Annotated in this window: 57 protein-coding genes and 1 pseudogene (2 of these 58 running past the window's edge); 20 read left to right on the forward strand and 38 right to left on the reverse strand. The window is 33.9% G+C overall.

The annotated features are described in order from the left end of the window. From Dongsha4_RS12825 to Dongsha4_RS12870, 10 genes are all read right to left on the reverse strand, one after another. A protein-coding gene (locus tag Dongsha4_RS12825) for a class I SAM-dependent methyltransferase (RefSeq protein ID WP_330202760.1) crosses the window boundary here: on the reverse strand, positions 1–178 show its start. The gene continues 812 nt to the left of window position 1, outside the view; only the first 178 of its 990 coding nucleotides appear in the window; its start codon is at positions 176–178; the stop codon falls past the left edge of the window. Positions 179–366: 188 nt separating this feature from the next. After that, positions 367–855, reverse strand: coding sequence for a methyltransferase domain-containing protein (locus Dongsha4_RS12830; protein ID WP_330202761.1), 489 nt, complete (start codon positions 853–855; stop codon positions 367–369). 66 nt (positions 856–921) lie between these two features. After that, positions 922–1,581 (reverse strand): hypothetical protein, encoded by a 660-nt coding sequence (locus Dongsha4_RS12835; RefSeq protein ID WP_330202762.1) that lies wholly within the window; start codon positions 1,579–1,581, stop codon positions 922–924. 138 nt (positions 1,582–1,719) lie between these two features. Beyond that, on the reverse strand, positions 1,720–1,944 hold the full coding sequence (locus Dongsha4_RS12840; RefSeq protein ID WP_330202763.1) for a hypothetical protein: 225 nt from the start codon (positions 1,942–1,944) through the stop codon (positions 1,720–1,722). A gap of 44 nt (positions 1,945–1,988) precedes the next feature. After that, on the reverse strand, positions 1,989–3,122 hold the full coding sequence (locus Dongsha4_RS12845; protein WP_330202764.1) for a glycosyltransferase family 4 protein: 1,134 nt from the start codon (positions 3,120–3,122) through the stop codon (positions 1,989–1,991). Between the two features lie 276 nt (positions 3,123–3,398). After that, positions 3,399–4,094: a class I SAM-dependent methyltransferase gene (locus tag Dongsha4_RS12850; RefSeq protein WP_330202765.1), complete on the reverse strand. Its 696-nt coding sequence runs from the start codon at positions 4,092–4,094 to the stop codon at positions 3,399–3,401. Between the two features lie 139 nt (positions 4,095–4,233). Then, the gene (locus tag Dongsha4_RS12855) at positions 4,234–5,550 is read right to left on the reverse strand and encodes a lipopolysaccharide biosynthesis protein (RefSeq protein ID WP_330202766.1); all 1,317 of its coding nucleotides are present in this window, start codon (positions 5,548–5,550) and stop codon (positions 4,234–4,236) included. A 31-nt stretch (positions 5,551–5,581) separates the two neighbouring features. Then, positions 5,582–6,496: a hypothetical protein gene (locus Dongsha4_RS12860; RefSeq protein ID WP_330202767.1), complete on the reverse strand. Its 915-nt coding sequence runs from the start codon at positions 6,494–6,496 to the stop codon at positions 5,582–5,584. A 138-nt stretch (positions 6,497–6,634) separates the two neighbouring features. Next, positions 6,635–7,096, reverse strand: coding sequence for a M67 family metallopeptidase (locus tag Dongsha4_RS12865; RefSeq protein ID WP_330202768.1), 462 nt, complete (start codon positions 7,094–7,096; stop codon positions 6,635–6,637). A 12-nt stretch (positions 7,097–7,108) separates the two neighbouring features. Then, positions 7,109–7,327, reverse strand: coding sequence for a Uma2 family endonuclease (locus tag Dongsha4_RS12870; protein ID WP_330205436.1), 219 nt, complete (start codon positions 7,325–7,327; stop codon positions 7,109–7,111). 109 nt (positions 7,328–7,436) lie between these two features. Here Dongsha4_RS12870 and Dongsha4_RS12875 point away from each other — a divergent pair, with 109 nt between their 5' ends. After that, the gene (locus Dongsha4_RS12875) at positions 7,437–8,270 is read left to right on the forward strand and encodes a hypothetical protein (RefSeq protein ID WP_330202769.1); all 834 of its coding nucleotides are present in this window, start codon (positions 7,437–7,439) and stop codon (positions 8,268–8,270) included. Between the two features lie 179 nt (positions 8,271–8,449). Here Dongsha4_RS12875 and Dongsha4_RS12880 read toward each other — a convergent pair whose 3' ends face one another. The 8 genes from Dongsha4_RS12880 to Dongsha4_RS12915 all read right to left on the reverse strand — a co-directional run bounded on the left by Dongsha4_RS12880 (position 8,450) and on the right by Dongsha4_RS12915 (position 13,624). Then, the gene (locus Dongsha4_RS12880; protein WP_330202770.1) at positions 8,450–9,001 is read right to left on the reverse strand and encodes a hypothetical protein; all 552 of its coding nucleotides are present in this window, start codon (positions 8,999–9,001) and stop codon (positions 8,450–8,452) included. 127 nt (positions 9,002–9,128) lie between these two features. Beyond that, positions 9,129–9,800, reverse strand: a complete 672-nt coding sequence (locus Dongsha4_RS12885; protein WP_330202771.1) for a glycosyltransferase — start codon at positions 9,798–9,800, stop codon at positions 9,129–9,131. Between the two features lie 151 nt (positions 9,801–9,951). Continuing rightward, positions 9,952–10,533 carry a Uma2 family endonuclease gene (locus tag Dongsha4_RS12890; protein WP_330202772.1) on the reverse strand — a complete coding sequence of 194 codons (582 nt, stop codon included), beginning with the start codon at positions 10,531–10,533 and terminating at the stop codon, positions 9,952–9,954. A gap of 113 nt (positions 10,534–10,646) precedes the next feature. Further along, positions 10,647–10,847 carry a DUF4351 domain-containing protein gene (locus Dongsha4_RS12895; protein ID WP_330202773.1) on the reverse strand — a complete coding sequence of 67 codons (201 nt, stop codon included), beginning with the start codon at positions 10,845–10,847 and terminating at the stop codon, positions 10,647–10,649. After that, a complete protein-coding gene (locus Dongsha4_RS12900; RefSeq protein ID WP_330202774.1) occupies positions 10,813–11,094 on the reverse strand; it encodes a DUF2887 domain-containing protein in 282 nt (93 codons plus the stop codon). Before Dongsha4_RS12900 ends, Dongsha4_RS12895 begins: the two co-directional genes overlap by 35 nt. Before the next feature lie 75 nt (positions 11,095–11,169). Further along, positions 11,170–12,132, reverse strand: a complete 963-nt coding sequence (locus Dongsha4_RS12905; protein WP_330202775.1) for a glycosyltransferase family 2 protein — start codon at positions 12,130–12,132, stop codon at positions 11,170–11,172. Positions 12,133–12,235: 103 nt separating this feature from the next. Further along, the gene (locus tag Dongsha4_RS12910; protein ID WP_330202776.1) at positions 12,236–12,865 is read right to left on the reverse strand and encodes a DUF3782 domain-containing protein; all 630 of its coding nucleotides are present in this window, start codon (positions 12,863–12,865) and stop codon (positions 12,236–12,238) included. Between the two features lie 108 nt (positions 12,866–12,973). Continuing rightward, a complete protein-coding gene (locus tag Dongsha4_RS12915) occupies positions 12,974–13,624 on the reverse strand; it encodes an FkbM family methyltransferase (protein WP_330205437.1) in 651 nt (216 codons plus the stop codon). A gap of 97 nt (positions 13,625–13,721) precedes the next feature. Between Dongsha4_RS12915 and Dongsha4_RS12920 the strand changes: the two genes are divergently transcribed. Beyond that, complete coding sequence (locus Dongsha4_RS12920) at positions 13,722–14,897, forward strand: hypothetical protein (protein ID WP_330202777.1); 1,176 nt, start codon at positions 13,722–13,724, stop codon at positions 14,895–14,897. A 22-nt stretch (positions 14,898–14,919) separates the two neighbouring features. Here Dongsha4_RS12920 and Dongsha4_RS12925 read toward each other — a convergent pair whose 3' ends face one another. Then, positions 14,920–15,549 carry an ABC transporter ATP-binding protein gene (locus Dongsha4_RS12925; RefSeq protein ID WP_330202778.1) on the reverse strand — a complete coding sequence of 210 codons (630 nt, stop codon included), beginning with the start codon at positions 15,547–15,549 and terminating at the stop codon, positions 14,920–14,922. Continuing rightward, on the reverse strand, positions 15,452–15,787 hold the full coding sequence (locus Dongsha4_RS12930; protein ID WP_330202779.1) for an ATP-binding cassette domain-containing protein: 336 nt from the start codon (positions 15,785–15,787) through the stop codon (positions 15,452–15,454). The genes Dongsha4_RS12925 and Dongsha4_RS12930 overlap by 98 nt, the downstream gene beginning before the upstream one ends. 842 nt (positions 15,788–16,629) lie before the next feature. Here Dongsha4_RS12930 and tpiA point away from each other — a divergent pair. The 3 genes from tpiA (at position 16,630) to Dongsha4_RS12945 (ending at position 19,791) form a co-directional block, all read left to right on the forward strand. Then, positions 16,630–17,355: a triose-phosphate isomerase gene (tpiA, locus tag Dongsha4_RS12935; protein WP_330202780.1), complete on the forward strand. Its 726-nt coding sequence runs from the start codon at positions 16,630–16,632 to the stop codon at positions 17,353–17,355. 81 nt (positions 17,356–17,436) lie between these two features. Then, positions 17,437–18,285, forward strand: coding sequence for a dihydropteroate synthase (folP, locus tag Dongsha4_RS12940; protein WP_330202781.1), 849 nt, complete (start codon positions 17,437–17,439; stop codon positions 18,283–18,285). A gap of 117 nt (positions 18,286–18,402) precedes the next feature. Beyond that, complete coding sequence (locus Dongsha4_RS12945; protein ID WP_330202782.1) at positions 18,403–19,791, forward strand: MFS transporter; 1,389 nt, start codon at positions 18,403–18,405, stop codon at positions 19,789–19,791. 156 nt (positions 19,792–19,947) lie between these two features. Here Dongsha4_RS12945 and Dongsha4_RS12950 read toward each other — a convergent pair whose 3' ends face one another. Next, entirely contained in the window at positions 19,948–20,607 is a 660-nt protein-coding gene (locus Dongsha4_RS12950; protein WP_330202783.1) for a ComF family protein, read from the reverse strand. 47 nt (positions 20,608–20,654) lie between these two features. On the opposite strand from Dongsha4_RS12950, the gene Dongsha4_RS12955 reads away from it, so the two are divergent. Next, positions 20,655–21,092, forward strand: coding sequence for a DUF3531 family protein (locus Dongsha4_RS12955; protein ID WP_330202784.1), 438 nt, complete (start codon positions 20,655–20,657; stop codon positions 21,090–21,092). Positions 21,093–21,117: 25 nt separating this feature from the next. Here Dongsha4_RS12955 and Dongsha4_RS12960 read toward each other — a convergent pair whose 3' ends face one another. Next, positions 21,118–21,360, reverse strand: coding sequence for a hypothetical protein (locus Dongsha4_RS12960; protein ID WP_330202785.1), 243 nt, complete (start codon positions 21,358–21,360; stop codon positions 21,118–21,120). Positions 21,361–21,468: 108 nt separating this feature from the next. Between Dongsha4_RS12960 and Dongsha4_RS12965 the strand changes: the two genes are divergently transcribed. Then, entirely contained in the window at positions 21,469–21,987 is a 519-nt protein-coding gene (locus Dongsha4_RS12965; RefSeq protein WP_330202786.1) for an adenine phosphoribosyltransferase, read from the forward strand. An 87-nt stretch (positions 21,988–22,074) separates the two neighbouring features. Here Dongsha4_RS12965 and Dongsha4_RS12970 read toward each other — a convergent pair whose 3' ends face one another. Next, positions 22,075–23,682, reverse strand: a complete 1,608-nt coding sequence (locus tag Dongsha4_RS12970) for a type IV pilus twitching motility protein PilT (protein ID WP_330202787.1) — start codon at positions 23,680–23,682, stop codon at positions 22,075–22,077. A 392-nt stretch (positions 23,683–24,074) separates the two neighbouring features. Here Dongsha4_RS12970 and Dongsha4_RS12975 point away from each other — a divergent pair, with 392 nt between their 5' ends. Further along, the gene (locus Dongsha4_RS12975) at positions 24,075–24,770 is read left to right on the forward strand and encodes a DUF928 domain-containing protein (protein ID WP_330202788.1); all 696 of its coding nucleotides are present in this window, start codon (positions 24,075–24,077) and stop codon (positions 24,768–24,770) included. Here Dongsha4_RS12975 and Dongsha4_RS12980 read toward each other — a convergent pair. Continuing rightward, positions 24,718–25,914 carry an FAD-dependent oxidoreductase gene (locus Dongsha4_RS12980; RefSeq protein WP_330202789.1) on the reverse strand — a complete coding sequence of 399 codons (1,197 nt, stop codon included), beginning with the start codon at positions 25,912–25,914 and terminating at the stop codon, positions 24,718–24,720. The genes Dongsha4_RS12975 and Dongsha4_RS12980 overlap by 53 nt on opposite strands. A 191-nt stretch (positions 25,915–26,105) precedes the next feature. Here Dongsha4_RS12980 and Dongsha4_RS12985 point away from each other — a divergent pair, with 191 nt between their 5' ends. Both Dongsha4_RS12985 and Dongsha4_RS12990 read left to right on the forward strand, forming a co-directional pair. Then, positions 26,106–29,534 carry a PAS domain S-box protein gene (locus Dongsha4_RS12985; protein WP_330202790.1) on the forward strand — a complete coding sequence of 1,143 codons (3,429 nt, stop codon included), beginning with the start codon at positions 26,106–26,108 and terminating at the stop codon, positions 29,532–29,534. Next, positions 29,524–30,549: a PleD family two-component system response regulator gene (locus Dongsha4_RS12990; RefSeq protein WP_330202791.1), complete on the forward strand. Its 1,026-nt coding sequence runs from the start codon at positions 29,524–29,526 to the stop codon at positions 30,547–30,549. The genes Dongsha4_RS12985 and Dongsha4_RS12990 overlap by 11 nt, the downstream gene beginning before the upstream one ends. A 113-nt stretch (positions 30,550–30,662) precedes the next feature. On the opposite strand, the gene Dongsha4_RS12995 is transcribed toward Dongsha4_RS12990, so the two are convergent. Further along, positions 30,663–32,111 carry a DUF3084 domain-containing protein gene (locus Dongsha4_RS12995; RefSeq protein WP_330202792.1) on the reverse strand — a complete coding sequence of 483 codons (1,449 nt, stop codon included), beginning with the start codon at positions 32,109–32,111 and terminating at the stop codon, positions 30,663–30,665. A gap of 80 nt (positions 32,112–32,191) precedes the next feature. Beyond that, on the reverse strand, positions 32,192–32,869 hold the full coding sequence (gene ntcA, locus Dongsha4_RS13000) for a global nitrogen regulator NtcA (RefSeq protein ID WP_015217989.1): 678 nt from the start codon (positions 32,867–32,869) through the stop codon (positions 32,192–32,194). 153 nt (positions 32,870–33,022) lie between these two features. On the opposite strand from ntcA, the gene fabI reads away from it, so the two are divergent. After that, on the forward strand, positions 33,023–33,805 hold the full coding sequence (fabI, locus tag Dongsha4_RS13005) for an enoyl-ACP reductase FabI (RefSeq protein ID WP_330202793.1): 783 nt from the start codon (positions 33,023–33,025) through the stop codon (positions 33,803–33,805). A gap of 111 nt (positions 33,806–33,916) precedes the next feature. Here the strand turns inward: fabI and Dongsha4_RS13010 are convergent, their stop codons facing one another. After that, positions 33,917–35,074, reverse strand: coding sequence for a pyridoxal phosphate-dependent aminotransferase (locus tag Dongsha4_RS13010; protein WP_330202794.1), 1,158 nt, complete (start codon positions 35,072–35,074; stop codon positions 33,917–33,919). 303 nt (positions 35,075–35,377) lie between these two features. Continuing rightward, complete coding sequence (locus Dongsha4_RS13015) at positions 35,378–36,208, reverse strand: inositol monophosphatase family protein (protein ID WP_330202795.1); 831 nt, start codon at positions 36,206–36,208, stop codon at positions 35,378–35,380. Between the two features lie 185 nt (positions 36,209–36,393). Between Dongsha4_RS13015 and murG the strand changes: the two genes are divergently transcribed. Continuing rightward, entirely contained in the window at positions 36,394–37,482 is a 1,089-nt protein-coding gene (gene murG, locus Dongsha4_RS13020; protein WP_330202796.1) for an undecaprenyldiphospho-muramoylpentapeptide beta-N-acetylglucosaminyltransferase, read from the forward strand. A 127-nt stretch (positions 37,483–37,609) separates the two neighbouring features. On the opposite strand, the gene Dongsha4_RS13025 is transcribed toward murG, so the two are convergent. Genes Dongsha4_RS13025 through Dongsha4_RS13035 form a run of 3 tightly spaced genes read right to left on the reverse strand, consistent with a single transcriptional unit; the run spans position 37,610 to position 39,769 of the window. Beyond that, the gene (locus tag Dongsha4_RS13025) at positions 37,610–38,266 is read right to left on the reverse strand and encodes a class I SAM-dependent methyltransferase (protein WP_330205438.1); all 657 of its coding nucleotides are present in this window, start codon (positions 38,264–38,266) and stop codon (positions 37,610–37,612) included. Between the two features lie 15 nt (positions 38,267–38,281). Further along, entirely contained in the window at positions 38,282–39,544 is a 1,263-nt protein-coding gene (locus Dongsha4_RS13030; RefSeq protein WP_330202797.1) for a lipid-A-disaccharide synthase, read from the reverse strand. A gap of 6 nt (positions 39,545–39,550) precedes the next feature. Further along, entirely contained in the window at positions 39,551–39,769 is a 219-nt protein-coding gene (locus Dongsha4_RS13035) for a DUF4327 family protein (protein ID WP_015218041.1), read from the reverse strand. Positions 39,770–40,378: 609 nt separating this feature from the next. On the opposite strand from Dongsha4_RS13035, the gene Dongsha4_RS13040 reads away from it, so the two are divergent. After that, on the forward strand, positions 40,379–41,248 hold the full coding sequence (locus Dongsha4_RS13040) for a lipid kinase (RefSeq protein WP_015218042.1): 870 nt from the start codon (positions 40,379–40,381) through the stop codon (positions 41,246–41,248). Positions 41,249–41,284: 36 nt separating this feature from the next. Here Dongsha4_RS13040 and Dongsha4_RS13045 read toward each other — a convergent pair. Continuing rightward, a pseudogene (locus tag Dongsha4_RS13045) lies at positions 41,285–41,404 on the reverse strand (ISAs1-like element ISVer2 family transposase); the annotation flags it as partial. 272 nt (positions 41,405–41,676) lie between these two features. Here Dongsha4_RS13045 and Dongsha4_RS13050 point away from each other — a divergent pair. After that, on the forward strand, positions 41,677–42,819 hold the full coding sequence (locus Dongsha4_RS13050) for a cysteine desulfurase family protein (protein ID WP_330202798.1): 1,143 nt from the start codon (positions 41,677–41,679) through the stop codon (positions 42,817–42,819). Positions 42,820–43,167: 348 nt separating this feature from the next. Here the strand turns inward: Dongsha4_RS13050 and trpD are convergent, their stop codons facing one another. Beyond that, the gene (trpD, locus tag Dongsha4_RS13055) at positions 43,168–44,199 is read right to left on the reverse strand and encodes an anthranilate phosphoribosyltransferase (RefSeq protein ID WP_330202799.1); all 1,032 of its coding nucleotides are present in this window, start codon (positions 44,197–44,199) and stop codon (positions 43,168–43,170) included. Positions 44,200–44,683: 484 nt separating this feature from the next. Here trpD and Dongsha4_RS13060 point away from each other — a divergent pair, with 484 nt between their 5' ends. Next, positions 44,684–45,553: a hypothetical protein gene (locus tag Dongsha4_RS13060; protein ID WP_330202800.1), complete on the forward strand. Its 870-nt coding sequence runs from the start codon at positions 44,684–44,686 to the stop codon at positions 45,551–45,553. Positions 45,554–45,936: 383 nt separating this feature from the next. Further along, the gene (locus Dongsha4_RS13065) at positions 45,937–47,940 is read left to right on the forward strand and encodes an NAD(P)H-quinone oxidoreductase subunit 5 (protein ID WP_330202801.1); all 2,004 of its coding nucleotides are present in this window, start codon (positions 45,937–45,939) and stop codon (positions 47,938–47,940) included. A 150-nt stretch (positions 47,941–48,090) separates the two neighbouring features. Here the strand turns inward: Dongsha4_RS13065 and Dongsha4_RS13070 are convergent, their stop codons facing one another. From Dongsha4_RS13070 to acs, 5 genes are all read right to left on the reverse strand, one after another. Beyond that, positions 48,091–50,418 carry a transglutaminase TgpA family protein gene (locus tag Dongsha4_RS13070; protein ID WP_330202802.1) on the reverse strand — a complete coding sequence of 776 codons (2,328 nt, stop codon included), beginning with the start codon at positions 50,416–50,418 and terminating at the stop codon, positions 48,091–48,093. Between the two features lie 78 nt (positions 50,419–50,496). Then, the gene (locus tag Dongsha4_RS13075; RefSeq protein ID WP_330202803.1) at positions 50,497–50,715 is read right to left on the reverse strand and encodes a type II toxin-antitoxin system HicB family antitoxin; all 219 of its coding nucleotides are present in this window, start codon (positions 50,713–50,715) and stop codon (positions 50,497–50,499) included. A gap of 121 nt (positions 50,716–50,836) precedes the next feature. Further along, a complete protein-coding gene (locus tag Dongsha4_RS13080; RefSeq protein WP_330202804.1) occupies positions 50,837–51,481 on the reverse strand; it encodes an MAE_28990/MAE_18760 family HEPN-like nuclease in 645 nt (214 codons plus the stop codon). Then, on the reverse strand, positions 51,478–52,611 hold the full coding sequence (locus tag Dongsha4_RS13085; RefSeq protein WP_330202805.1) for a DUF262 domain-containing protein: 1,134 nt from the start codon (positions 52,609–52,611) through the stop codon (positions 51,478–51,480). The genes Dongsha4_RS13080 and Dongsha4_RS13085 overlap by 4 nt, the downstream gene beginning before the upstream one ends. A gap of 100 nt (positions 52,612–52,711) precedes the next feature. After that, on the reverse strand, positions 52,712–54,685 hold the full coding sequence (gene acs / locus Dongsha4_RS13090; protein ID WP_330202806.1) for an acetate--CoA ligase: 1,974 nt from the start codon (positions 54,683–54,685) through the stop codon (positions 52,712–52,714). Positions 54,686–54,969: 284 nt separating this feature from the next. On the opposite strand from acs, the gene Dongsha4_RS13095 reads away from it, so the two are divergent. From Dongsha4_RS13095 to Dongsha4_RS13110, 4 genes are all read left to right on the forward strand, one after another. Next, on the forward strand, positions 54,970–56,034 hold the full coding sequence (locus tag Dongsha4_RS13095) for an AAA family ATPase (protein WP_330202807.1): 1,065 nt from the start codon (positions 54,970–54,972) through the stop codon (positions 56,032–56,034). Then, positions 56,034–56,654, forward strand: a complete 621-nt coding sequence (locus Dongsha4_RS13100) for a DUF3226 domain-containing protein (protein WP_330202808.1) — start codon at positions 56,034–56,036, stop codon at positions 56,652–56,654. Before Dongsha4_RS13095 ends, Dongsha4_RS13100 begins: the two co-directional genes overlap by 1 nt. 201 nt (positions 56,655–56,855) lie before the next feature. Then, complete coding sequence (locus Dongsha4_RS13105) at positions 56,856–57,158, forward strand: hypothetical protein (RefSeq protein ID WP_099436074.1); 303 nt, start codon at positions 56,856–56,858, stop codon at positions 57,156–57,158. A gap of 171 nt (positions 57,159–57,329) precedes the next feature. Continuing rightward, positions 57,330–57,671 carry the 5' portion of a CatB-related O-acetyltransferase gene (locus tag Dongsha4_RS13110; protein ID WP_330202809.1) on the forward strand. Its footprint extends 291 nt past the window's final position, so only the first 342 of its 633 coding nucleotides appear in the window; the start codon lies at positions 57,330–57,332; the stop codon falls past the right edge of the window.

Consider the following 57,671-nt stretch of genomic DNA (forward strand, 5'->3'; position numbering starts at 1 on the left):
TTTCAGCAGGAGGGCGTGGATTTGTAAATCGAAAATCACATTTAATACATTGTTCTACACCAAATTCTCCTCCTTGTCCCATTAATAAATCATGAGCTTTAAACAAAAGACGTTTTTCAGATGAACCACATAAGGGACAATTTTTCAGTTCTATATATTCAGATTTAGTTATAGTCATAGTGCTAAGTTTCAATTAAATTTTTTGATAACAAACACAGATTATTCCTTTACTGGAGTACATTTCCATTAATTCTATTTTGTCGCCTCTTAACTTTTCCAAAAATTGAGGGAAGTCGAAAAAATAGTCATGATGAAATCTTAAATAATCACGAGGATAAGCATGATAATGAAATGACGGTGTAGCCGTTAATATATATATATATATCCATTGGGTTTCAAGAGGTCAAAAAAATTAATTAAAGCTGAGGAAGGAGCAATAATATGCTCTATTTGAGCATGAGATATAATTGAATCAAAAGTTCTATTTTTCAGATCCTCTGGTGGGGGAAGACAAACGTCCCAAAGAATGTCGGGTAAATTATTTTTTGTTAATTCGCTAAACAAGTCGGAAGTTAAAAACTTGACTTGAGGACAATATTTGGCTAATTCTGTTTTAACTTTATTTCCTTCGGATAATAGTAAACATTCATTTCCTAAACCATAGTAATCTATATATTGCCTAAATATTGAATTAAACTTTCCACTAAGATTTGATAATGGAATTTCTAATTCTTTTTTAACCTTGAATAAATTATCGTTTTTCGAGTAAAAGTACTGCCCAAAGGGTTGGAGGCCACTTCTAGCCATAATATAACTTCTTAAAGTAAGATATGCTTTTCTTAATGGATTTTTCATAAATTTTTGATTTGATGAAATAATTTTGATAGCGATTTTAATATAATGATTAATTTTTGGTTATGATTATAATTTAACTAGCATTCCTTGATTAACAGCTAAATAAGTAGGCACGAGATCAACAAAATAGAGAGCTTCTCCCCCCTTCTCTTTTACTGCATTTAATAGGGTTTGCTCAGCAATTCTCGTATCTCCTCCCTCAGAGGTGGAATGTTTATCTGAATTATCAAGATATATATAACCACCCCGTTTTATTTTTGTAATGGCAGTTTTGGCACAATTACCCCTTTCTGAACCGTCAATAAGGATAAAATCGAAAGTTCTATCCGGATAATTATCCAAGGTAAAATAATCGTTTCCCGTTTTAAATTGATAATCTACATTCTGAACTTTGTCGAGGGTTAATTTAACCTTGTCATACCAAGGCTGATAGTCTTCAATACTGGTAAGATTTTGTACTCTCTGAGCAAACCACAAAGTTGACATCCCTGATCCCCATTCAATCATATTCCAATTAGGTTGTAACAATTTTTCTAAATGTTTAATTGCCCGATACCCCAACCAAGGCAAAACTGGACGATAACCGATACTTACTCGTGCCAAAGTAGTCACTAAACAGTGAGGAAGATAAATAAATCCTTTTAAATCAAGAAGATTGCCTTTTTCATCATGAAAACGACTTTTATGGGCTTTGCCACCCGTGATGATTTTATTAATTATTTGCATTGCTAGAATTATGTTATGTTACTTTTTTTGTTTTTATTTGATTCAATTTATCATAAATCCTAAGTGGGAGAGAACGATGAATCGACAGAAAATGTATGGAAAAATAAGTGATAGGTGCAATTACACCTCTGAATCCAGTCAACAATAAGTAGATTCGAGTAATGCTTGATCTAATTCTGTTGAAAGTTTTAAAATCTCAGCCCATTGTTTAAGATAGCCTAAATCAAGATCAGACTGTTGAAGTTTGAAGATTCCCAAAATATCGCGCCATTGTTGAGAAGACTGTTTTTTTGTTTTTCGATACCAAATAAGTTTTTGTAAAATAGTATCTTCAGGAGTAGAAAAGTTTAGAGTTTCACCCATTTCATTGGACTTCTAAGGATATGAAAGTGGGAGTGCGATCGCACTTAGGTTACTTCCAAACAAGATAGAACAAAATTTGCTCTCGCTTTCCATGTGTACTTTGATAAAAATTCTTTTCTTGCGTTACTCCCTAAATGCTCCCTCAAAGAAGAATCGTCTCTAAGTCTTAATAACGCCTTCGCCCAATCATTAATGTCATCAGGATTACATAATAAAGCTGTCTTATTATCTTCTAAAACTTCTTTTAAAACTGGTAGATCAGATGTAATAATTGGTTTACTCACAGACATATATTCAAATATTTTCAGAGGAGACATCCACTTACCAACATCCCCATTCTGATGCCCAGCTATACCTACTTTTTTCAAATAAGGAGCAATCAAAACATCAAAACTGGAACGATATTGATGAGTTTGAGAATATGGCAAAAAACCATAAAAAATCAGATTAGATAATTCATTTGTTTTTTCCTTCCAAATTTTAAGATCTTCTTCTGTTCCTCCAATAATATGAAATTGTGCCCATGGACATAGAGGGGCTAATTGAGAGATAATCTCCATCCCTTTTCCCTTATATAATTGACCGATATAACCAACACGAAATACATCTGAGTCAAAACAAAAACTGGATAGACTTTTCTGATTCTTCTCTAAATCGTCTGCTCCATCATGGGCAACACAGACTAATTTGTCAGGAATTTGATAATTGTTAACAAAAGATTCTTTGAGAGCATTAGAAATGGTAACAATTCTAGTTGGTTTTTTCTGATTGACGAGCCAAGATAGTAATTTTGCCGCTACTTTTCCCGATTTTCCTATGTCTGAGTGAGATTCAAAAATTGAAGGAATATTGAAGAATAAACCGAGAAGACATCCGGAAATTAGTCGACAATAGATAACATCTGGCTTAAATTTCCATAAAGCTGGTAAGGCTAAAATACTATAGAGATAACCAGCTCCAGCAAAAGATAAAGGTGGTAAATAGGAAATATCAAATTTCTGTTCAATTCCATATAAACTGTAAATATCTTCTGGTTCTGAATTTAAACTTGATTGTTTTTTTACAAACAATAGAACCTCATGTCCATTTTTGGTGAAAGCCTCGCACATTTTCATAACTTGGATGCTGTTAGCAGAGCGAGAAGGTATACCCGACCATGATATATAGGCTATTTTCATCTACATTTTAATTCCTATTTTATAAGAGGTTTATCCCTCTTTTGTCAGTTTCCGATTTTAACTATTATTAAATATTTTCAAACACCTTGGTAATTAAGGATTAAAGTATGTTACATAGTAAAATTTACTAATTTAAAGTTTTGATTGATTTTATAGTATTAAAGATTCTATCGATCAATTGATATACCATAGTTCCAGAATCTATAAATTACAAGTGTTTGCGGAGTTTGACAAAAGAGGGTTATTGATATTTACTCTACTTTATCTTTAATATTTTCATTCTTTATTTTTGATAACAGCTATATTTGAAAAACATAACCAAGGAAAAAATGATGATAACGAAATTTCGAGTGGTTTAAAAATAGCAAATTTATCAAACCATGGTAAAGGTACATAGTCTTGTGAATACTCTTCAACACTTACACAACAAATACGCTCAAGAAAATTAATCCAATGAGATCTATCCCAAGAATATACGTGGCCTCGATTGACGTAGTGGCGCTTAAGAATATTTCCGTAAAATATTGTAGGGCGAACTGGATTCGGCACAGCAACTATTGCCAGTCCGTTAGGAGTAAGCATTTTCATAATCCCCCTCACTATATCATAAGGTCTCCTCGTATGTTCAAGAACATGAGATAAAATAATACAGTCAAATGTCAACTTCAAATCAAATAAGTCTTCAAAATTTCCCATCGGATTAATCTCAATTGACCTATGCAATGTTACTTTTTTGTTTGTTGTAGTTAGTAAATACGGGTCAATATCAGCAGCGGAAATTCTGGTATCTGGCCTTTTATTTTTTATCAATTCCAGTGTATATCCAAAGCCACACCCGATTTCTAATAGATCGTAATCTAAAGATGGTGATGAATATTTCTCAAATAATCTTGCTATTTCTAAATGATATGGACGAACTTTTTGGTTATAGGATATGTGAACGTTGGGGACTGTTTTGCTATTATTGTTCATTTTTAGTCAGTACGATTGAATAGGTTGTAGCACGTTAAGTTGGATTGGCAATAAAAAACTAGCATTAGAAAGAAAAAACCGGTAGTTGACACAACTTTTCGCTTTTCCATTCTGATTGAGTATCGTCAAGGGACGTTTTTTAAGTCTTATAAATAAATTTACGAACTTCTTTTACTGCTTTAATTGCACATACTAAATTAATACAAAATATGTTAACCGATGTAGTCACAGACATGGCAAGATTCCCAAAATTAGGAACAAAAACCAGCATAAATATTACTTCTATAAAAAAACTGATCACGACTACTTTAACTTTATACCTATGATAATTCAAACTAAGTATTAAAGGTTGAGCCCAAAATAAAATGAAAGAAATAGCAAATCCAAGGCAGATTATAGCAAATAAAGGATAGGATGTAATAAATTCTTCTCCATAGACAAATAGTATGAAAGGATATGTTGACAGCAAAATCAAAATCATGACCACGCTAAGAAAGGGAATTAATCTCAGTGAAATTCTTTTCAACTCTTGAACAATTTTTTGTGTTTGACCGTTAGCGATTAATTCGTTAAAATCCTGATATATGATAGAAGTGAGTGACTGAGTTCCTACTTGTAAAAAACTAGATAGTGTTTTTGCTAATTGGTAAACTCCAACTTCTTTATTTGAAGTGAAAGCACCCAAAATAAGTATGTCAATATTTTTAATCAGACTAGAAAAGGTTGTTGAGATATAAGTTGAGGTCATAAAACTCCAAAATTGATTTAGTTGTCGAAAACTTTGGAAGTAATTATGCCACGGTAAAGACATAATTTTTATGTTATAGCCTTCTTTTAATTCTTGATTAAGAAAAATTATTACAACAATAAAATTAACTATAGAGATAAAACTAATCATTACACTCATTGTATATAAGTTGAGTAGTTTTACAAAATAAAGTAAGGAAATCAGAGCTACCTGAACAAAAGTAATAAAAATTTGACGAAAAGATTGTTTTCCTAAACGCTTGAGATCACGGGCAACACAATACCATGTGTTATCAAAGGAACGAGCTAAAAATGATGTGGCATAAAGGATAAATAAAATAGGTTGAGCTTGTCCCTGTGCTAAATTAGCCGCTATTAGAGGAGAGAATATAACTATAAATAAAAATGGAATTATATTACTTGTTACATCCGTAATAATGGCAGTAGCCAGTAGTAATCTTATTTTTTCTAACTCATTTTTTATCCTAAACTCTACCAAATAACGAGTTAGTGCTTCTTGAGTACGAAAAGCAAAAAAAGATGAAACAATAACAGAAAAAGAAACTATTGTACTCCAAACCCCTAATGATTCTGCTCCTAAAGCCCTCGCCACAAAAATGTTTTGCACAAATCGTAGCACCATAGAACCAATGCCTCCTGCAAATAGATAGGAGGAATGTTTCATTAAGTTTCTAATTGATATGCTCATAAAATAAAGATATTGCAGCTCCGATGTGCTTTTAAGTGGGAAAAGAAAAGAAAATTCGTTTGACTTTTCTGAGTGTTCTGACAGATTTCTGTTTAAGGGTTATAGAATATGTTTTTGGGATAGGAAGCAAATTAACTTGGTATTGATAATCAAAATATTTTGCCATTGACTGTACTTCTCGTTCAAATTCCAGTTTTTCTTGATCTGTCCAATCTTTAATGGTGGGTACTTCAATAAAGCCATTCGGTTTTTTATTGGTCAAATTGTCAAACTGTTTAACTGTTACTTTGGGCTGAAAACCAAAAAAGTTAGCTATTTCAATGTAGGATTGATAGTCAAACTCTTCTAATTTTTGAATTTTCCAATATTCTTTTGGTATTTGTTCAAATAAATTAATGACCCTGAAGTTTAATTCATTCCAATACCAGGCAAGTTTTCCCACTCTTGTCATGGTTTGCCATTTGGTAAACTTATCCCCAATGGGAGCAGGTCGTCCCAAAAAATGATGAAAAGATTTATTTTTTTGATAACCCAAACCTAAATCATGATTTTTCTGAATAAATTTATCTTTATACCATCCCTTTACCAGATAAGAGTTAATAACTTTTTCTGGACTTCTGACTAAAAGTAGAAATTTAGCCCCAAATCTTTCGTATAAGTCCTTAACAGAGACTGATAAAAACGCACTAGCTTCAAAAGAATAATCGTGTTTCTTTAAGTCTTCAAGTATTTCTGTTTCCTTTGTTTGTAAAAAACCCTCATTATCAACCGGTAGATCATACCATTTACAATAACGATGAAAGGTTTCATTAAGTGCATTTCTCTCGTGGGTCGATTTCACATAGGGTTCTAATTCTATTAATTTGGCTAGAAAATTCGTCCCACATCTACCCGTGCCTATTGCAAAACCAACATTACTATCTATTTGTGAATTTTGTTTATACATAATTGGTATTTTTTTTAACCATAATGATAATGTAAATCCTCTGTTTTTGTCAGTAGCATTTTCATTTTAATATATACTTTGATCTTCAGTATTTTGAACTCTTTAAGTTTTTTCAGAATTATCAATTAAATTAATCAATTAAATAACAACTAACTTCTCTCGAACAAATTGGCCATTATCATCAAGAAGCCAAATAAATATATCCGTGACCTTTGTTTTATGAACTGATAAAATTAAATAAGAATATACAGAATAAGCTATATCTCGATCGAATTCTGAAGGGGTAGCCGAATGATCAGGGTGAGAATGGTAAATGCCAACAATATTTAGATTTTCGTTTCTTGCTTCTTTTTGTATCTTCAATAAAGTAAAAGGATTAATAGCAAAACTATCTCTTAAATTTCTTTTTAGACCATCATATTTTTTAGTAAATAAATGTTTTTGATTTTTCCAATCATTCTCCACGGGAACAACTTTAATCACATTTTTTACACAATTGTTAATAACTCCTAATAACAATCCACAACACTCATAAGGATAATTTTTAATTCCTTGTTGCCGAATAATATCTAAATTTTGTTCACTAATTATTACCGTCATTATCCAATAAGTTTAAAAATTTATTTCCAATTCAAAATTAGGTAAAACATCTTTTCCTAATAATAAACAAGGCATGGAATAAATCTCAACTGTTTTTTCAGGTTGATAAACTTCTACTTCTCTATCTTGAGGATTAATTAACCACCCTAAACGCAAACCACTATCCAAATATTCTTGCATTTTCTCTTGTAAAGGTTTGATGCGATCGCTCTGTTGACGTAACTCAATGATGCGATCGCTCTTTCTTTTCTTGTCTGGATGGGGCTTTTTTCATTTCGGCAATTAAAGGATTACAATAGTGAGAAATATCTGCTAAAGCTCGATCGCACCTCTTTTATTAATGATCATAACTACTACCTATAAAACCCAATCAGAAGATACGGATATTATCTCGGAAATGGTTTTATTTGCCCTATGGAGATCGTGGGATAAGACCAAAAAAGCTATTCACCTGAATCATAATACCCATAATGCTCGTTCTACTGCTTGGCATATTGCTAAAACCTATTTACCAAACAAAAGCCAACAAATTAATTACTTTTTAAGGAAAGTATTAAATTTAAAATATATCAATAAACTATCTGTCGGAGAAAAAATAACCATGACAGGAGTAATAGAAGAAACATTAATCGTGGCGAAAATTCTGGAATCTCTGGGTATTTCTTATCATGTAGGGGGATCGGTTGCTAGTGGCATTTGGGGGGAAATGCGTTACACACAGGATATTGATTTAGTCGTAGATATTCAAGAAAGTCAAATTCAACTATTAGTTAATGCTTTTTCTCCTAGATTTTATATTAGTGAAATAGCAGTGAGAGAGGCGATCGCATTAAGAAGATCTTTTAATTTAATTGATAATGAGACAGGATGGAAAATCGACATTTTTATTTTAGATGATGATCCTTTTCAACTATCAAGATTTCACAGAAAAAAAGAAATTTCTGTCAATGACATGGGAGAAAGTCTTAACTTTTCCAGTGCAGAAGACACAATTTTACAAAAACTAATTTGGTATCGGCAAACTCAAAAACAATCAACTCAACAATGGCGAGACATATTAGGTATCTTCAAACTTCAACAATCAGAACTTGATTTTACCTACCTTCAAGTATGGGCTAAGAAATTAAAGTTATCAACGGAATTAGAATTGGCATTACAAGAATCGAGTTATTGAGTGTTTCTATCATATTATTTCTGATCATCAAAAATGACACTACTTGATCGCCCCCTTATTCTTTAACAAAAACTCGATCGCGCTTCTTCTTTCTTGTTCAGCAAAGATGCGATCGCACCTCCCCTATTCTGTCATTGTGAGGTAAAGAAGCAATCTCGAACCTTATCCCATAACGACAATTACCAAACCTTTGGCTCAAATTTTTGATCGTTAACAATCACTAAATCTTCTCCCGACTGAGTAATCACAAATAATCCTTGACGATAGGCATAACGAGCCACTTCCGATGGTGCTACCATTGCCGCTACTGCTCCCAATAATTGAATATTTTGATAACGGGGTAATAGTCTTTTAAATTTACCCAATCTTTCCAAATGCTCATCCACATCAGTTTTTGTTAGTTTACTTTTGACTTCGATCTCCACTGCTTCTGTGGTATCAACTACCAGTAAATCAATTTCCATTCCTTCATCCCCCTCATTAACGGAAAGATCAGCGGATAATTCCCTTACCGCAATACCACGCTCTCGAAATAATCTGACAGCAGCAGGGCGCACTTGCCATTCCACAAATTCCCCTAAACGATTACCTAAATTCCCTAATTCTTTGTTTACCGCTCTAATTTGTTGATCTGTTTTTTTACTTTGTTCTTTAAGAAGTCGCTCTGTTTCTTTTTGAGCTTCCACTAATTCTGCTAATAATCTCCAAACATCATCGGCAGTAGTTGTCATGATTTTTCACCTCGTTGATTCTTAATATATACAATCATATACAATCTATTATAATTATTTCCGATCATCAAAAATGGCACAACTCGATCGCCCCCTCATTCTTTTCCAAAAACTCGATCGCACCTTTTTAACTCGTCAATATCGTTTCTTCCCATGATCGACATAAAAAATCAAATGTTTTGATAGAATTTAGTTCTTTAATCCTATTTTTGCTATTCTCAACATTGTCGCCCCTTAATTGTTCATTATCTAGCATATTCATAATTAAATCTGCCATTTGTTGTATATTTAAAGGCTCAAAAACAAATCTTGAATCGCCGATCGTTTCAGGTAAGGAAGTCACAGAAGAACAAATTACAGGAACATCCAAAGACATTGCTTCTAATAAAGGAAAACTACCCGCTTCATATAGAGTAGGAACAACCACTAAAGCACAGTTTTTATATAACCAATATAATTCTGTTTCTGGCACAATATCCATAAAATGTATTTGTTTTGATACAGGTGAATTTGTTAAGTATTTTTCTATGGTTTCATCGAAAAAAGAATTCTTTTTGCCCGTACAAACTAAATTAATAGAGCGTTGATGTTGAGCTTTGATTAATTCTATTGCTTTAATTAGAGATAGATGATTTTTATGTTGCCAAGTTTGGGCAGGGTAAAGAATAAAGTCTTTTAAACTATCATATTTTTCAAAATATTTATTGGCTTCTATGGCAACTTTCCATGCTCGATCGAATCTTAATGGTTTCTGAGATTTTTGAGATAAAGTTAACGGCGAATAATTTAATAAAGTCATAAACTATTTCTTTGATCATTTTTTGATTGCTATATATTGACTAATTCAAAAAACCTAACATAACATTAGACATCTCCAGAAATATAGGCAAGATGCCTGTTATACGTTGGTAACATAATAATTTAATTTTAGCTTTTTATTTTTTGTACCTCTATTTAAGTTCGCTAATAAACTCATTTACGGCATCATATTGATCATGATAATTAATATATTTTGTAAAACTTTCTAAGTTTAAATCAGGTAATAAATTACTTTCATTAACTTTAATATATTGATTATTTTTTAAGGTATAAACTGTTAAAACTTTATTTTGCCAAAACCAAACTTCAGGAATAGCAAGACGGCGATATATTTCTAGTATATTAATATCTCCACTGGTAATAATAATTTCAATCACTAAATCAGGAATCTCTTTTTTACTATGAATATTATAGGATTCATCGGGTTCTTTTCTTCCCGTTATTTCTTTAGTCCCCAAAGTTGCACTACCACCACTATAAAATCTGATATTTTTTGCTCTTAAATAGGCATCTAATAATAGGCTAATAGTTCTTTTATAATATTCATGTTCTGTTCCTAAAATCATAATTTCTAATATACTATCTAAATAAATTAGTCTAACTCCAGCAATATCATTAAAACTACTTTCTAAATTTTTCAACTGATTCCAAGTAATACCATGTAAAAATAATTTATTGGATTGTGGTTGAGGAGTTTCTAATAATATTGTCATCGTGTTTAATTCTCCTTTTATTAAATAAGTTATTTACTTTTTTTATCTTGATTTAATATGTTGTTATTAATGAAGGCTCGATCGAGCACCCCCACTTTCAGTGATCGAGATTTTTAATGATTGTTATTTTGAAACCAACTTTCTAAATCACTCATACCCTGAAAATTTAATAAGGCTTCTCCCAAAGATTCTAATTCTGAGATAGGGCGCGATCGAACTTTTTCCTCTTGTATGGGAGTTAAATTACCACAACAGCGAGTTAATAAGCGAATAGCGAGATTAGCTTCTCCTTTTTGTACGCCTTTGTACGCCACGTTTTTCACCACGTTTTTCGCCAATTTGTAAAACCTCTTGATAAAAACGAGTTTGAGTAATATCAGCTTCTTTCAGGTTAAGCATTTTTTGAATCTCCTCGATGGTTAATTGAGTAAATTTGTTGACTAATATTGCTTCTACTAAGTCTAATTTTAGTCTAAATTCCATTTCTGTTGTGGCACTGTTTAAAATTTGTCTTGCTTCCGATGCGGCTTGGGCTTCAGGTGTAACGATTAATCTTAACAAAGGTAAATTAGGACTTAAATTGTCTTGATGTAATAAATTCAGAATTCATCTCATAAGTTTTATATATCCTACTGATTACTTCTTGATTAACTTTTTAATCTTACCTTTCACTCTACCCAAACGAGAACGCAATTTTGCTTTAAAAGTATCCGCCTCCTTCATTGCTAAACCTCCCAAAATATGGTTAAAAGTATATAAATCAGCTTCCTTATGTTGCATCACAAAGGGAGGATGAATAATCTCCCCAATATCTTCTGTGGGCATATTAGCTAAAGGGCTATCCCCGAAAGTATGAGTACCATCTTCTCCAAAACCAATATTGGATACCAAGTTAACATTAGGTAATACTGTTAAGCCATTTTGTGACCAACAAGCAAAAGTCCATTGGTAATCCCATGTATTGGGTTTATTTTCCAAAAAGAGTCGATCGAATATTTGTGACCAGTATTTTTGTTCGTAGAGATCTTCATGAACAAATTTCATCATTTCTAAATCTCGAAACTCGATCCATTTTTCGAGGTTAAAATGCCAATGTTGCCAAGCCCGTCTCCAAGATGCCCAGCCCCAACAATGATTATATTTAGAAAAATAATAGCTATAGGGTGTTCTTTTATTGCCTCCCTGAAAATTATTTCCCGTAATTACCATTATTCGTTCATCGTCTCGATAATAGTCAAGCAGAGTTTCACAATAGGTAAAAAAAGAGGGATGGGGTAAACAGTCATCTTCTAAAATAATTGCCGTCTCTACCTGCTCAAATACCCACGTTATGCCACTAGAAACTCTTTCCCTACACCCCAAATTCTCATCTGCATAGTTAGTATAAACTTGACAATCCCAATCTACTTGTTTGATAATATCCCGTGCTTGTTGACATTTTTCGGCTTCTTCTGGATTTCTCGCACCATCAGCAATAACAAATAGTTGCTTTGGTTTAGCTTGACGGATGGCGTTAAAAACTTGTTGAGTTTGTTTTGGTCTTTTGAAGATAATTAAGGCTACGGGAGTGTTAAGCATAAAATCTATGGATATTTTCACCCTATTATTACAATTTCCATAGATGCGATCTCTCTTCTTCTTTCGTTTCTTTCCATAGGTGCGATCGAACCTCCCATTTCCTCAAAGATCGATCGAACTTTCTTTACCATGCTAAGGGTTGAAAATCTTTAGGGGTGTCTAGTTTAAAAACATCGTCATGGATACGGGCAACGTATAACCCCTCTTGTAAAGCCCTTTTACGCACATCTGCGGACATATCTACTGCTGTTAAGATACCATAAACTCTTTTTCTACCATGTTCGGGGAAAAAATGATGAAAACGCCCTAAGATGTTTTTGAGTTGGTCAATGGCTTCTTCTTTAGCGTGACTTTTCACTTCTACGATATAAACGGTGTTAATCTCACCATTACTGTAAGCTAAGACATCGATTTCTATTTCTTCTCCGTCTTTACGAACTCTAACACTGGGGCTAATGACATTCATCCCGAATTTTTTTTGCAGGATTTTTGTCATAGAAGGCAAGGCTAACCCTTCAGTGAAACTACCGAATTTAGAACTTAAACCGCCAATTTGTTTCCCTAATTCTTTAATCTTGCGATCGGTTTTTTTCATTTGTTCATCGGTTTTCTTTTGTTGCTCACTAACTTCTTTGATAAGTCGCTCTGTTTCTTGAAATCGACGATCGGTTTCTTGGAATTTGCGATCGGTCTCTTTTTGAGCTTCCACTAATTCTGCCAATAATCTCCAAACGTCATCGGCGGTAGTTGTCATGGTTTTTCTCCTCCTTGATTCTTAAATATCTACAATCTATTATATTCTTTCCTCATATCCAAAAAGGTACAAGGGCGATCGCCCCCTCATTCTTTTCCAAAAACTCGATCAAACTTCCTCATTCTTCAATTGACTCTTTGTATCAAGAAAAAATAATGTATTCACAGTTTTTGCATATATTTCATAACCCAATTGATCCAAAAAACTAACTAATTTAGAATGTTGTAATTGTTTTAAAGATAGCCGACTTAAATCTTCAGCTAAAATTAGTTTTGGTCTATATTTTTCCCAATTATTGGACTTCAACACTTCTAAATCTAAACCCTCCACATCAATGCTTAAAAAATCAATACTCTGATCAGACGGTAAATATTGATCTAAGATTTCTGACAATTTGTAGGTTTGAATTTCTGTTTGACTTATAATTTTATACTGTCCTCTTAACCCGTCTCTTTCTTTTGAGATTTCTGGAGAAAATCCATTCAACGCAGGTTCATTAAATTGATAATAAACTAATCTTTGGTCATTATTCGATATAGCTAATTCCAAGTTAATATCATTTGGTCTTAATTCATTAAATTTTTGCATTGAGTTAGGTAATGGATCGATATTAATACCTTTCCAACCCCGTAAGTAAAATATATATGTATTAGAAAATCTTTGAGGATGATGTGCTCCAACATCAACAAAAAATCCGTCTTTTTGTCTTTTAAAGAAACGAGCAAGAACTAAATCCTCCCCTTCTTGAGAATAAGCAATATTATGCTGACAATTCTGAAAATGGCTGAAAAGCTGAAAGTGTTAAGAATCAAACCGTATGCTTAAATGAAAATGCCCAAAATATTTTTCCTAAATCATGAAATTTCATCTATCTAGCATAATTCAGATTTTCTTTGTCAGATTTAATAGATTATTTCGCTCTCATAAAATTGAAGCATTTGAAGCTATTATGATTTTAGCAATCAGTCATGCCTATGGCTGTTTTAATCCTAAACAATTGGCAGATTTCTTAGGAGTTAATCATCAAAAAATATATACAGAAATTTCTTCATGGACATTATACAAGCTCCAAAAAGTTTTAAAATTATTGATGGTCAATGTGGCAGTAGAACAGTTACAAATTATTGAAAAAAAGAGTAATTCTACACAGTCAAGGGCAAAGATAACATTTGCTGTAGATGATAGTGTTATTGACAGAGTAGGAAAGAGGTTACGCTGTACATTTACTTGGTATAGTGGACGTTGGAAAAAAGTGGTAAATGGACAAAATATATTAGGAATCATATTAACAATCAATGGAAAAGCAATACCCATTGGATTAAAATATTGCTCCAAACAGGGAAGAAAAAATACGGATAAACCAAGTATTTTAATTGCGATGTTAAAGGAAATTAAAGAAGAATGTCTCAAAGAAAATATCAATATTAGTAAATATCCTATTACTCTCGATTCTTGGTATGTATCAAAACAATTAAAAGAACAATTAGATGAACTAGGATTCACCAAAATTATTATGGCTGGGAAAAGTAGTTATGTATTTGAAGGAGAAGATTTTAAAGGAAAAGGAAGTGAATGGAAAAAAAGAGTGGATTATCAAGAAAATCAATGGGGAATAGATGTGCCTTGTGTGAGAAAAAAATTATCAAATCCGACTTTTGGGGAGTTAAATTGGTTATTTTTTCAAAAAAGTAATAGTAGTTGTTATTTATTGATGGATTTAAGTAGTATATCGTTGAGAGGAGTAGAAATATGGCGGATATGGTCTGCACACAATATTATTGAACAGTTTTGGAAAATGTTAAAATCGGTACTAAAAATTGCGGAGATGAAATTAAGGAAACAGGGAATTTATATAGGATTATTAATTAAAGTAATAATGTATTTAATACTGTTATCAATGCAGTTTATGCCTAGTTTAGGTCGTTTATCATTGACGCAAATAATGAGAAAAATAGAATCAACAACTAAGCTACCTGATGTAATCAAAGAGCATTTTCAGCACGATTTTCTAGGGGTTTCAGCTATGGCATAGCTTTTCAGGGTTTTTGGAATTATCAGCAAAATCCTGTAAGTCGAATATCACCATTACCAGAACGAGGCATATTAACTATTTCGACATTTCTAGTTGATTTTTCTAAATCTTGTAAATAAAAATTAATCCCAGATGAAGTTATACCGTCAAATTTTACTTCTCCCCCAGATAAAACTAAAGTTCTTGAACATAATTTCTGGATAGCAGCCATATTATGGCTCACAAATAAAACGGTTCTACCCTCTTTTGAAACATCCTCTATCTTCCCTAAACACTTCTTCTGAAACTGGGCATCACCCACCGCCAACACCTCATCAACAATCAAAATTTCAGGCTCTAAGTGTGCCGCCACCGCAAACGCCAACCGTACATACATCCCCGATGAATAACGTTTGACGGGAGTGTCCAAAAACTTTTCTACTTCCGCAAAAGCGACAATTTCATCAAACTTTTTCTTAATTTCCTCTCGACTCATGCCCAAAATTGCACCATTGAGAAAGACGTTTTCCCTACCTGTCAATTCAGGGTGAAAACCTGTACCTACTTCTAATAAACTAGCTACTCGACCCTTTATAGAGATTTTGCCCGTAGTAGGTTCGGTGATGCGACTGAGGATTTTTAAGAGATAAGAGAGTGGATTTTCCAGCCCCATTTCGCCCAATAATGCCGACTCTGTCACCCCTTTTAATCTCAAAGGAAACGTCTTTTAAAGCCCAGAATTCTTCTGTTTCGGGAGTGTCGAGGGTTTTTTGACCTTTAAGCAGTTTTTGCCCTAGGGATTTGGTACTGTTGGCGATGACATCTCGCAGGGCTGTATAGCGTTCAGGTTTTTCATGGGCGATGACATATTTTTTACCTAGATTTTCAACGGCGATAATGGTATCCGACATATTCAACAGATTGACAACGAGAATTTACTAAAATTCTACACTCTTGGGTAAATATCTCACCAGAAATATTATTTTTAAAGTCTATTTTGAGACAAAGTTTATAATATTCTCCACCCTTTTAAGTAAAGAATTGCTATAAATCAAATTATCAACTTCAATCATTTAAACCCCCAAAAACATTATTGTCCGAAAAAATCAACAAATACAACCATAAAAGTGCACTCGCTAATTCTCTCAGGCAATAACACTGATTTATTTCAACCTTGAACTAACAAGGATTTTCTTTTAAATTGAACACCGAATAAACGGCAATTACTCTGAAGTAGAAACAACAAAGAAGATTAGCGAAGAGCGTTGATAGCGTAATCGATGTAGGAATCAGCTTCAACAGAACGATCAAAGTAGCTAGCTACTTCTGCCATTAAAGCACTACAATCACCAAGAGTAATGTTGTTGGTATCATTAGCGATCACTAAAGTTGCATCTTTCTTTTTTTGAACACCAACTGCAAGTGTTTAATTAACTCTGACTCTAGTACCCCAATACCCTAGCACCTGCAACCGTGAAACCTTGCACCTACCCTTTTCATTAATATCTTTTATTTCCTTGCTTAGTATAACAATGAGAGAATTTGCCTAAACATCATACACGCTATAAAATAAGAACTTTGAAACTTATGTCTAAATCAATAGGGTTTTATCTTCGCTCAAGGTAATTATGTCAGTAAATTTACGAATAATACTTGTTTTGATAGTGAGGTTGATTCCTTATTTACTTCTGTGGGGCTTGGACATAGGATAATTAAAGGAAATTAATAATATTAATAACTAATAGAAAGTAAAGTGAGACAAATTATTATTGCTGGTAACTGGAAGATGCACAAGACTCAAACAGAGTCTTTAGAGTTTTTACAGGGTTTTCTCTCCCATTTAGAAGATACTCCCGAAGAAAGAGAAGCAGTGTTATGTGTACCTTTTACCTGCCTAAATTTCATGTCTAAAAATCTTCATGGCAGTCGTGTTAAGTTGGGAGCTCAAAATATTCATTGGGCAGATCAAGGGGCATTTACTGGGGAAATTTCTGGGGAAATGCTGAAAGAGTTTGGTATTAACTATGTCATTGTTGGTCATAGTGAACGTCGTCAATATTTTGGTGAAACTGATGAAACGGTTAATGCTCGTTTATTGGCCGCTCAAAAACACGGTTTAATCCCTATCTTATGTGTAGGAGAAAGTAAGGCTCAAAGAGATGCGGGGGAAACAGAAGCGGTAATTTCTGCTCAAATTGAAAAAGATTTGGTGAATATAGATCAAAATAATTTGGTAATTGCCTATGAGCCTATCTGGGCGATCGGAACTGGGGATACTTGCGAAGCGGTGGAGGCTAACCGAGTTATTGGTTTGATTCGCTCGCAGCTTACCAATCAAAACGTTACAATTCAGTATGGTGGATCTGTGAATCCGAAAAATGTTGATGAAATCATGGCACAACCTGAAATTGACGGCGCATTAGTTGGAGGAGCAAGTTTAGATCCTGAAAGTTTTGCTCGTTTGGTTAACTATCAATAGGTAATGGGTTCGGGGTTCGGGGTTAGGAGTTAGGAGTTTTTAATTATTCATCATTTACTATTCACTGTTCACTTTCTTTAGATGACTCAATCTTTAACTATCCGCAATTATCACTTTGAGTGGGGTAAACGAACCTATTTAATGGGCATTCTCAATGTTACTCCCGACAGTTTCAGTGATGGGGGAAATTTTTATTCCGTGGATAATGGGGTTAAACAGGCGTTAAAAATGGTCGATGAAGGTGCAGATATTATTGATATTGGGGGGCAATCCACTCGCCCGGGGGCAAAACAAATTACTCTCGAAGAAGAATTGAATCGGGTTATTCCTGTAATTCGGGCTTTACGGCAAAAATCTGATATTCCTATTTCCGTTGATACCACTCGCTCTGAAGTTGCAAAAGAGGCGATCGCATCTGGTGCGGATATAATTAATGATATTTCGGGGGGAACTTTCGATCGGGAAATGCTACCTACAATCGCAAAATTAAATGTACCGATTATTTTAATGCACATTAAAGGCACTCCTGAAACCATGCAAAGTTTAACGGATTATCAAGATTTAATAGGAGAAATAAAAGATTTTTTACAAAAACAAATTAATCAAGCAACTAACTTAGGAATAAAAAAAGAATATATTATTATCGATATTGGTATTGGTTTCGCAAAAAATTATGAGCAGAATATAGAATTACTAAGAGCAATTAATCAATTCAAATTAATGAATTTTCCCTTGTTAGTGGGAACATCGAGAAAAAGTTTTATCGGCAAAATTTTAAACCAAGACGATCCTAAAAAACGAGTTTGGGGAACTGCCGCCAGTTGTGCTTATGCTATTACTCAAGGAGTAGATATTCTCAGAGTTCATGACGTTGCACCTATGTACGATATTGTCAGAGTAACAGATGCTATATCCCGAAGACTAAATTAACTGAAGTAACGAGTAATGAGTTTTTAACTATTAATTACAATTATCAACTATACACTATTCACTAATTGCCCTTCTCGTTCTAAAGGTGATGTTATAATGTTGAAAAATGAAACTTTTATGAGTACAAAAAAAGTATCAGATAATCAGCAAACATCAGAAAATTATCAACAAGTAAATCAACATCGCCCTCAGTTTAGTTTTCGGCAAATATTGAATATGAATCTAGGTTTTTTAGGTATTCAATTTGCTTGGGGACTACAAATGGCAAACATGAGTGCTATATTTGAGTACTTAGGGGCAGACGCTCATCAGTTACCTATTCTTTGGATTGCCGCACCCTTAACGGGTTTATTAATTCAACCAATTATTGGTAACTTAAGTGATTATACATGGACTCCTTTAGGTAGGAGAAGACCTTATTTTTTAGGTGGGGCGGTTTTAGGTGCGATCGCACTTTTATTTATGCCTCATTCTCCTAGTATTTGGGTTGCCGCTATTTTACTATGGCTATTAGATAGTAGTGCTAATATTAGTATGGTTCCTTTTCGAGCCTTTGTTGGTGATTTACTGCCTCAAGACCAACGTACAAAGGGATTTGCAATACAAAGTGTTATGGTGGGTATGGGGGCAATATCTGCTTCTGCCCTGCCTTGGATTTTAAGTCACTTTTTTCAGATAGATAACACCACTAATGCTCTTCATCAAATACCTTTAACCGTTGAATATTCCTTTTATACTGGTGCAATTCTCTTTTTAGGAACGGTAATTTGGACTGTTATCACAACTCCAGAATATCCTCCTCAAAACTTAGAAAAATTTGAACGCCTACAGGAACAAAGAGGGGGAATTATGAGTAGTATAAGAGAAAGTTGGCAATCATTGCAAAATATGCCTTCGACGATGACTTATTTAGCCAAAATTCAATTTTTTACTTGGTTAGGTATATTCTGTTTTTTCCTCTATTTTCCCCCTGCGGTAGCTAGAAATATTTTCGGTGCAACGAATCAAGGTTCACTGCTTTATAGTGATGGTATTGAATGGGCAGGAGTTTGTTTTGCTCTATTTAATGGTGTATGCGTTATTTTTTCCTTTTTGTTACCTAACTTTGCTCAAAAAATAGGTCGTCAAACAATCCATTGTTTATGCTTATTCTGTGGTGGTATTAGTCTTATCGCTCTACTATTTATCCACAACAAGTATATATTATTATTCTCCATGTTCGGTTTTGGTATCGCTTGGGCTAGTGCTTTAGTTATGCCCTATGCCATGTTAACCGAATCAATTCCCCCTCAAAGACGAGGTATTTATCAAGGAATCTTCAACTTTTTCATTGTTTTACCAGAAATTGCGGTTTCTCTGTGCTTTGGCTGGATTATGAACTATTTTCTCCATGACAATCATCTTTTAGCCGTTGTTTTAGGGGGAGTATTTCTGATTATCGGTGCTGGTTTCACCTTACCTAGAGTGGAAGGGTTGAAAGCTATTTTTCCCCAAAGCTCCAATTAAGAGTAAGGTCAGTTCGGGTTAAGGCAATTTTATTGTTATTTCTAAGAAGTTATAAGGTTTTCTGACTAGGAGAAAATAACGCTTTCAGCTTATCCAAAGCTCAGGTTATATTAACTCCGAACTCCGAACCCCGAACTCCGAACCCCGAACTTAGGTTTATTCGCTATTCACTTTAGAGAGAGTCGCTACTCCTATCGATAGTAATTTGTGTTTAGTTAAAACTTGTCGGGCTTCATTAACGGTTGTGCCTGTGGTGTAAATATCATCTACGATTAGAATTGGGTAACTTTTATTGATTGTGGCTAAATCCTGCCCTATTTCAAAAGCCTTTGTGATATTTTTCCTTCTGGCAGAGGGGTTTAAACCAAACATTGCTGTTGTGTCTTTCACTCTTTGTAAAAGATTTGGCTTAAGAGAATAGCCTGTAATCTGAGTAAAACCACGAGAGATTAATTCGGCTTGATTGAATCCTCTTTGTTTCAATTTTTTAGGGTGTAGGGGAATTGGAATTACTGTTAATTTTTTATATTTCTCTTTGTTTCCCGACTCAAGCCATTTTTTTCCTAACCATTGCCCCATTAACACTCCTAAATTTCTATTGCCATTATACTTTAAAGATGCGATCGCTCTTTTTAATGTACCGTCATATTTTCCCCATGCAAAAATAAGAAAATTATCAGATGTTAATTCTTGAGGGGAATCCAGTTGACAAAGATCTATTTTTTGCTGACAATAAGAACAAATAATCTTTTCTGCTGTGCGTTGACAAAGGGGACAATTATCCTTTAAAAATAACGACAAAAAATGATTTAACATTACCTTAATTTTTTACTGATTCTTGGCAAATAAAAACTTATTAAAAAATGGAAATAAACTTCAGAGAATTTAACCCTTTCGACTTATGGATTTGGTTAGAGTTTGATCATGTTCCCTCAGAAATGGAAAAGCAATATGTAGAAGAATTATTTAATTCATGGTTTTATATCGGTAAATTAGGCGGCTTTAACGCAGAAAATTTACAAATTCAAGATACAGGAATTGATATTAGTTACTTGCAGTACGATTATGATTTTGCAGACAATGCCATGATGTCTCCTATGCACAATATGGGAGAATTTGAGTATGTTGGTAATTGGGGAAGATGTTGGTTTGATTTAGGTACAAGTGACTTAATTGCTCTTGATGTTTTAATCAATTCTCTTAAGGAATTAGCAAAAGAATATGTTGGCATTATTCAGTTAATTATTGGCGGAGAAAATGAGGATTGGACAGTAGAAAAAAGAAATGATTTTGATGATTAAATTATATTTTTTTACATCTTAAAAGTTATTCTTTACTTAATTTTTCTCCTACTTTTTTGATCAACCAACTCAACAATGCACCTGTGAATAAAATTCCAATGGCTGGATTAAAAACAGGTTGCCAAAGTTGATACCAAATATCCCAACCTAAAGAAACTCCTAAAGAACGTCCCATAAGTGCGATCGCAAACCAAAAAAAGCCAATAATAACAAGAAATACATCTGCGATTAAAAAGCGATCTAACCAGAGTAATAATTTTTCTTTCATAGTAAAATTTAGGGTAAAATCTTAAATCCTAAAGGTCATTGTATAATTCTGGTTAAAAAGAATACTAGATTAAAAGCAATAAAAATTACTTATATAAAATCAAAAACTATGGACTTAAAAGCCTTAATCCGAGATATTCCTGATTTTCCCCAACCCGGTGTCATTTTTAGAGACATTACCACATTATTAAAAGAACCAAAGGGCTTAAAGTACGTCATAGACTCCCTTGCATTGGAGTGTGAAAAATTAGAGAATATTCCCGACTATATTATCGGCATTGAATCAAGAGGATTTATTTTTGCTCCTGCTTTGGCTTATCATTTAGACGCAGGATTCGTTCCTGTACGTAAAAAAGGTAAACTTCCTGCGGATGTACATTCCATCGAATACCAATTAGAATACGGTACAGACACATTAGAAATTCACCAAGATGCTATAACATCTGGCTCGAAAGTGATGATTGTAGATGATGTGATTGCAACAGGTGGTACAGCTAAAGCAACGGCAGATTTAGTTCAAAAGATTGGTTCAGAGCTTGTGGCCTTTGGTTTTATTGTAGAATTGACAGGATTAGAGGGTAGGAAAAAATTACCTGATTTACCCTGTATTAGCCTTGTTGAGTATTAAAAATTAACAATCATGTTTTCTCCCTAATCCTAATTCCCCAAGTCATAAACACTCCTTACTCCTTAACTCCGAACTCTGCAAACTCTTTTAAACTCTACCTCTCAACATCATTGCCATTTCATTACGAGTGGGGGAATGTTCAAGGGCAGTTTCTTCGGTGATTCTTCCCTCTTGATAGAGATTAAATAAAGATTTATTCATCGTTACCATTCCATCATATTCCCCGTCTATCATCAATTGAGCAATTTCCTCATATTTGTTGCCAGTAATGTAATCTTTCACTGTTTCTGTGTTGATAAGAATATCGTGGTAGGCGGCTCGTTTCCCGTCCGTAGTACGACATAGACCCTGTGCAATAACACACACCAAAGATTCTGCGATCGCAGATCTAATGGCTGGTTGTTCCTCAGCAGTGTATAAAGTGAAAATACGTTCTAGGGTTTTGATAGCACTGTTGGTATGTAAAGTACCCATAACTAAGTGACCTGTTTGGGCGGCTTTAAGGGCTGTGTTCACAGTGGATTTATCCCGCATCTCACCTACTAGAATAATATCAGGATCTTCCCGAAGTGCCGCTTTTAGAGCATTATCAAACAATAGAGTATTCATTCCGACTTCTCTTTGCTTAATCAAAGACTTACGACTTTTATGGACAAATTCCACAGGATCTTCAATGGTGATAATATGTTTAGGAAATTCACTATTGATATAGTCAATCATTGCCGCTAGGGTGGTGGATTTACCTGAACCCGTAGGACCTGTAATCAAGATTAAGCCTTTATGAACCTCACATACTTCTCTGAAAACAGGAGGAAGGCGTAATTGTTCCATCGAAAGGATTTTTAAAGGAATTAAACGCAACACTAAAGCAGGACCAGTTAAAGTATCGAAAACATTAATCCTTACCCTTGCGAAGTCATATTGAGTCGCCCCATCAAACTCTAATTCCTTCTTAAATTTCTGAATTTCTTCCTCTCTCATAATCTCTCTTAACCAACTCATAAAAGTATTAAGATCGATTTCTGGATATTGTTCTAAAATTACCATCTGACCTCGATCGCGCATTCTGGGTAATTCACCCACTCCTAAATGCACATCAGAATAACCATTATCAAAAGCCAACTTAACTAATTCTTGTAGAGAAGGTTGTCCGGGAGATCTTCCCACTGGTGCAGAAGGACGAATCCCCGCTTGTGGCCCCGGTCTCAAATTAGCTTTCTGTACCGTACCTCCTCTGCGTACATCTGTTTCTCCCGGTTTAGCAGTGCTACGAGGAGGAGTTAAAGGAGGGGGAGTTAAAGGGGGAGGAGTTAAGGGAGGTGGAGTGGGAGTTGGGCGGACATTTTTCGCCGATGGAGAAGGGTTACTAGGGGGTTGAAGAGAATTAGCATCTTTTCTTAATCCAGGAGGAGGAGGTAAATTGGGGCTTTTTCTTCCCAAAGGAGGCATCATGTCAGGAGAAGTGATTTGAGTTTGATCTTCAGATTCAAAATCGTCATCATCGTCAAAATCAGGGGCATCAAAGTCAAGAGATTGAGAAGAAAGGCTTTGGCTATCATCCTCCAGAGAGGGAAATTTACGATTACTCATTCTGGTTTCATCATCAGTTTCCGTTATACCCTGACGTTGGGTTGGGGGTATGATGGGAGGAAAAGGTAAAGGCTGTTTTTTAGATCTATCAGAGGATTGGGTCATAGCTATTTTTCTCTCAGCTTAGAATATCTCTTTTTCTCAATTCTACTGACATATTCTCTGAATTTAAAGTAAATCTTAACAATACTATAGTAGTTGCAAAGGGTAGAGTAAAAAGGGCAAGGAGCAAAAGGTAAAGAAAAAAGGTCAAAGGTAAATAGCTGATAATTAAAAGGTGACAGGTTTCAGGTTTCAGGTTTCAGGTGTTAGATGTTAGAAAATTTCCGAATTTTTAATTCTCCCTACTCCCTACTCCCCACTCCCCTACTTTTATAAAACCCCTAACTCCTAACTCCTAACCCCGAACCCCGAACTCATTACTTATTGTTGATTCCCTTGTTATCATAAATGTGCAGGGATAAGAGATGAGATTAAAACTTTAATGAGGTAGAACAATGAAAAATAACAATAATCCTAATTTCCTCCGAGGGATAAGTAAATTATTTGTCGCAGTTACAAGTATCATGGTTATCTTGCCTGTATCTGTAAACGCCCTTGAATTTCCTAGCGCTCCTGAGAGAAATCCTCCCAAAAGTACGGCGGCAGGTGGACGTAGAGGCGGTTGTGTTCAAGGTGATTTACCTATAAAAGCTATTACCCCCGGAGACGATAACAAAATTAAAACTGTATCTTCTCAGCCTCCTTTTTATATTTATATTCCTAAAACTAAGGCAGATTCTGCACAGTTTCTGATTAAGAATGAAGATGGAACTCAGCTAGATTTTCAGGAAATAGCTATTGAAAATGGAGATTACATTATTGAAATTAATTTATCTGACCAAATAGGTATAACAGAGGGACAAACCTATACTTGGGAAATATCGTTAGTGTGTAATCCTATGTTTATTAATAGTGGTAATTATACAAAGGGTACAATTGAAAGAGTATCCCTAGATGAGTTAACGGAAACTCAATTAAAGATGACAGGGGATACCCTTGATAAAGCCAAAATTTTTGCCAATGCAGATATTTGGACAGAAACTTTAATCAATGTTATTGCTGTTAAGGATTCTCAACCCCAAGAGTGGATAGAGTTACTTACTTCTGTTGGTTTGCATGATTATGCTGAAAAAAGTTTTGCGACAAATTAAAGGAAATAAGGGTTTCTTCGCTATTAACTAAATAGTCGGCAAAGTATCGGGCAAGGGGAGGCACGAACACAAATGGACTGGTAAATCCAGAAAAGACGGATAATCCTTCTATTTGTCCGATTTTACCCACTAAAAAAGGCATACCCTCTGTAAAGGCAACTTGGCAATTATGCCATTTCCCTGATAAGTTAGCCAAGGAAGGTAAAATAGATGCGATCGCATCTCTGAGTCTTTTTTCACTGATGACAGAATCAATGGGAGAATTAAGATTAGGAATTATTTGACTGATTTGCCCCAGACAAAAGCTACCATCGAGAAATTGAATTGCCCCCGCTTCTAACACATCTCCATATAGAGTGTTGCTTTCTTCTTGCCATATTTTTTCTGCTGATTGAGCCACTTGTTTTTCTGTATCAAGACGTTTCATGGTACAGGGCATAACCAACGTTTTTAGTTTTACGGGAGCAGGAGGAGTCATAATTAACTGGGCATGACTAAAATAAAGAGGTAAATTTATCCCTAAATTTTGCAAAATAGAACGAGAAAAAGCTCCTGCACAAAGAATTATTTGACTAGCAGAATAAATATTTTTTTCAGTTTTTACCCCTGTAATTTTATCTTGGTTTTTCTCTACAGAAATTACTAATTCTTGCTCAACTTTACCCCCTAATCTCATCAATGCTTTTTGATAAGCAAATATCATTTTCTCTGGGTGAACATGACCTTGAGGAAATCTTAAACTACCAGAAATTGCATCTGCATTAATTAATGGTTCAAGAGAAATAGTTTCTTTTTTATCTAATAGTTTTGGGGCAATATGAAATTTTTGATATTGTTCAAAAGTGTTTTCAGGATCTTGATTTTTATCAATAGTAAATAGTAAATCTAATTCCCTAAAATCAATATTATAGTCTAACTCTTCTGTTAAATTACGATAAATATTAATACCTTCTTGGCATAATTTAATAGTTGTTTCATCTGTTCCGCACCAATAAGAAATTCCCCCATAACTATAAACGGTAGCATTGTTTAAAGTAGAATCTTTTTCTAATAGCAAAACTCGCAGATTTTTTTTAGCTAGTTCATAACTTAAAACTGAGCCAGTTAAACCTCCACCAATGATGATTACATCATAATTATTCATAGAAAATAATAGTAAAAATATCTTTAAACTTTCTGCATATATTATATATAACCTCTGGTCAGAATGAAATTTTTTGCTTAAAATTAAGATGCTAAACGGTTAACACTTTGATTAATCCTTAAAATTTTCATTGATTGAGAAAAAAAGTGTCATAATTTGAGCAAATCCTGAAAATCACTATTAATCCTGTGATGAGTTCCGAAAAAATTAATTTACTTCTGATTGAACCACGAACAGATAATTATAGTTTAATTCGCAAATTACTCACACAAATAAAATATGTAGATTACAGTTTAAAATGGTTTAAAAATATTCAAGAAGCTACGGTGACCGCATCTCAATTTTATGACTATGATGCTTATATAATCAACTCATCGACAAAGAATATCAAACAATGGTGTAAGCTACTTTTTCCCTCTCCAGTAATTTTACTCACCGAAGACATCGCAACAGGTAGAAATTTTTTACATCAAGGTATTAGCGATTATTTAGTAATTAATCAATTAAATTCAGTTTTACTAGAACATTCTCTCCGTTTATCTCTTGAAAATAGCCGTTATCAAAAACAATTAAAACAAAATACCATAAACTATCAAACTACTATTGCTCAAGAAAGAGAAAAACTAAAACAGATTATAATTTTTCACGAAGATACAACCCTACGCAAACAAACTCAATTAGAATTAGAAAGCCAAAAAAAGAAATATAAAACAATACTCAAAACCGCCATGAATGGTATCTGGATTGTTGATGTTGCCACAAATCCTCCTCGTCTAGTGGAAGTCAATGATGCTTACTGTTATATGAGTGGTTATACCAAGTCAGAATTACTGTCTATGTCAATTTTAGACATTGAATATGATCTTAATCCTAAAACCCTTCAAGAAAGGACGGAAATGATTATCAAATCCCAAAAACTTTGTTTTGAAACTAAACACCGACGTAAAGACGGCACAATCATGGATTTGTTAGTTAGCGTCAACTATATTAAAGAATTTAACTTAGTCGTTGGTTTTCAGCAAGACATAACAGAAAAAAATAAAGTCCAAAACCAACTTTTAGAAACAAATGCAAAGATGAGTGCCATTTTTGACGCACTGCCAGACTTATTCTTAACTATTTCTTCTCAAGGAATAATTATTGACTATAAATCTTCTTCTCGTTTCAGTAACTTATATCTATCGACTGAAGTATCTTTATCTAAATCGATTATAGATGTTTTCCCTGACTACTTCTGTCAAAAAATATTTGATGCCATAAGATATTGTCAACAAACAAAAGAAGTTGTTAAATTTGACTATTCCATACTTAGAGACGAAAAAATAAACTATGAAGAAGCAAGAGTAGTTGCTTTAAATAACCAAGAATTTCTAATAAATATTCGTAATATCACTCAAACTAAATTAGCTGAAATTGCACTTAAAGAAAGCGAAAATCGTTATGCAGAGTTAGCAGAATCTTTACCTATAGGTTTATATCGCAATAATACAGAGGGTCAATGTATTTATATTAATCAGAAAACCAGTGAACTTTTAGGCATTAGTTTTGAAGAATGTTTAGGAGAAGGGTGGGCAAAACGACTTCATCCAGAGGATGCCCAAAGAATTTATGAATCGTGGATGAAAGCCTTTAAAAGTAAATCTTATTGGCAAGAAGAATATCGTTTTTTACATCCTAACGGTAAAATGGTATGGGTGATGGCAAATTGTACTTTTACTTACAATGAAAAAGGAGAAAATACTGGCTCAATTGGAGGATTGACAGATATTACGCCCCTAAAAGAATTAGAGCAAAATTTACAAAAATCACAAAAATTCATCAAAACTATTATTAACACTATCCCCTTTCCTATTTTTTGGAAAGACAGAAATAGTATTTTTCTTGGCTGTAATCAACTACTAGCAGATATTCACGGTTTATCATCAACCAACGAAATAATCGGTAAAACCCCTTTTGACTTTGCTGTTACAGAGGAGGAAGCCCTAAAGTACATTGAAGATGATAGAGAAGTGATAGAATCCAATCAAGCAAAATTATTTATTGAAGAAACATTCACTTTAGATAATGGTGAACAACTTTGGATAGAAACTCATAAAGCCCCTTTGCCTGACGAAAAGGGAAATATTATTGGCTTAGTGGGAATGTTTAAAGATATAACAGAGCGTAAACAAACAGAAATTGAACTAAAAAAAGCAAAAATTAAAGCCGAAGAAGCCTCCCAAGCAAAAAGCCTTTTTTTGGCAAATATGAGCCATGAATTACGCACTCCCCTTAATGCAATTTTAGGCTTTACTCAACTAATGAGTCTTGATGATGATATTTCTCAAAGACACAAGCAATATATCGACACTATTAGTAAATCTGGGGAACATTTATTATCACTTATTAATGAAATTATCGATCTGTCAAAGATAGAATATGGGAAATTAAAAGTCAATAAATACTCTTTCAATTTTCTGGATTTTCTTAATAACCTCGATGAAATTTTTACCTTAAAAGCTCGAAACAAAAATATCGATTTTATTTTGTATAAACAATCTGGTTTGCCTGAATATATAAAAACAGATCAAGGAAAATTGAGATCTATTATTACTAATTTGATTAATAATGGGATTAAATTCACCCGTCAAGGTTCAATAACACTAACTGTTAAAGTAATTAATGACGATGATATTCAACAAGAAGACAATCAAAATGTTAACATTTATTTCTCTGTTGAGGATACTGGAACGGGTATTCCTGAAAATGAACTAGAAAAAATCTTTAAAATTTTTACTCAGGGAAATAGGGGGCAAAACTCAGGAGAAGGAAGTGGTTTAGGATTAGCTATTTGTGAAACATATACTAATTTATTGGGGGGACATATTAAAGTTAGTAGTAACCTCCATTATGGTAGTAAGTTTGAATTTAACATCATATGTCAAAAAGTAAAATTTACTGATTTAGTGAAGGGCAATAACATTGTTAAGATCTTTGATAATGACTTTTTTATCTCAAAATATAGAATATTACTACTAGAAAAAAATCCTGTAGATATTCAAATTATTCGTCATCTTTTTAGGGGAGAAAATTTTGAGCTTAGAGAAAGTGGAAATAGACAAGAAACTCTTAAAATTTATAAACAATGGCAACCAAGTCTAATTTTAATTTCTGTTTCGAGTTTAAATAGTAAGAATATAGAAACAGTAAAAATAATTAGAAGGTTAGAATTCAATTATTCATATCAGACTAAAATTGTCGCTTTAACAACTTTATCGTCAACTTATGAACTCTTAACGGCGGGTTTTGATGATTTTATCTTAAAACCCTTTGATTTCACTAATTTTTGGCGAAAAATAGAACTATGTTTGAATATAGAGCTTAAGTGGCAAAATAAAATTGTTGATCACGAAAATAATCAAAAGACGATTCGATTAAAACCTGAAGATTTAGTCTTTATGGGCTATTCTTGGCGCAAAAAACTTTTTTATAATTCCTTGAGTGCCAGAAGTAGTAAAATACTAAGAACCATTGAAGAAATTCCCGATAACTATCGACAAATAAGAGAGTCTCTAAAATTATTGACTGATCAACTCAATTTTGAAGAGTTAATGTATTTGAGTAACATAAATGAATACTGATGGTGAAATAAGTACAAATGATGGTGGAGATAATCATAATTCTAAAAAGGGTGATATTTTAATTGTTGATGATCAAATTGAAAATATCCAATTTCTTTCCACGATGTTGACGGATAATGGTTATGAGGTGAGACAAGTATTAAGTGGAAAACAAGCGTTAAAAGTAGTTGATTATGATCCTCCTGAATTAATTTTGTTAGATATAATGATGCCTGAAATAGATGGTTATGGGGTTTGTCGTCAACTAAAGAGTAATTCTCGTACTTGTCAAATCCCCATTATATTTCTTAGTGCTAAACAACAATTGTCAGAAAAAATTAAGGGTTTTAAAGTGGGGGGAGTTGATTATATAACTAAGCCTTTTGTTGTGGCTGAAGTAGTTTGTCGTGTGGAAACTCATTTAAAAATTTATCGTTATCAAAATCTTTTAAATCAGGAAATAGTTGCCCGAAAAAAAGTTGAACAACAGTTATTAATTGCAAATCAAAAACTGGAACAAATTGCGAATATTGATGGTTTAACGGGGGTTTATAATCGTCGTTATTTTAATGATTTATTATCAAAAGAATGGTATCGTTTATGTCGGGAAAAACAACCTTTATCAATGATTATGGTTGATATTGACTGTTTTAAGGAATATAATGACACCTATGGACATTTACAGGGTGATGAAGTTTTAAAGGCGATCGCATTTACCCTAAAGTCTAGTTTACAACGCTCCAGTGATTTTGTTGCCCGTTATGGGGGAGAAGAGTTTGTGATTCTCCTACCTAATACTGATTTACAGGGTTCAATTACGATATGTGAGAATATTTCTCTAAAAATAATGGAATTAGCTATACCCCATCGAGGTTCTAGTGCCAGTAATAGCATTACGATTAGTATGGGCGTTCATTGTCTTATTCCCTCTACAAAAATTAATCCCTCTACTTTAATTGATAAGTCGGATGATGCTCTTTATCAGGCAAAAAAAGAGGGTAGAAATTGTTTTCGATATTGTGTTGACTTAGGGTAATATTCAGATCATCGGAGTTCAGGGTTCAGAGTTGGAATTTATTAATTACGAATTGTTTATTACCCTTGCCCTTTGCCTTTTGCCCATTCCCTATTCCCCACCTAAATGATAAATCATAGTCTAAATACTTCCTTCCCATCCGCAATTACTACTAAATTAATTTGTAAGGGGCCAGAAGTATAGGTTTCGTTGGCGGCGACAGTTAAAATTTCGTCAATAGTTTGGTCTGAAGATTGTAATTCTTCGATAAAGTTCACTAAGGAAATTATTTTGCCATCACCGATAAAAATTTGTCCCAATATTCCCTCTCTACGGGCGCGGAATTGGCTAACAGAAATGAGAAAGTCTAGTTTTTCTTGCAATTCACCACTGTTTAAATCTTGTTCATCAATGGAAATAGATGCGATCGCTTCATTTTTTTGATAGATTATTTGATTAGGGGTAACATCTCCAAAAATACGGATTCTTTCTTCTCCTTGCACATAATTACCAGCCGATAAAATTCTCACCAGATACTGCCCTGGGTTGGCTAGTTGTTGTTTCATCTGTTCAACTTGCCCTCTAGTTATTTGCACAAACCTTTCTGTAGGAGGTTGATTACCATAACCGATAATCTGCATAACATTGCGATTGGCTTGACTTAAAATGGCATCCACTAATTCACTGATGTCTGTATCTTTTTTGATTTGTACCAAAGTAACGCTTAATACTTGTCCTTTAATAACAGCAATAGGTCTTTCTCTTAAATCTTGATAAGTTTGGTAATATTGCTCAAGAATTTCCACCTCTTGACGGTAAAATTCCAGTTGACTTTCTAAAGAAGCTAATTCCTGTTCCTTTGCGTCTAATATATCATCAGTTTGAGAAATGAGGCGATCGAGCTCTACTATTTGCTCATCTCGACTATTTATATCAGATTCTAACTGTTTTTGTCTCTTTTTTAACTGTTCAAGACTCCTTTGTTGCTGTTGTAAAATCACCTCTTGTTGTTCAATTTGCCCTTGTTTTTCCTGTAACTCTTGATCTCTTTGAGCGATGGATTCTTCTAATTTTAAACTTTGTTGTTGAATGTCCTCTTTTTCTATTAATAAATCTTCTTTTTCTTTAATAATTCTTCCTACTTCTTTTCTTAGTTTTTCTGTTCTATTTTGAATTTCTTTTACTTTTTTTTGAGTTGTGGATAACTCATTTTCCTTAATATTTAATTGACTTAAAACAGTATTTTGTCTATTCTTAGCTTCTAACAGAGCTTTTTCCGCCTCTTCTTTTTCCGTTTTAACTGTTTCTAATTGTTCTGTTATTTCTCGTCTTTTTTGGAGAATTTCGTCCAGTTGAAAAACTCCCTGACGTAAAGATGCACTTAAACTAAATAAAATAATTAAAGTAGAAGCAGAAATTAATGTTCCTGTACCGATAGTAATTAAAACTGCTGTTTGTTTTGGTCTTAATTGAAAAAGTCTTAATCTAGCCTTTCCAACCCTTGTGCCAATGCGATCGCCCAGTGCTGCGATTAGTCCCCCCAAAAGTAACATCGCTATGATTAAAATATAAGCGCTAGTCATTAGTTAATAATTTATGTAGTTAAAAATCAAAAAAATGATTATTTCTTGTTAGTAAAGGTGGGAGGAAACAGAGGAAAAACTTATGCAAATTGCTGACTAAGGGCAACAGGATTATGTACTGTGATTTTTTTCTTATTAATAGTAATTAAATTTTCTTGTCTTAATTCTCCTAATAAACGAGTCACCGTTACCCGTGTTGAACCAATAGCCTCTGCGATCGCTTGATGTGACAACTTTAAATCAATAGTAATACCGCTAGGGCTAGGAATACCAAAATCCCGACAAAGAATCAATAAAAAACTAACTAAACGAGAAGCCATATCACGATGGGCTAAAGTCTCAATCATCATTTCCGTTTGCAATATTCGAGACGACAAGCCTTGTAGCATCAACCTAGACAACTCAGGATTTTCTTTTAAAGAACGCTGAAAATGCTCAATAGGAGCAGAAAGTAATTCCACAGGAGTGAAAGCCACCGCATGGTAGAAGCGATCGGATTTTTGCCCAGTAATCAAAGACAAGACCCCAAAAACACTATTTTCTCGCAACAAAGCCACGGTAATCTCTTCCCCTGCCTCATAAACCCGTGACAACTTGACAGCACCTTTCATTAAAAAATATACTCTTTCCGCAGGATCACCCGGAAAAAAAATTGTTTTACCCCGTTCAAATTTTTCCACCACAGGGGTATAAATTCCCGCCCCAATTTGACGAAAAACTGAAGCTAAAGGTTGTTCAGACATAGACAATGATTGCATAGAGATAATTAACTTAAAAATAAAATAAAAAATGGCTCGATAAACGACCCTTTCTATAAGAAAATAAGAATAACGAGAAAACCGTCTATAACTTGATCAGTTTAGCGAATAATTGTCCTTAAATTACAGAAAATTAGATTCAAAATCAAGAATATGTTAGATTTGACAGGAAAAAACGCTTTAGTAACAGGTATTGCTAACAATAAATCCATTGCTTGGGGTATTGCTCAACAACTACATAAAGCCGGTGCAAATATTGGTGTTACCTATTTACCCGATGATAAAGGACGTTTCGAGAAAAAAGTTGGAGATTTAGTAGAACCTTTAAACCCCAGTGTTTTTCTTCCTTGCAATGTGCAAGATGATGCTCAAATAGATTCTACCTTCGATCAAATTAAAGACCAATGGGGTCATATAGACATTTTAATTCATTGCCTAGCCTTTGCGCAGAAAGAAGACCTCTCAGGAGAATTTAGTAGTACTTCTCGTAATGGTTTCCAAACAGCTTTAGATGTAAGTGCCTATTCTTTAACCCGTTTAGTGCAATCAGCAAAACCCTTATTTCGTGAAGGTAGTAGTATTTTAACCCTTAGCTATCTTGGAGGTGTGAAAGTTATCCCTAACTATAATGTCATGGGTGTAGCCAAATCCGCCTTAGAAATGAGTGTTCGTTATTTAGCCTCCGAATTAGGCCCTATGAATGTGCGAGTAAATGCCATTTCTGCTGGCCCCATTCGCACTCTTGCCTCTTCTGCAGTGGGTGGAATTCTTGATATGATTCACCACGTGGAAAAAGTTGCACCCCTCAGACGCACTGTTACTCAAACTGAAGTAGGAAACACCGCCGCTTTTTTATGTAGTGATCTATCTAGTGGTATTACAGGACAAATTATTTACGTCGATGCAGGTTATGAAATTATGGGCATGACAGAGTAAGTATTGAGTTAGGGTGTTAGAGAATTGGGGAATTGGGGGATTGGTGTTAGTGTTAATTAAACACTTTTGCCTCTTGCCCTTTGCCCTTTTAACTTGACTTTCACCCTTGTTTTAAACCTCGATAAGTTGTGATAAACCTTCCACCAATCTGTTAATACCTATAGATGCAGTATCATAATTTAACGCTCCATAGGCAACCCTTAAACAACACTTATTTTCTACACCAAAAGTTGTACCCGGAATTACTGCTACTCGATAGTTTTCAATGAGTTTTTTTGTTAGTTCAAAAGAATTTATCTCGCTCTTAATTTTTAAAAACAAATAAAATGCCCCATCAGATTTACTCACTTCACAAATATCGGTAATTTTTGCTAAAGAATCAAGCATTTTTTCTCTAACTTGATTAATTTGTAATAAGTATTTTTGACAATAATTTTTACCAATTTTTAAAGCACCATAAGCACCATATTGGGAAATTACAGGAGGACAAATTAAAATTGTATCTTGAATTTTTTTTACAGCCATTTCTAAATGTTTTGGAATCACCATATAGCCAATTCTCCAACTGGCAAAACCGTAGGCTTTCGATAAACTAAATAAAGAAATTGTGTGATTATCACTATCGACAAAAGACGCAGGAGAATAGTGTTTAATTCCATTGTAAGTAAAATACTCATAAGCCTCATCACTGATATGATAAATTCCTTTTTCTTTACATAATATGTTAATCGCTAATAAGTCTTTTTTTGAGTAAACAACCCCTGTGGGATTATTGGGAGAAATGGTTACAATTGCTTTTGTTTTTGGTGTTATGGCATCAATTATTCTTTCTATATCTGGTTGATATTGATTATTTGTATCGACAATTATAGGTTTACAATTAGCTAATCTAATTGCCATTTCATGGTTAAAATAATAGGGGGCTAAAATGATTATTTCATCTTCTGGATTAGTGATAGCTAAAACTGCATTCATAAACGCCATATTTGACCCTGCAGTCACGAAAATAGATGATTTATTTTGACTATAATTAATCTTATTATCTCTAGCTAATTTAGTCTCTATTTCTGCTAATAATTCATTTACACCGTTGATGGATTGATATAAATTATTTCGAGGATTATTGGCAAATTTATCAATCTCTTTGAAAGTTTCATCAGGAGGAGGATAAAATACAACTCCTTGCCCTAAAGAGATAGTATTCGGATTATTAATAATTAATTCATTAATAATGGGTATTAATGGTAACTGTATATTATCTGCACGCATAAAAAAACCTCAATTCGACGCAATAATATCAATAATGTTGGGCAAGTTTCAGGTGTCAGGAATTAAAATTAGGAATTAGCTATTTTCATTCTTCTTTTTTTATCTAGTGCGTTATCACTTTTTCTTGATTCTTAATTGAAATCTATTATTCATTATTAACTATTAACTAACTGTCTTTTTTTCTCTTTTTTAGTTGACAATAATGCTTTTCCTCTCATTTCAACAAAAAACATACTACCTAAATCAATGCTTTGTGTTGCAAGCAAACTGTTGTCTATTGCCTGACTTCTGCAAGAAGTCTAATTAGGAAATAAGTAAAGATTTAGGTTGATAAATTGACTCTACTAAAGGCTTAAAAACGGAAATTAAATTCTCTTTTGCCACTGCTAAACAGGGAAAGCTGATATTACCATAATTGACTCCTTTAGTAAGAGGAAAAGCGTTTTCTGGATTGATATGGACAAAACTTCCCCCTGCGGCTAAAAGTATCGGATAAGCACCAGCAATATCCCAAATTTTTGGACTAGCTTCGATCGCACCCAAAGTAGCACCACAAGCGACAGAAATAAGATCATAACTTGTCACACCAGTGATTCTAACTTTGCAGGGAAAATCTTGTTTGAGAATATCTAAGCTACGGTTGCACATTGTCACCACGTGATTCATGGTAGGAGATGCGTCACTGGTAGAAATAGGATTATTGTTGAGAAAAGCACCTCTGGGGCCAGTTAATCCCGTATTACCATAATAATAACCATGATAAGTTTGTTGTACTTGGGGAAAATGAACAAAACCGAAAACGGGAATACCTCGATAAAGTAAGCCGATAGATATACCCCAAATCGGAATACCACGGGTAAAATTAGTTGTACCATCAATGGGGTCAATTACCCAACACCATTCATTAGGGGGTAAAATATGCTCGGTTTCCTCCGTCAAAACCCCATGAGTGGGAAAACATTGTTTAATTCCCAGTCTTAACTCCTCATCCGCCCATTTATCCGCCTTAGTTACTAGACTACCATCAGCTTTCCGAGTTGGTTCTAATTGAGCAAAATCCGCTAGTAAACTTTCCCCAATGCGGTGGGTAATCTGGTGACAGAAATTATATACTTGATGCCAGAAATAAATCATTTTTTCCTCAATAAAATTGGTTGGACGAATAAATAAAGAGTTTGGAGTTTGAAGTTAGATAATAATTGTGGGCTAATTATTTATTTCTCAATTTTTAATTCTTGAATTATTAATTCAAAACTCTATCCTTTACAAAGTATAATTTATTATTCCGAACAATTGATAATTTATATTTATAGATATTCGTGTCTGTGAAACAACCTCGTTTACTCATTGCCGCCAGTGGCACGGGAGGGCATTTATTTCCCGCTTTAGCTGTAGCCCAACAGTTACCAGATTATCAGATTCAATGGTTAGGTGTGCCTAATCGCTTAGAAACTACTCTTGTGCCTTCCGATTACCGTTTACATACCGTTGATATTGAGGGTTTTCAAACCAGTTTCGGCATCAAAACTATTTTTGTCATGGGTAAAATGCTCAGTGCGATCGCACGTACTTATCAAATCATTAAAAAGAGTAAAATAGAGATAGTTTTCACCACAGGGGGTTATATTGCCGCTCCTGCCATTATTGCCGCTAAATTGGCTAAAATTCCCGTCATTCTACACGAATCTAACTATATACCGGGAAAAGTAACTAAGTTATTCGGAAAATGGTGTAAATTAGTAGCTATTGGTTTTCGAGGTACAGAAAAATATTTACCCAAAAGTAAAACCCAATGGGTAAGTACACCCGTTAGAGAGGAATTTTTACAACCCCAAACTTTGCCATTAGATATTCCCGACGATGTTCCTCTAATTGTCGCTATGGGGGGTTCACAAGGAGCAGTAGCCCTAAATAAATTGGTCAGACAATCAGCACCTCAAATACTAGAAACAGGGGCTTATATAGTCCATTTAACGGGCAATCAAGACGATGAAATCGGAACTTTGACCCATCCTCATTATTTAGAAATGCCTTTTTATGATAAGATGGGTGCATTATTACAAAGGGCAAATCTGGCCATTAGTCGCTCAGGTGCTGGAAGTTTAACCGAATTAGCCATTACTAAAACTCCTTCCATTTTGATTCCTTATCCTTTTGCCGCAGAAGACCATCAATTTTTTAACGGTCAAGAATTTACTAACGCTGAGGCTTCTTTGATGTTTAGGCAAGAACATTTATCCTCAGAACTATTAACAGAAACAGTATTAGATTTGTTAAATAACCAAGATAAATTGATGAAAATGAGTTTTCATGCTCAACAATTAGCCGATAAAAATAGTGCAAGTGCGATCGCAGATATGATTATTAATGAATTAACTTATACTCGGCGAGAGAATAAAAAATATTGATGAAGACAAGGCAAGAGGCAAGAGGCAAAAGGCAATGGTAATTAAAAATTAGTAATTAGTAATTAATGAAAACCTGAAACCTGACACCTAAAACCTGAAACCTATTTTATAATTCCTAACCACGAAATCAGTTTAGACTATGTCTTAACGTCCAATGGCGAGGAGAAGAATGATATACTTGAGCCGAATACCATTCCATTTCATGGGCTAAATCTTTTATTTCATCAACAGTTAATGCCGCCCTTAAGGAATCTTTAAATAGTTGTTTCTGTCGAGGACTATAATCTAAGTTAGCTTTTTGAACAATTTTTTCTATATCATCCTCTGATTTGGGGCGGAATAAATCTCTAATTAAAATAACCCCATTTTTTTTCACAACCCGATTAATTTCTTTTAACAATTCCAAAGGTTGGGGTATATGATGAATCAAACTGTTAGAAATAATTAAATCAAAACTATTGTCAGGATAGGGCATTTTTTTTCCATCCACTAACTGTAACGAAATTTGAGACGATTTATTTTTCTCCTGAATATTTGTTTCTGCTATTTTTAACATAGATGAAGCTAAATCAATAGCCGTAATGTGCCATTGAGGACAAAAATCAGCTAGTATTAGAGGTATTCTGGCTGTACCAGTACCAACGTCAAGCACTTTACTTTGTTCTTTTCCTAATTTACTAGCAAGAAGGGCAAAATCTGTGTTAACTTCTGTGAAGTCCATTTGATCATATTCTTGGGCTTCTAAGTCATCGTCCATGACTTCAGGTTCTAAAATACGCTCTATCATTGATAAATTGCCTTATTTATTGTTAATAATGTTAGCAACAATTTGACTTATTTTTTCACTAGCACCAGCACTTCCTCTGAGTTTTTGTAAATCGGATTTTATTTTTTTCAATTTATCCTCATTATTCAACAAATCTAAAACTAAATTACCCACTTCTTCTACTTTCAAATGTCCTATTAATTCAGGGACAATTTCTTTTTTTGCCCAGATATTAGGCCAGGCATAAAGTTTTTTATTTTTCACCGTATATTGAATAACTATCCAATTAATTAATTTAGCAAAATAATCGCCAATAATTGGTAAGTTTGCCAATAACCCTAAGATTCCATCCCATGATTTCATTGCTGTTAGTTGATAGGTGGGAATTAAAACAATCATCGGCATAGTTAGTGAGCCTAATTGTGCAGTGTTTGCCCCTACGGTTGTTAAGCATAATTGACATTGTGTTATTTCTTCATAACAAGGAAATTTAGTAATTAATTTTATTTTTATTCCGTCAGATGTTTGTAAATAAAGTTGATTATTAATAGTAACTAATTCCCCTGTAATATTACCTAATTGTTCAATCAAATTATTATCCTCTTTTTTTCCGTAACTTGCTAATATTTCTGTCGTAATAGTAGGAGCAACAGGGATGATAAATTCTACATTATGATTATATTTATATAGATAAGATGCGATCGCCATTAAAAAAGGTACACCTTGGGTTAATTTTGCCGATTTAGAACCAGGTAACAGTCCAATTTTAACTATTTCATTATTTCCTATATTTTGTATATTATCAGATGTTATATCTGCCATTAAATCCCCAACTAAATGGCATTTACTATGAAAATAACTGGGTATTTTATCTAAAACAGATTGTTGCATTAAAGCAAAATAATCAATATATCTATACCATCTTGCATCCCATTCTGCATAAACCAAACTTAAAAAACCTAATCTTTTGGCAATAACAACAGTAAAAAATTGATCTCCTCCTAAAAATAAAACCAATCCTCGTTGATACCAATCCCAATTATCTCTTGTCTTTCCCCATAATAAAAATGGAAAAAAATTTTCCGCTCCCAAAATGCGATTAATTTCAGGTAATTTACGGGCAATATTAACCTCATTACCCGTTGCATGAGGGCAAGGAGATAAAATTAAAGAAATACGCAAATTTTCTTGATTAATAGTGGATAAAGAACGAATTTGCTTCACAATAGGTAAAACCCATGTTGTAATTTCTCCTGGGCCATTTGATAAAATTACTAAGTCAAAATATGAGTCCACAATTTTTTAATCTTCCCAAGTTTCAGGTTGAATTAAATCAATAATATGATCTCTCAATAAATAACCATTAAATTCTAATTCTATTTCAATTGTGTGCCATTCTCCCGCAGGAATAAAATTACATAGGGTATAGATAGGTTGTTGTCTGCTAATTAGTCCTTTTGAGACTAATTCTTTTGCTTTTTGTTTAATAATACCCACAGAATAAATGGTTTTAACACTCATAATTTTATCCCATTAATAACATCTATTTCAATACAATTCCAAGAGAATTTATCTGGCAAACTATCACGTATAAATTAAAATTGATTAATATTTATCAATAATAGAAATAATCCCTTTTGATAATATAAGATAATTAATAATTAATAGATTATTCTTAATCAACTAGGTTCACTGAAAACATATATAAAAACAATCAATTTTTACTAAAAAAGCTGTAAAAATTCTGGTGATAATTTCTCAAATATATCTTCTTATCTAACTTCTGAACAAAAAACTATTGAACAAAAAGTTAGAGGATTATTACTCATTATCTCAGATAAAAATACTTTTACCAGACTGAAAAAGTAATCTTAATCTTTTCTTTAACTTATGATCTAATCAAGATTAACTGTTAGAATTTGTTTTATCTGGTCAATTAGCAATCAGTAATTTTTAGTTAATTAAAGCCTTAAACCTGCAACCTGACACCTAAAACCTACCCCAGTTAAACATTCTTGTCATCAAACTGAGATTATAAAAACTGCTGACTTTTAATCACTGCCTATTTATCTCCCAAATCTGTCATATAACTGATATAACTAAGCTAAATAATAAACCTGATTAACAAAAATGGGTCGCAAAGCATTATTATTGATTAATCGCCATTCCCGTAAGGGTGAAAAGTCTTTACCTTTAGCTGTAGAGTATTTTTATGCCCATGACTTGGAATTGATTATTAAACCAGTCAAAGATGCCCAAGAGTTGGGAATTGTAGTCAGAGAATACCATCATCAAATTGATTTTGTCATTGTAGGTGGTGGTGATGGAACTTTGAATGCGGTCGTTGATAGCTTAGTAGAAACAAATTTACCTTTAGGTATTCTACCACTAGGAACGGCAAATGATTTAGCTCGAACCTTAAATATTCCTTTAGCTATGAGAGAGGCTTGTAATGTTATTGGTAACGGTAAACTAAAGTCTATTGATTTAGGGTGGGTTAACGGCAAATATTTTTTTAATGTCGCCAGTATGGGTTTAAGTGTTGATATTACAAAAAAGTTGTCTCGTGGTGTTAAGCGTCGTTGGGGAGTTTTTGCCTATGCCATCACAGCATTACAGGTTATCAGCACTGCTAGGCGTTTTTCTGCAACTATTAAGGTGGATAATGAAACTTTACCCGTTAAAACTGTCCAAATTGCGATCGGTAATGGTAGATATTACGGAGGTGGGATGGCGATCGCAAACGATGCGGCGATAGATGATCAAAGGCTTGATTTATATAGCATTGAGCTACAACACTGGTGGCAAATATTTCCTTTAATTTGGCATCTACCAAAAGGAGAACATCATCAACTACAATGGGTAAGGACAATAGAAGGCAAAGAGATAGAAATTCATACTTATAAGTCTTATAGTGTCAACACCGACGGTGAAATTACCACTATTACTCCTGCCAAATTTAAAGTTATTCCCCATGCTTTAAAAGTTTTTGTACCCTAAAATCTTATGCTTTTACTGTTTTATTTCTACACACTTAATCACTTTAGCTATCTCCTTTTGACATCCCATTGCATCAAAGGTAATGATACAACCATTAAGTTCTAAAACTACCAATAATTTGCGAATTGCCATAATTTCATTGGATTTATCTTCAATCAAATAAATGGTTCTAGGGTTTTCAATATGTTCTTGAAACCTCACGATAATTAACTTTCTCAATGATATTTACCATATCACTTTTTCATGAATTTTTAGTATGGGTTTGCCCTGCCAACTGAAACAAAAATAATGATTAAAAGCATTTCAAAGTCTATACTATTCATAGGGAAAAGATTTTAATCAAATTGTTAATAACTAATATTACTTCTAAATCTAATCCCCAATTCTAAATTCTTATAAGTCTTTGACACCTGAAAGCTAAAACTATCATGCAAATATATCTTGATTCTTGTGCCACCACTGCACCTCATCCGAAGGTTGTTAAATTGGTGCAAGAAATAATGGAAGATAATTGGGGTAATCCCTCTAGTTTACACTTTTGGGGGGAAAGATCTGCTATGGTTTTAGAAAAGGCTCGTTTTTCTGTGGCTTCTTTGCTTAATGCTGATTCTGGAGATAATATTATTTTTACTTCTGGTGGCACGGAGGCTGACAATTTAGCGGTTTTTGGCACGGTTTATCACTATTCTCAACCACAACACATAATTATTTCTAGTGTAGAACATTCTGCGATCGCATCTCCTGTTACCATGTTGGAAAAGCAGGGATGGCAGGTAACAAGATTACCAGTGAATAGAGAAGGTAGAGTCAATCCTGATGATTTAAGAAAAAATTTACAGGATAATACGGTATTAGTATCCATCATTTATGGACAAAGTGAAGTCGGCACGATTCAGCCTATTACGGAGTTAGCTAATATAACAAAAACCTACAGTAAGGCTTTATTTCATACTGATGCAGTGCAGGTAATGGGGCGCACTTTTGTTGATGTATCGGCTTTAAATGTTGATTTATTGTCTCTGTCTGGACATAAATTTTATGGTATGCAAGGAGCGGGGGCATTATATATTAGAGAAGGCGTTAAGTTGCAACCTCTTATAGGCGGTGGGGGACAAGAATTAGGGTTACGTTCAGGTACACAAGCACTATGTGCGATCGCAGCTTTGGGATTAGCATCCCAATTAGCCCAAAAAAATTTAGAAAGCGAGAGTTTAAGGTTAAGGGAATTAAGAGACTATTTCATTGACTTAGTAGAGGAAGAATGCCCTTATTTACAACTAACAGGAGATAGATATTATCGTTTGCCCCATCATGCCAGTTTTATCATTAACCATCCTCATAGAGAAATTACAGGGCGAAAAATGGTGAGGGATTTAAACCTAGCTGGTATAGGTATCAGTGCTGGTTCAGCTTGTAGTAGTGGTAAATCTTTACCATCTCCCACTCTTTTAGCCATGGGATACTCAGAAACTGAAGCCCTCCGAGGAATTAGAATAAGTTGCGATCGCACTACCACTAAAGAAGACTTAGAATGGGTAGTAATGGTTATCAATCAATTAATGAGCCGTTAGGGAAGATGAGTTAGGGGTTAGGGGTTAGGGGTTAGGAGTTAAGACTTAGAAATTATTAATTAACCTGAGTTTTGGATAAGCTGAAAGCTGAAACCAACTCGTAGTCAGAAAACCTTATAGCTTCTTAGAAATAACGATAAAATTGCCTTAACCCGAACTAACGTAAAATCAATTTATTCAGCTTTTTTGTCAATAATTATTGCTTTTAACTCCGAACTCCGAACTCCGAACTCAGGTGACACCTAACCTTATCGGATATTCTTAAACCAAACTGAGGTTAATTATTCACTATACATCTTTGCCCTTGCCCCTTGTCCTTTTGCTCACTAAAATCTTTTTCAGCAACCTCTACTTATAGAAATTTACCAATTCAGTTAATTTATCCCACGCTTTTCCACTAGCAATTATATCGAGACATTTTTCAATACCCTGAAGATGTTTTCCAAAAGGAATTACTCCCGCCACCTGCAACGCTAGAGAAGCATTTAAAGCCACGACTTCGGTTTGTGCTTTTGTTCCCTTTCCTTGCAATACAGAGCTTAAAATAGCCGCATTTTCTTCGACATTACCACCTTTCAAAGCCGCTAAAGACTCACGGTGCAAATTTAACTCTTGAGGATTAATCGTTGTTGTGGTAATTTCACCTTCATTTAGTAATGCTATGTCAGTAATATCTCCTAAACCTGCCTCATCTAATTTTTCTCTACCGTGTAAAACAACGCCTCTATTTATCGATAGTAATTTTAAGGCTTCAGCCACAGGATTGATAAATTGAGAATCATAAACTCCAATAACTTGCCCTGTGGGATATAAAGGATTAACTAAAGGACCTAATAGATTAAATATAGTCCTAATTTTTAACTCTTTTCGTATTGGTGCAACGGATTTCATCGCAGGATGCCATCCGGGGGCAAATAGAAAAGTTATTCCAACTTCTGAAAGGGCTTCTTTTGCTATTTTGTCACTAACATTCAGTTTAATTCCTAAATATTCTAATACATCCGCAGATCCTACTTTACTAGAAGCAGAGCGATTACCATGTTTTGCTACCTTAACTCCTGCCGCAGATGCCACAAAAGCAACAGCTGTGGAAATATTAAAAGTAGATGCACCATCTCCTCCTGTGCCACAAGTATCAATCACAGCCTCTGAATAATCAATTTTCTCTGATTGTAGGGATTGATTTTGTAAAATTCTTGCCATACCTGCTAATTCTTCTGCACAGACACCTTTTGCTTGAATAGCGGTTAAAATCGCCCCAGAAAGGGCAGGAGAGATTTCTTCTTTAAGCCATCCCGTCATTAACTCTCCTGCTTGAGTTTCGGTGAGGGATTGTTTCTCTAATAGTTGTTTGAGTAAATCAGACCAATCTTTATCCATTAATCCTTTAATCTTTCAATATAATGCTTATTATCGCTATAATCCTATCAGAGAATAAGCTAGGAAGCATATAAATCATCGGGATGCGCTGGGCAAAAGACAACGGATAACAGGCAACAAGTAACAGTTTGAATCGTTTTTAAGAATTAAATCAAAATTGTTAATTGAGAATAGTCTCATCAATAATTACATTTTTGTTGAGTAGTTCAGCAAAATACTTTTAAGAAATTCAGGGAAAAGCCGAAAAATTTAACTATTCCCTTAGATAAATAGATTTTAATTTTAATGTTACAAGAGTTCTAAAAAATAGTTAGGAAGATGGATTATATATCAAGTATTATTCTTCACAATCAATTATCTACAAGTATTCTCACAGTTATATATATAAAGTTTTATTGCATTATTTCCCGAAAAATTGTAATCTATAATACCATAATCTGAATAGTAAAATCTCATTATAATATATTTAAGGAATAAAATAACTATGGCTAGAAGAAAAACCAAAGCAACAACAGGTTTAAGTAATCCTAAATCTAAAGTAAATTTGACTATAACTCCTGAAGCTAAAAGTGCTTTAGATGTTATCACCAAAGAAATGGGGTTAACCAGATCTGCTTTATTTGAGGGGCTTTTAAATGGGTCTATTTCTCTTTCTAGCCAAAACTCAGAAAAGAATATTGATATTAGTTTTAATGAGGATAAATCTGAGGGAGAAACTATTTCTCAAATCAATATTTTAGATGGAGAAAATATTAATAATCAAGAGGAAAAAAAAAGCTCCGTTTCTGAAAATTTAGAAGATTATAAAAATAAAATTAGTCATTTAGAAAAAGAGATAAAAGTGCAAGAGGAAAAAAATAATTCTCTTGAACAGGAATTAATTAAAAAATCTTCTGAAATTCAAAGTTTAGGGGAACAAATCAAGAATTTAAGTACGGTAGAAAAAGCAAAAAATAATCATAGTTTTGAAGCAAAGGTTACTGAATTACAGAAAATTATAGATGAGAAAAACAGTGCGATCGCATCTTTAGAAGCAAAAATCGGTCACTTAGAACAGGAAGTTAAGAAGTCAGAAGAATCTGATAATTTATCTTTACAACAAGACCTTGTTGAGCAACTAAAATCTCAAATAGAATCACAAAATAGACAAATACACGACTTAGAACAAGCAAAAAATAACGCTATTTCTTCTACTAGAAACAGTTATGATAGTGGCATTCAAAATCACCTTACCCTAACTAACGAAAAACAAAAAACTATAATTGAACACTTAGAAAAAAGAATTGCTGAATTAGAAAGTTTTGCATCCATTGGAGAACAATTCCTCAATAAATGGCGTTCAAAAGCATATTAGTCATTTAAGTAATTGGTCATAAATGGGATAGAGGTGTTACCTGAGTTCGGAGTTCGGAGTTCGGAGTTAAAAGTAATAATTATTGACAAAAAAGCTGAATAAATTGATTTTAAATGAGTTTTTCCTAAATTTAATAATTTTTTATTCCAAAATTGGCTCGATGATAACTCTCAACGCTTTATTTTTCGATACTTTTTTCATCGAACTCAGGTAGGTGTTGGGTTTCAGGTGTTAAGGAAGCGTGTTAATTAAACACTTTTGCCTCTTGCCTACCTTAACCGACAATTTTATATCGAACTGAAGATAAGAATAATTTTTTGATCCATAGACGATCAAGCTATGTCACAATGAAGACGATATAAATAAATTGAACAATAACTAGCATGGATAGTTTGAAATTATACGAGTACGCATGGTTAGTACCCGTTTTACCCCTACTCTCTGCAATGGTAGTGGGTCTGGGATTAATTTCTTTTAACCAGTTTACTAATAAATTACGACAAGTTAACTCTATTTTTATAATCTCTACCACAGGAGTTTCTCTAGCTTTATCCATCGGACTTTTTTGGAGTCAGTGGCAAGGTCATGAAGCCTTTACTAAAATGTTTGAATGGGCATCAGCAGGAGATTTCACCCTCAGTATGGGTTATACCATTGACCACCTCAGCAGTTTGATGATGGTAATTGTCTGTACTGTTGCCCTTCTGGTCATGATCTACACTGATGGTTATATGGCTCATGATGCTGGTTATGTGCGTTTTTACGCCTATCTGAGCATCTTTGCTTCTTCCATGTTGGGCTTAGTTATTAGTCCTAATTTAGTACAAGTCTATATTTTCTGGGAATTGGTGGGGATGGCTTCTTATCTCCTCATCGGTTTTTGGTACGATCGCAAAGCGGCGGCGGATGCTTGTCAAAAGGCTTTTGTTACCAACCGTGTGGGTGATTTTGGCTTACTCCTCGGTATGCTTGGTTTATATTGGGCAACTGGTAGCTTTGATTTTGGTGTAATGGGCGATCGCCTCCAAGAATTAGTGATTTCGGGTAATATTGGCAGTTGGTTAGCGATTTTATTCGGTATTCTCGTCTTTTTAGGACCTGTGGCTAAATCTGCCCAATTTCCTCTCCATGTGTGGCTTCCTGATGCGATGGAAGGTCCTACCCCCATTTCTGCGTTAATTCATGCGGCGACGATGGTTGCGGCTGGTGTATTTTTAATCGCTAGAATGTACCCTGTATTTGAGCCGATTCCTGAAGTGATGACGGTGATTGCTTGGACAGGTTGCTTTACTGCTTTTTTGGGGGCAACTATTGCCTTAACTCAAAATGACATCAAAAAAGGTTTAGCTTATTCCACCATCTCCCAGTTAGGTTATATGGTGATGGCCATGGGCATTGGCGGTTATAGTGCAGGTTTATTTCACCTCATGACTCATGCTTATTTTAAAGCGATGTTATTCTTATGCTCTGGTTCAGTTATTCACGGCATGGAAGAAGTAGTTGGCCATGAACCCGTTTTAGCTCAAGATATGCGTTTGATGGGAAATTTGCGTAAGTATATGCCCATTACCTCCACCTGTTTTTTAATCGGTACTTTGGCGATTTGTGGTATTCCTCCTTTTGCTGGATTTTGGTCTAAAGACGAGATTCTCGGTTTAGCCTTTGAAGCCAATCCTGCTCTCTGGTTAGTGGGTTGGTTAACGGCTGGTATGACCGCATTTTATATGTTCAGAATGTACTTTATGACCTTTGAAGGAGACTTTAGGGGTAAAAATGAAAAAATTAAAGCCGATTTACTCCAAGCGGCAGGAATGAGCGTTTCTGAAGGTGGTCATCACGGAGAAAAACCCCATGAATCCCCTGCAACTATGACTTTTGCTTTGGTCATGTTAGCAATTCCTTCTGTGTTTATTGGTTTGATTGGTTTTCCTTGGAATAACCGTTTTGAAGCCTTTATTTTCTCTCCCAATGAAGTGGAAGAAGTTGCCCATCATTTTGACTTAACCGAGTTTTTAATCATGGGTGGTAATTCCGTTGGTATCGCTTTAATCGGTATCACCATCGCTTCTTTAATGTATCTTCAAGGTAAAATTGACCCAAGTGCGATCGCATCTAAGTTTCCTAGTTTGTATAACTTATCCTTAAATAAATGGTACTTTGACGATATTTACGACAAAATCTTTGTTAAAGGTAGTCGTCGTGTTGCTCGTGCCATTATGGAAGTGGATTATAAAGTCGTTGATGGTGCAGTTAACTTAACAGGATTAGTAACCATCATTAGCGGTGAGGGCTTAAAATACTTAGAAAATGGTAGAGTACAATTTTACGCTCTCATTGTTTTCGGAGCTGTTCTAGGTTTCGTGGTTGCCTTTAGTGTAGTCGGTTAACCTCTTGAAATTAAGTAATAAGTAGTAAGTAGTAAGTAGTAAGTAATAAATTGGGCTAATTAATAATTCACAACCATTCACATTAAATCAATTATTGTTAACAATTTAAAATTAAAACTTTATCTCTTTATTTCGCAACAACTCTATTAATTATTTAAGAGGAGAAAGTTGGGCAAAACTTTTCTTTAAAAGTTGATATTGAGATGTTAAATAGTCCATGTTTGGAGTTATATCACCATAACGCCATTGCACATAATTATTACTAATTAAAAATACTATTTCCCATTGCTCTAATATTAAAAAATCTCGTAAACTTTCACAATATTCTTTAGGAGTTTGAGAAGGAAGTTTCGGATAGCCTTTTTCTTTTAATAAATCTAACATTTCTCTGTACAATTTCTCTGTAGGATTAAGGCGAGATAAATAATTGTGATATAGAAATTTTTTCACTGCCAAAAATCCTAACCAACCTAAAAAAGCAACCATAATTAATCCTAATATCCCCACCAAAATACCCAAAAAACTACCAGTTAAAAACTGCCATAATTTTCCTAGCCAACCTGCACGAAAAATATTCAAAATAGAATCAGTAATTTTACTAAATAAAGCGGTAATAAATGCCGTAATAGGGGGAGGCAACCAACCTGCAATCCATTTCCAGAAAATTCCTAAAACACCGAAAGGATTATCGTCTTGAAAAGAAGGTGGTATAATTTCATGACCGGGTAAAGGATCAAAATAAAACCAACCATAGCTAGGAAAATAAACTTCTGTCAAAGCATGAGCATCGGTATTATGTACAATATAGTAGCCCGTAAAAGGGTTAAATTGCCCACTAGCAAAACCAACGGTAAAACGGGCAGGAATATCTAAAGCCCTTAACATCATGGTGTAAACTGTGGCAAATTGATCAGGAAATCCTCCCCCATTGGCTAAGAATGCGGTAATAATATCTTCTCCTTCTTCTAGTAACGGATTATCTGTTTTTACTTGATAATTTTGTTTGAGAGCTTGAGCAAGATATAAGGCTTTATCATAATTAGAAGGTAACTCTCTACCTGCTTTTGTCATCAACTCTTCTGCTTTTTCCCTTAAATTCTTTTTAGTAGAAAGTGGAATATCCAAGTAATATTTTGCGATCGCATCAGGATAATTATCTCCTGCTAATTGTAAATCTGTTTGACTACGATAGGGAACTCTGGAAATAACCGTATAAGTTAAACCTTCAATTAATCCAGCAGGCGATCGCATACTTCCTTCTGTATCAAGAGCAATTGCGGCGGCGGGAAAATAAAGATATTGAGGATAAGATAGAGCAGGAATAATATTAGGAAGATCTCTAACAACAGTATAAGTCTGAATTATTTTTTTTGTTTCGGCGGTGATAGCTGGTAAAGAGATATTAAATTGATAATTCCAAAAATTGCGCTTAACATCAATGGTTTGCTCTTCCCTAGATATTTCCCATCCTTGCCCTGTATAGCGATCAAAAGATAGTACACGCCAAAAACCGGGGGCTTGAGAGCGAATTCTGAAGAGGATTTTTCTTTCGGTGATAAGGTTATTGGTATTTTGATTAATGGTCGTGTTAAAACCATAATAACCACTATCATCAGCTCCAGTGCCTCCTTGCCCATCACCCATTATATCCCCCCTTAAAGTACCATCAGGATTATACCCGGGGTTAACAATGCTTCTATCTCCTCCCTGAAAATCACGATTTTCAAAACCTTCTGGGGCACTAACAGGAAATGATTGAATTTGATAACTAGGGTAACGGGGCATAATCGCAAAAATGAATAAGCCCAAAGAAAGGATTATAAGAGAAAGAGAAAGAATTTTTTTAGGGGATAAAGGCGAACTTTGCCATAATTGTTTTTGCCGAAATAAGTTTTTTTCCTGTTTGAGTTGTCTAAAATTCTCTTCCCAAACATTTAACCCCATGCGTGAACGATAGTCTAAAACAAGAGTAGGAATACCTAATAATAATAAAGCTAATAACCACGGTGCAAAAGCTAAAGTTTGAGATAAAGTTGCAGATACTCCAATTAATATTAAACCGATAATCATGGAGTAACCTAAATCTTTACGACGAGGTAAATCAAAGCTGTGTAAAACCTGTAATTGTACTAAAAATTCAGCTAAGACTAAACGGGTATCATTAAGACTTTGAATTAGATTTCCTAAAAAAATCATTAAAGTGATAATCATTCCCATAGCAAGAGCAAACTTAAGGGCAATATTTTTCTTTTTTCTACGACGCCAACTAACTACTGCTCCCACAATGCTTAAAGGAATAGCCCAAATACTCATCGGATAAAGACTTTGAGCCGCAACGTCTGTGGCAATGATGCCCACTATTACCATTATTTGTACCAATGTGCGAAAAAGGATTGATTCTTCAGTAGGAGGTTTAGGCATAGCCTCTATTTTTTCGATCAATTCCCGAATGGTTGGATTATTCCTTAACTGTTGCATTGTTGATGGTTTAAATTTATCTCTGTATTTTAAACTAAATTAGATAACCGTTTGCAGTCTATCCCATTAATAAAATAATTAAGCAACTTGTAAACTTTTAGGTTGAGGAATCATATCCCCTTTTTCTTGCCATATTTCTAAATACATTTCGATCACTTCCTCTCCATTTTCGATGGCTTCTTGACGAGTTTTACCGTGACAATAAGGCATCATTACTTTATCCGCAAATTCAGGTATTGTTACTAAAAAAAGTTGATCTTCTTGTGACCATTCAATTACCATAGTATATTGACTCATTAGTTATTTTTCTTCTTAATTTTTTCTAATTCTTTTTGCGAAATAGACAAAACCGTCTTTTGCAATTTGTACTTTTAATTCTCTAATTTTTCTCGGCATTAATATTCATTATGACTCTAATTTAATACCTTTTATATTTTTCCTGAAGACAAGCATTTTCTACTTGATTTTTAAATATGTTTAGTAAATTGATTATTTCTATATGTAACTCTAAATATTCTTCTCGATCAATTAACAAATAATTTCCGTGTGCAATTTCATTTCTTGATTTTAACAATTTTTCATCGATTAATTTAGACTTAGTGGAATAATCAGCAAAATTTAATCCTAAAATTGACATTATCTCCTTCAACATTTCTGAGGAAAGATTAGACGCAGTTGAAATAGCCTCTTTCGGTAAATTACTTTTTTTATTTAATTCAAACAAAAAAAAATCACATACAGGTATATACAAAGAAGGTTTATTTGTATCTTTCGTCTCTTTTAATTTTTCTTTCATTGCTAAAGCAACAAAATTACTAGCAAGTTGATCATAAGAAAGTTTCTGCATTCTGACAAATTCTAAATAAGAATTAGACGCTAACTTAACAAACCCTTCCCAATGAGCATACAATATACAAATACCACTACGAAGAAAGAGTTTATGTTTTTGCTCAGAAATATCCTTTAATTCAATTAAAGATTTAACTTCTGATAATTCTTTTTTTCTCCATGCCAAATCTTCAGCTAGTATATCGCTTAATTGTTCTATGGTTCTGATTTTCATGAGGATGCAAACAATTTTCTCCCAAGAGGAATAAGATTACGGAAACGTGTTTTTGCATTTATACCTGCACCATAATTTTTGAGATAAGTAGAATCTAACCACATTTGTTTAATTAAATCATACATTTTATTTTCAGCTGGTAATTGTTTGTAGTTATATCCAATACCTAATGCGATCACCTCAAACGGAGATAAAAGAAATCCGCCTAAAAATCTCTCTTGCTCAACTTTGTATTTTTTAAAAGTATCCTCTCCAGTGGTTTTATCAATAAAATGAAATGTTGTTTTGAAAGCTCTTTCTATTTTTTCGTAGTCTAAATTTTCTTTTAAAGCCATCTCTCGCATTTCATTCGTCAAAAACTCACTAACTTCACTACTTAATTCATTGATCTTTGTTTCATCTCTATCAAAAAGAAGTACAAAACGTAAAACTAATTCCATATCGTATTGTTCTTCATACAATCGATCGCTTAAAGCAACACAATTTTTAAATGGTTCATAATTTGCTAAGTTTCGTATCAATTCAAATAGTTTTTTATTGAGCATTACTAGAATACAATTTCTTACCTCTTGAGGTTTGGCGATCGAACCACCCATATTAAGTCTTTGAAATAGTTCATATTTAATCATGGGATCACTTTCTTTTTGAACTATATTTACAGCAATTTTTGCTCTTTTTATTAATAAGCGTTGTGTTGGAGTTAGGGAATTTTTAGGATCATTGGGATCATTCCATTTTTTACCTTGTAAAGAAGGTAAATAAATTGTTTTTTGTAAGGCTATTAATTCTTCAATTTCATCGTCTTTTTGTTTATTTAAAATACCCGCAAATTCATAAATAGTTGACAATCTTTGCACCCCATCAACTACATCCCAAACACCATCATCTCTTTGGCTAACAAAAATGGCAGGAATTGGAATACCTAATAAAATTGATTCTATAAAAGTTGATTTTTGATACTCAGTCCAACGAAAAAACCTTTGAAAATCAGGATAAATATTAATCTCTTTATTTTCATATAAGCTCATTAATTCTCCAATTGACATAGAATATCCATCGGTACGAATTTCTTGTCTTCTTTGATCAATTTCTTCTTGTAGATTCTTTGGTTTGGCTAGAGTATTTTCCATAAAAGACCTTTACAATAGTTCAGAAGTTAGCATCAATTAACCTAAATTAATTTTAGTAGAAAAAATGATGGTGAGCTAAAAAGCCCACCACTGGCAGAATTTATGCTCCTTCTCTTAATTTATCTAAGACGCTACGATCTTCTAAAGTAGAAGTATCTCCTGCAATCTCTTGCCCAGAAGCTAAACTACGCAATAATCGACGCATAATCTTGCCCGATCGCGTCTTCGGCATTCCCTCTGTAAATTTGATTTCTCCCGGACGTGCGATCGCACCTATTTCTTGGACAACATGGGCTTTCAATTCATTTGCTAACTCATCACTAGGAGTAAAACCATCTTCGAGGGTAATAAAAGCAAAGATTTCTTCCCCTTTAATTTCATCAGGTTTACCCACAACCGCCGCCTCAGCCACCGCAGGATGAGACACCAAAGCCGATTCCACTTCCATCGTACCTAAACGGTGTCCAGAAACATTTATTACATCATCCACACGACCCATTACCCAGAAATAACCATCCTCATCCCGTCTCGCACCATCTCCAGCAAAATAGAGATATTGTCCATCTTTCGGTGCAATATGTTCCCAATAGGTATTACGGAAGCGATCGGGATCTCCATATACTGTCCTCATCATACCAGGCCAAGGATGCTTAACCACCAAATAACCCCCCTCATTATCACCAACGGGATTACCGTCTAAATCCACCACATCAGCAATAATACCGGGGAAAGGATGAGTAGCAGAACCCGGTTTAGTAGGAGTAGCACCGGGGAGAGGAGTAATCATAACGCCTCCCGTTTCCGTTTGCCACCAAGTATCCACAATGGGACATTTTTCCTTCCCTATTACCTTGTGATACCACATCCACGCCTCTGGGTTAATAGGTTCACCCACAGTACCTAAAAGTCTTAAAGAAGATAAGTCACGGGCATTGGGATGATGTTCTCCCATTTTGATAAACGCACGGATAGCAGTGGGTGCAGTATAGAAAATATTTACTCCGTATTTCTCTATTACATCCCAGAAACAACCGAGGTTAGAAGGACGAGGTACACCTTCATACATAACGCTAGTAGCACCATTGGAAAGAGGTCCATAGACAATATAACTGTGTCCTGTAATCCAACCAACGTCCGCAGTACACCAGTAAACATCGTTGTCTCTGAGGTCAAAAATCCATTTGCTCGTCATGTGAGAGTAAAGGTTATACCCTCCTGTGGTGTGAACTACCCCCTTCGGTTTGCCCGTGCTACCACTGGTATAGAGAATAAATAGCATATCCTCACTATCCATCATTTCGGGTTCACAATGGGCGGATACTCCTGCTTGTAAGTCATGCCACCAATGATCTCTACCTGCTTCCATTTGTACTTTTTCTTTGGTGCGTTCTACCACCAACACATTCTCAACGCTAGGGGCATGGTTATCAGCAATGGCTAAGTCAACTTGTTCTTTTAGAGCTACCACTTTATCTTTACGGAAACCACCGTCAGCAGTTACTACTAATTTTGCTTGAGCGGCGTTAATTCTGTCTCTGAGGGCTTCGGCACTGAATCCGCCAAATACCACACTATGCACCGCCCCAATTCTGGCACAGGCTAACATTGCGATCGCAGCTTCGGGAATCATGGGCATATAGATAGCAACCACATCCCCTTTTTTCACTCCTAATTGCTTCATCACGTTGGCGCATTGACACACTTCCCGATGGAGTTGAGCGTATGTTAAAGTACGGCTATCCCCCGGCTCTCCTTCCCAGATAATCGCGGCTTTGTTACGTCTTGGGGTAGTTAAGTGGCGATCGAGGCAGTTATAAGAAATATTTATCTTTCCATTGACAAACCACTTAGCAAAGGGGGGATTACTCCAATCGAGAACCTGATCCCATTTTTGAAACCAGTGTAACTCTTTTTCTGCTAATTCTTCCCAAAACTTAACAGGATCTTGTACTGATTTGTTGTATAGTTCTTGATATTGCTCCCAACTTTTAATAGAGGCTTTTTCCGAAAATTCCGATGAGGGGGCAAAAGTACGTTTTTCTTTAAGTATCGATTCAATAGTTGGTTGAGACATAGATAAACTTTTATTATCTTTAAAATGTAGATCAAAACTCCAAACTAACTCATTTTGGGGTCACAAACTATTAATTTTTGTAGCTTTTTTCCATATAAATTCTCTTGATAATTTATTGTATTCTGAAAATAAAAGATGCGATCGCTGAAAGTGTATGTGCAAAACAAGATATAACTAAAAGATTAAAAGAAAATTCCGTTAGAATAATTAAAGTTTATAAAAATAAGTTTTTAGTACTTCAAGAATTATTATAAAAATTATTTATTTTTTGTTATACATAATCTATGTTTACAAATTTAACAGTTAAAAACTTCCGTTGTTTCCAAAATTTAACTTTAAACAATATATCAAGATTAAATCTAATTGGGGGGATGAATAATGTAGGTAAAACATCCTTATTAGAAGCAATATTCCTTTTGTTAGGTGCAAATATTCCTGATTTATCACTCAGAATTAATATGTTTAGGGGTATTGAACAATTCACAAATAATTATGAAACAATGTGGGGATGGCTATTTAATAATAAAAAGATAGATAATATTATTGAATTGATTGCAGAAAATAAAAATGAAACTAAACCTGAAATTTTAACAATTAACTTAAGTTCAGAAAATTTTTCTTTATCTCCACAGCAAAATATGCAAGATAAACCGAAATCACTTAGCTCATTAACGACAGAATTAATTCCAAATAAACTCAATCTAACTTACAAAAAAGGTGATTTAAAAGTAGATTCCAACTTAATGGTTACTCCGGAAGGCTTAATAACTGGAAAAAGAGAACCTATTTATTTAAAACCAGGAATTTTTATTTCCTCTAAACTTCGCTCCAATAGAGAAGATACAGAAAGATTTAGTAATTTGGAAAAGAAAAATCGTCAAGATAAAATAGTTAATATCCTACAGTTATTAGAACCTAGATTGGAGCGTTTAGCAGTTTTGATTGAAGGAGGTTTGCCTATGATTGCAGGAGATATTGGAATAGGAGAATTAATCCCAATTGCTTACATGGGTGAAGGAATTTCCCGCTTACTATCGATAATATTAGCTATAGCTACAACAGAAAATGGAGTAGTTTTAATTGACGAAATTGAAAATGGGTTACATTATTCGAAAATAACTGATATATGGAAAGGAATAGATTTAATTTCTCGTCAAACTAATACCCAAATATTTGCTACTACCCACAGTTTTGAATGTATAACATCAGCCCACCAAGCATTTAATAATGATAGTAATTACGATTTTACTTACCATCGATTAGAAAGAGTTAATGATTTTATTCAAGTATTTTCTTATGATAAAGAAACAATTAATACCTCTGTTGAAATGAATTTTGAAATGAGATAATGTCCCAAGAAATTAAACAAATTAATAAACCAAAATTATTAATTGGAGAAGGTAAAGATGAAATTAGATTCTTTCAAAGTTTTCTTAAATATTTAAACATTTGTGACATGATGGTAGAGTCTTACAATGGCAAGGATAACTTATATTCTTATCTAAAAACATTAGTATTGAGACCAAATTTTTCTCAATTGGTTTCTATTGGAATTACTAGAGATGCTGATAATAAACCCATTGATGACCTTTTTAAGAGTATTTGCTCTGCACTAAAAAGAGCAAATTTATCAAATCCGAATAATTATAATTTATCGAAATCAAGCAAAGGAACACCGAAAATTAATATATTTATTCTGCCAGATAATCAAAATTCGGGAATGCTAGAAACTTTATGCTTAAAATCATTAAAGAATGATATATCAATGAATTGTGTTGATAAATATTTTGATTGTATAAGACAAAAATCAGATATTTTCCCCAAAAACATAGATAAAGCTAAAATTCACGCTTGGTTAGCAAGTAGAGAAATTTCAGATAAACGATTAGCCGAAGCATCTGAAGTAGGTTACTTTGATTTTAATAACTCAGCTTTTGATAATTTAAAGGAATTTATCATATCCCTTTAATTAACTTGAAATTATATGAATTATCGCATTACAGTAGTGCCAAATCATTTGTATAAAAAAATGCTATCAAAAAAGCAATAAGCAATAGTGGTAGTATCTGATTTTTTTTGTAAAAAAATTTTTGAGTAGAATTTATAATTGTTATATAACTAAATTCTACAATGGAAAAGTAAACATTAATCAGGATAATAAATTCACCCGATGAAGAGAATACATATTGCTTTATCTACCCATAATTTAAAAGAAAGTATTGAAGAATATAGTAAACGTTTATCAGCATCGCCAATTATAATTATTGAGAACGAATATGCTTTGTGGAAAACAGAAACTGTCAATTTTTCTGTCAGACAAGATAAAAGTGTAAAACAGGGAAGTTTAAGACATTTAGGCTGGGAAGATTCCGAAGCAACAACATTTAGTCAAGAAATAGATGTAAATGGTATTATTTGGGAAAATTTTAATGAGCAAAACCAATTACAAGAAATAGAAAATCTATGGCATTAAAATAATTTGTTTATTCCTAAAAATCTCTTTATTTTCTAAATAAAAATAATAAGGTTGCTTAATAGTGATATTAAACATTATTAATTATTCTAAAAATAAATACTAAAAATATTCTTATCATGACCTATTGCTGAGATAAACTAAAATAATAGCTTAATTTACCAAGGTCAAATGACTTATCCGAATCCAGAGCAAACATATCCTTTAACTAACTATAATCGTCTTTGTTTCTTAAAAAATATCATCAAAAATCCGAATATAATTGTCGGTGATTTTACTTACTATGATGATTTTGAAAATCCTTTAAATTTTGAAAAAAACGTATTGTATCACTTTGATTTTATTGGTGATAAATTAATTATCGGTAAATTTTGTGCTATTGCTAGTAATGTTAGATTTATTATGAACGGTGCAAATCATCCTTTAAATAATTTTACTACCTATCCTTTCGCTATTTTCGGTAATGGATGGGAAGAAAAAATGTCTGTGGAAGCAACATCAAAAGGGGATATT

The organism is Cyanobacterium sp. Dongsha4 (assembly GCF_036345015.1).
GTDB lineage: Bacteria > Cyanobacteriota > Cyanobacteriia > Cyanobacteriales > Cyanobacteriaceae > PCC-10605.

Excerpts from the sequence above, each read along its gene's own strand:
- Dongsha4_RS12925 (WP_330202778.1), bottom strand. The coding sequence starts at position 15,549 with ATGGGGCTGGAAAATCCACTCTCTTATCTCTTAAAAATCCTCAGTCGC.
- Dongsha4_RS12965 (WP_330202786.1), top strand. The coding sequence starts at position 21,469 with ATGGACTTAAAAGCCTTAATCCGAGATATTCCTGATTTTCCCCAACCC.
- Dongsha4_RS13050 (WP_330202798.1), top strand. The coding sequence starts at position 41,677 with ATGCAAATATATCTTGATTCTTGTGCCACCACTGCACCTCATCCGAAG.
- Dongsha4_RS12970 (WP_330202787.1), bottom strand. The coding sequence starts at position 23,682 with ATGACCCAATCCTCTGATAGATCTAAAAAACAGCCTTTACCTTTTCCT.
- Dongsha4_RS13070 (WP_330202802.1), bottom strand. The coding sequence starts at position 50,418 with ATGCAACAGTTAAGGAATAATCCAACCATTCGGGAATTGATCGAAAAA.
- Dongsha4_RS12845 (WP_330202764.1), bottom strand. The coding sequence starts at position 3,122 with ATGAAAATAGCCTATATATCATGGTCGGGTATACCTTCTCGCTCTGCT.
- Dongsha4_RS13040 (WP_015218042.1), top strand. The coding sequence starts at position 40,379 with ATGGGTCGCAAAGCATTATTATTGATTAATCGCCATTCCCGTAAGGGT.
- Dongsha4_RS12950 (WP_330202783.1), bottom strand. The coding sequence starts at position 20,607 with ATGTTAAATCATTTTTTGTCGTTATTTTTAAAGGATAATTGTCCCCTT.
- Dongsha4_RS13100 (WP_330202808.1), top strand. The coding sequence starts at position 56,034 with ATGTCCCAAGAAATTAAACAAATTAATAAACCAAAATTATTAATTGGA.
- Dongsha4_RS13075 (WP_330202803.1), bottom strand. The coding sequence starts at position 50,715 with ATGAGTCAATATACTATGGTAATTGAATGGTCACAAGAAGATCAACTT.
- Dongsha4_RS13080 (WP_330202804.1), bottom strand. The coding sequence starts at position 51,481 with ATGAAAATCAGAACCATAGAACAATTAAGCGATATACTAGCTGAAGAT.
- ntcA (WP_015217989.1), bottom strand. The coding sequence starts at position 32,869 with ATGCAATCATTGTCTATGTCTGAACAACCTTTAGCTTCAGTTTTTCGT.
- Dongsha4_RS12975 (WP_330202788.1), top strand. The coding sequence starts at position 24,075 with ATGAAAAATAACAATAATCCTAATTTCCTCCGAGGGATAAGTAAATTA.
- Dongsha4_RS12880 (WP_330202770.1), bottom strand. The coding sequence starts at position 9,001 with ATGACAACTACTGCCGATGATGTTTGGAGATTATTAGCAGAATTAGTG.
- Dongsha4_RS12995 (WP_330202792.1), bottom strand. The coding sequence starts at position 32,111 with ATGACTAGCGCTTATATTTTAATCATAGCGATGTTACTTTTGGGGGGA.
- acs (WP_330202806.1), bottom strand. The coding sequence starts at position 54,685 with ATGTCTCAACCAACTATTGAATCGATACTTAAAGAAAAACGTACTTTT.
- Dongsha4_RS13085 (WP_330202805.1), bottom strand. The coding sequence starts at position 52,611 with ATGGAAAATACTCTAGCCAAACCAAAGAATCTACAAGAAGAAATTGAT.
- Dongsha4_RS12830 (WP_330202761.1), bottom strand. The coding sequence starts at position 855 with ATGAAAAATCCATTAAGAAAAGCATATCTTACTTTAAGAAGTTATATT.
- Dongsha4_RS12840 (WP_330202763.1), bottom strand. The coding sequence starts at position 1,944 with ATGGGTGAAACTCTAAACTTTTCTACTCCTGAAGATACTATTTTACAA.
- Dongsha4_RS12985 (WP_330202790.1), top strand. The coding sequence starts at position 26,106 with ATGAGTTCCGAAAAAATTAATTTACTTCTGATTGAACCACGAACAGAT.
- Dongsha4_RS13105 (WP_099436074.1), top strand. The coding sequence starts at position 56,856 with ATGAAGAGAATACATATTGCTTTATCTACCCATAATTTAAAAGAAAGT.
- Dongsha4_RS13010 (WP_330202794.1), bottom strand. The coding sequence starts at position 35,074 with ATGCGTGCAGATAATATACAGTTACCATTAATACCCATTATTAATGAA.
- Dongsha4_RS12990 (WP_330202791.1), top strand. The coding sequence starts at position 29,524 with ATGAATACTGATGGTGAAATAAGTACAAATGATGGTGGAGATAATCAT.
- Dongsha4_RS13035 (WP_015218041.1), bottom strand. The coding sequence starts at position 39,769 with ATGAGTGTTAAAACCATTTATTCTGTGGGTATTATTAAACAAAAAGCA.
- Dongsha4_RS12945 (WP_330202782.1), top strand. The coding sequence starts at position 18,403 with ATGAGTACAAAAAAAGTATCAGATAATCAGCAAACATCAGAAAATTAT.
- Dongsha4_RS12890 (WP_330202772.1), bottom strand. The coding sequence starts at position 10,533 with ATGACAATATTATTAGAAACTCCTCAACCACAATCCAATAAATTATTT.
- fabI (WP_330202793.1), top strand. The coding sequence starts at position 33,023 with ATGTTAGATTTGACAGGAAAAAACGCTTTAGTAACAGGTATTGCTAAC.
- folP (WP_330202781.1), top strand. The coding sequence starts at position 17,437 with ATGACTCAATCTTTAACTATCCGCAATTATCACTTTGAGTGGGGTAAA.
- Dongsha4_RS13065 (WP_330202801.1), top strand. The coding sequence starts at position 45,937 with ATGGATAGTTTGAAATTATACGAGTACGCATGGTTAGTACCCGTTTTA.
- Dongsha4_RS12920 (WP_330202777.1), top strand. The coding sequence starts at position 13,722 with ATGAAATTTCATCTATCTAGCATAATTCAGATTTTCTTTGTCAGATTT.
- Dongsha4_RS12855 (WP_330202766.1), bottom strand. The coding sequence starts at position 5,550 with ATGAGCATATCAATTAGAAACTTAATGAAACATTCCTCCTATCTATTT.
- Dongsha4_RS12960 (WP_330202785.1), bottom strand. The coding sequence starts at position 21,360 with ATGAAAGAAAAATTATTACTCTGGTTAGATCGCTTTTTAATCGCAGAT.
- Dongsha4_RS12910 (WP_330202776.1), bottom strand. The coding sequence starts at position 12,865 with ATGACAACTACCGCCGATGACGTTTGGAGATTATTGGCAGAATTAGTG.
- Dongsha4_RS12875 (WP_330202769.1), top strand. The coding sequence starts at position 7,437 with ATGATCATAACTACTACCTATAAAACCCAATCAGAAGATACGGATATT.
- Dongsha4_RS12835 (WP_330202762.1), bottom strand. The coding sequence starts at position 1,581 with ATGCAAATAATTAATAAAATCATCACGGGTGGCAAAGCCCATAAAAGT.
- Dongsha4_RS12860 (WP_330202767.1), bottom strand. The coding sequence starts at position 6,496 with ATGTATAAACAAAATTCACAAATAGATAGTAATGTTGGTTTTGCAATA.
- Dongsha4_RS13015 (WP_330202795.1), bottom strand. The coding sequence starts at position 36,208 with ATGATTTATTTCTGGCATCAAGTATATAATTTCTGTCACCAGATTACC.
- Dongsha4_RS12865 (WP_330202768.1), bottom strand. The coding sequence starts at position 7,096 with ATGACGGTAATAATTAGTGAACAAAATTTAGATATTATTCGGCAACAA.
- Dongsha4_RS12930 (WP_330202779.1), bottom strand. The coding sequence starts at position 15,787 with ATGTCGGATACCATTATCGCCGTTGAAAATCTAGGTAAAAAATATGTC.
- trpD (WP_330202799.1), bottom strand. The coding sequence starts at position 44,199 with ATGGATAAAGATTGGTCTGATTTACTCAAACAACTATTAGAGAAACAA.
- Dongsha4_RS12980 (WP_330202789.1), bottom strand. The coding sequence starts at position 25,914 with ATGAATAATTATGATGTAATCATCATTGGTGGAGGTTTAACTGGCTCA.
- Dongsha4_RS12885 (WP_330202771.1), bottom strand. The coding sequence starts at position 9,800 with ATGACTTTATTAAATTATTCGCCGTTAACTTTATCTCAAAAATCTCAG.
- Dongsha4_RS13060 (WP_330202800.1), top strand. The coding sequence starts at position 44,684 with ATGGCTAGAAGAAAAACCAAAGCAACAACAGGTTTAAGTAATCCTAAA.
- Dongsha4_RS13095 (WP_330202807.1), top strand. The coding sequence starts at position 54,970 with ATGTTTACAAATTTAACAGTTAAAAACTTCCGTTGTTTCCAAAATTTA.
- Dongsha4_RS12850 (WP_330202765.1), bottom strand. The coding sequence starts at position 4,094 with ATGAACAATAATAGCAAAACAGTCCCCAACGTTCACATATCCTATAAC.
- Dongsha4_RS12955 (WP_330202784.1), top strand. The coding sequence starts at position 20,655 with ATGGAAATAAACTTCAGAGAATTTAACCCTTTCGACTTATGGATTTGG.